General features: G+C 51.8%; 32 protein-coding genes. 19 read left to right on the top strand and 13 right to left on the bottom strand.

The annotated features are described in order from the left end of the window. Positions 1 to 575: 575 nt before the first annotated feature. From ABTW62_RS08110 to ABTW62_RS08095, 4 genes are all read right to left on the bottom strand, one after another. Positions 576 to 1,145 (bottom strand): hypothetical protein, encoded by a 570-nt coding sequence (locus ABTW62_RS08110; RefSeq protein WP_090412355.1) that lies wholly within the window; start codon positions 1,143 to 1,145, stop codon positions 576 to 578. After that, complete coding sequence (locus ABTW62_RS08105; RefSeq protein WP_090412353.1) at positions 1,129 to 1,755, bottom strand: SCO family protein; 627 nt, start codon at positions 1,753 to 1,755, stop codon at positions 1,129 to 1,131. The genes ABTW62_RS08110 and ABTW62_RS08105 overlap by 17 nt, the downstream gene beginning before the upstream one ends. Positions 1,756 to 1,885: 130 nt before the next feature. Continuing rightward, the gene (locus ABTW62_RS08100; RefSeq protein ID WP_090412351.1) at positions 1,886 to 3,361 is read right to left on the bottom strand and encodes a cbb3-type cytochrome c oxidase subunit I; all 1,476 of its coding nucleotides are present in this window, start codon (positions 3,359 to 3,361) and stop codon (positions 1,886 to 1,888) included. 54 nt (positions 3,362 to 3,415) lie between these two features. Continuing rightward, a complete protein-coding gene (locus ABTW62_RS08095) occupies positions 3,416 to 3,940 on the bottom strand; it encodes a cytochrome C oxidase subunit II (RefSeq protein ID WP_090412349.1) in 525 nt (174 codons plus the stop codon). Positions 3,941 to 4,229: 289 nt separating this feature from the next. Here ABTW62_RS08095 and leuC point away from each other — a divergent pair, with 289 nt between their 5' ends. The 16 genes from leuC to ABTW62_RS08015 all read left to right on the top strand — a co-directional run bounded on the left by leuC (position 4,230) and on the right by ABTW62_RS08015 (position 21,537). Then, entirely contained in the window at positions 4,230 to 5,645 is a 1,416-nt protein-coding gene (leuC, locus tag ABTW62_RS08090) for a 3-isopropylmalate dehydratase large subunit (protein ID WP_090412347.1), read from the top strand. Positions 5,646 to 5,672: 27 nt separating this feature from the next. Then, on the top strand, positions 5,673 to 5,801 hold the full coding sequence (locus ABTW62_RS08085) for an entericidin A/B family lipoprotein (protein ID WP_090412345.1): 129 nt from the start codon (positions 5,673 to 5,675) through the stop codon (positions 5,799 to 5,801). Between the two features lie 11 nt (positions 5,802 to 5,812). Next, a complete protein-coding gene (leuD, locus tag ABTW62_RS08080; protein ID WP_090412343.1) occupies positions 5,813 to 6,451 on the top strand; it encodes a 3-isopropylmalate dehydratase small subunit in 639 nt (212 codons plus the stop codon). 18 nt (positions 6,452 to 6,469) lie between these two features. Then, positions 6,470 to 7,531 (top strand): 3-isopropylmalate dehydrogenase, encoded by a 1,062-nt coding sequence (gene leuB, locus ABTW62_RS08075; RefSeq protein WP_090412341.1) that lies wholly within the window; start codon positions 6,470 to 6,472, stop codon positions 7,529 to 7,531. Positions 7,532 to 7,619: 88 nt separating this feature from the next. Next, positions 7,620 to 8,741, top strand: coding sequence for an aspartate-semialdehyde dehydrogenase (asd, locus tag ABTW62_RS08070; protein WP_430904080.1), 1,122 nt, complete (start codon positions 7,620 to 7,622; stop codon positions 8,739 to 8,741). A gap of 248 nt (positions 8,742 to 8,989) precedes the next feature. Further along, positions 8,990 to 11,296 (top strand): FimV/HubP family polar landmark protein, encoded by a 2,307-nt coding sequence (locus ABTW62_RS08065; protein WP_430904079.1) that lies wholly within the window; start codon positions 8,990 to 8,992, stop codon positions 11,294 to 11,296. A gap of 132 nt (positions 11,297 to 11,428) precedes the next feature. Next, a complete protein-coding gene (gene truA / locus ABTW62_RS08060; RefSeq protein WP_430904078.1) occupies positions 11,429 to 12,223 on the top strand; it encodes a tRNA pseudouridine(38-40) synthase TruA in 795 nt (264 codons plus the stop codon). A 313-nt stretch (positions 12,224 to 12,536) separates the two neighbouring features. Further along, positions 12,537 to 13,163 (top strand): phosphoribosylanthranilate isomerase, encoded by a 627-nt coding sequence (locus ABTW62_RS08055; protein ID WP_430904077.1) that lies wholly within the window; start codon positions 12,537 to 12,539, stop codon positions 13,161 to 13,163. Continuing rightward, the gene (gene trpB / locus ABTW62_RS08050) at positions 13,150 to 14,349 is read left to right on the top strand and encodes a tryptophan synthase subunit beta (RefSeq protein ID WP_430904076.1); all 1,200 of its coding nucleotides are present in this window, start codon (positions 13,150 to 13,152) and stop codon (positions 14,347 to 14,349) included. Before ABTW62_RS08055 ends, trpB begins: the two co-directional genes overlap by 14 nt. A gap of 59 nt (positions 14,350 to 14,408) precedes the next feature. Next, on the top strand, positions 14,409 to 15,242 hold the full coding sequence (gene trpA, locus ABTW62_RS08045; protein ID WP_430904075.1) for a tryptophan synthase subunit alpha: 834 nt from the start codon (positions 14,409 to 14,411) through the stop codon (positions 15,240 to 15,242). Beyond that, on the top strand, positions 15,239 to 16,132 hold the full coding sequence (gene accD, locus ABTW62_RS08040) for an acetyl-CoA carboxylase, carboxyltransferase subunit beta (RefSeq protein ID WP_430904074.1): 894 nt from the start codon (positions 15,239 to 15,241) through the stop codon (positions 16,130 to 16,132). Before trpA ends, accD begins: the two co-directional genes overlap by 4 nt. A gap of 145 nt (positions 16,133 to 16,277) precedes the next feature. Then, a complete protein-coding gene (gene folC, locus ABTW62_RS08035; protein WP_430904073.1) occupies positions 16,278 to 17,570 on the top strand; it encodes a bifunctional tetrahydrofolate synthase/dihydrofolate synthase in 1,293 nt (430 codons plus the stop codon). Positions 17,571 to 17,590: 20 nt separating this feature from the next. Continuing rightward, positions 17,591 to 18,238, top strand: a complete 648-nt coding sequence (locus ABTW62_RS08030) for an SPOR domain-containing protein (RefSeq protein WP_430904072.1) — start codon at positions 17,591 to 17,593, stop codon at positions 18,236 to 18,238. Beyond that, on the top strand, positions 18,239 to 18,733 hold the full coding sequence (locus ABTW62_RS08025; RefSeq protein WP_430904071.1) for a CvpA family protein: 495 nt from the start codon (positions 18,239 to 18,241) through the stop codon (positions 18,731 to 18,733). A gap of 94 nt (positions 18,734 to 18,827) precedes the next feature. Beyond that, entirely contained in the window at positions 18,828 to 20,345 is a 1,518-nt protein-coding gene (gene purF, locus ABTW62_RS08020) for an amidophosphoribosyltransferase (protein ID WP_430904070.1), read from the top strand. Between the two features lie 16 nt (positions 20,346 to 20,361). Next, a complete protein-coding gene (locus tag ABTW62_RS08015) occupies positions 20,362 to 21,537 on the top strand; it encodes an O-succinylhomoserine sulfhydrylase (RefSeq protein ID WP_430904069.1) in 1,176 nt (391 codons plus the stop codon). 390 nt (positions 21,538 to 21,927) lie between these two features. On the opposite strand, the gene ABTW62_RS08010 is transcribed toward ABTW62_RS08015, so the two are convergent. Further along, positions 21,928 to 23,043 (bottom strand): PA2778 family cysteine peptidase, encoded by a 1,116-nt coding sequence (locus tag ABTW62_RS08010; protein ID WP_430904068.1) that lies wholly within the window; start codon positions 23,041 to 23,043, stop codon positions 21,928 to 21,930. A 170-nt stretch (positions 23,044 to 23,213) separates the two neighbouring features. Then, positions 23,214 to 23,627: a PA2779 family protein gene (locus ABTW62_RS08005; RefSeq protein WP_430904067.1), complete on the bottom strand. Its 414-nt coding sequence runs from the start codon at positions 23,625 to 23,627 to the stop codon at positions 23,214 to 23,216. 541 nt (positions 23,628 to 24,168) lie between these two features. Here ABTW62_RS08005 and ilvA point away from each other — a divergent pair. The 3 genes from ilvA (at position 24,169) to ABTW62_RS07990 (ending at position 32,489) form a co-directional block, all read left to right on the top strand. Continuing rightward, positions 24,169 to 25,680: a threonine ammonia-lyase, biosynthetic gene (gene ilvA / locus ABTW62_RS08000; RefSeq protein WP_430904066.1), complete on the top strand. Its 1,512-nt coding sequence runs from the start codon at positions 24,169 to 24,171 to the stop codon at positions 25,678 to 25,680. A gap of 457 nt (positions 25,681 to 26,137) precedes the next feature. Then, the gene (locus ABTW62_RS07995) at positions 26,138 to 30,001 is read left to right on the top strand and encodes a chemotaxis protein CheW (RefSeq protein WP_430904065.1); all 3,864 of its coding nucleotides are present in this window, start codon (positions 26,138 to 26,140) and stop codon (positions 29,999 to 30,001) included. Between the two features lie 1,111 nt (positions 30,002 to 31,112). Then, entirely contained in the window at positions 31,113 to 32,489 is a 1,377-nt protein-coding gene (locus ABTW62_RS07990) for an MFS transporter (RefSeq protein WP_430904064.1), read from the top strand. An 88-nt stretch (positions 32,490 to 32,577) separates the two neighbouring features. Here ABTW62_RS07990 and ABTW62_RS07985 read toward each other — a convergent pair whose 3' ends face one another. The 7 genes from ABTW62_RS07985 to ABTW62_RS07955 all read right to left on the bottom strand — a co-directional run. Beyond that, positions 32,578 to 33,906 (bottom strand): MATE family efflux transporter, encoded by a 1,329-nt coding sequence (locus ABTW62_RS07985; RefSeq protein ID WP_430904063.1) that lies wholly within the window; start codon positions 33,904 to 33,906, stop codon positions 32,578 to 32,580. Positions 33,907 to 34,073: 167 nt separating this feature from the next. Beyond that, on the bottom strand, positions 34,074 to 34,838 hold the full coding sequence (locus tag ABTW62_RS07980) for a M48 family metallopeptidase (RefSeq protein WP_430904062.1): 765 nt from the start codon (positions 34,836 to 34,838) through the stop codon (positions 34,074 to 34,076). Further along, a complete protein-coding gene (locus tag ABTW62_RS07975; protein WP_430904061.1) occupies positions 34,835 to 38,179 on the bottom strand; it encodes a type I restriction endonuclease subunit R in 3,345 nt (1,114 codons plus the stop codon). The genes ABTW62_RS07980 and ABTW62_RS07975 overlap by 4 nt, the downstream gene beginning before the upstream one ends. Before the next feature lie 43 nt (positions 38,180 to 38,222). After that, positions 38,223 to 39,155: a deaminase gene (locus ABTW62_RS07970; RefSeq protein ID WP_430904060.1), complete on the bottom strand. Its 933-nt coding sequence runs from the start codon at positions 39,153 to 39,155 to the stop codon at positions 38,223 to 38,225. Continuing rightward, positions 39,152 to 40,009 (bottom strand): hypothetical protein, encoded by an 858-nt coding sequence (locus tag ABTW62_RS07965; protein ID WP_430904059.1) that lies wholly within the window; start codon positions 40,007 to 40,009, stop codon positions 39,152 to 39,154. The genes ABTW62_RS07970 and ABTW62_RS07965 overlap by 4 nt, the downstream gene beginning before the upstream one ends. A gap of 7 nt (positions 40,010 to 40,016) precedes the next feature. Further along, positions 40,017 to 40,250 carry a DUF2188 domain-containing protein gene (locus ABTW62_RS07960; RefSeq protein WP_430904058.1) on the bottom strand — a complete coding sequence of 78 codons (234 nt, stop codon included), beginning with the start codon at positions 40,248 to 40,250 and terminating at the stop codon, positions 40,017 to 40,019. After that, positions 40,250 to 41,317, bottom strand: a 1,068-nt coding sequence (locus tag ABTW62_RS07955) for a restriction endonuclease subunit S (protein WP_430904057.1), incomplete at its 5' end; no start/stop codon positions are given. The genes ABTW62_RS07955 and ABTW62_RS07960, both read right to left, overlap by 1 nt.

Here is a 41,317-nt window from a genome sequence, read left to right as displayed (position 1 = left end):
GGGATGGGGTTGCGAAGTTAGGTTAGAGTTGCCTCCTGCGCCTGCGTGAGAATCAGTGCCGCACGACTGGATTTCCTCGCCATGATCGCCTCCATCAAGAGTTAAAAAGTAATCATGACTATTGTAAACTATTGCGTAATTGTATTGTTGGAACGAACTACTAGTACTGACCCGTACAGTAAAAAGAAAAAAAACGGTGATGCGCGCATCACCGTTTTTTTATGGGTAAAGCTATTGAAAAATAGCGTCTATGTCTATGCCTGGCATGCTGCGTGTGCATGGAAAGCCATACTAGGAGGCTGTCCGAGAATAGACTGATCTACTGCGGACGAGCCTGATTGGCCGGATTTTACGATCCTATTTCGTTAAATAGAGCGACTATTCGCCTCAAAAATGATCGAAAAATCCAACTCAACCAGCCTCGCCCTTGCTACGATCGCTATTCTCGGACAGCCTCCTAGACCGGGGAGGTGCGCTTGCGCGCTAGCCATTTTCTTGACTTGGCGCATGGTTTGCAATGTTTGCTGGTCCGTCTTTTTCCTGATATCTGGGCCAAGGAGCAAAATAGTTTTTTTTCACGCCTTGATAATTTTTGTGCCAAACATGATACGGAGTGTCCAGCTGATGGCGTAGGCGCTTCCTCCCAGCAAAAGCAATTGCCCCAAGATACGCTGATCGCTCAACAGGTAGTTTGCGCACAGACGATCGGGCAAATCCAGATACAGCCATCCAAGGCGCATAAGGGTTGCCCAGAATTCAAGCATGAGTACGCCCCGTGCGATCGAATTGAGCAGTGGCCAACTCAGGTTCAGAGCAATGCCCATGACAGGTAGGGTGATGAATTTCAGGACTTCAAAATACCATTCCGACACGGCGCCGTCCAGAGAGCGGGGCAGCATCCAATAGGCCATGATGACAATAGTCAGTGCCATGCCAGTTATACCCCATCGATTCCATGGGGCAATTTTCGCCTTCCATTCGGCGGGCAATGTTTTCCCGATCATCCATCCGATGATGATCAGCATCGGAATTTGTACCAGCATGTGCGTGACCATGCTTTGTTCGAGAAACCGCTGCATGGGGGGGAGGGCCAAAATGAACCAAGCTGCCAGTGGCAGCCATTCCTGCTTAATCTTGAGGAGCATTTTCTGTGTTCAGTGCTTGAATTAGGTATTCTTTAAGTTCATCGAGTTGTTCGACGCCAAAAATGGCGACCAGCCGGCCTTCTGGATCGATGACGTGATAACCGGCAGAATGCGTGTATCCACCGTATTCATCAGGGATGACAATGACTTTAAAGAAGTCGAGAATGGCTTCTCTCTGAGATGGGCTGGTTGGACGGGATGCTGTCCAGGATCGAAGATCGGCAGAAAAATGGGAAAGGTGTTCCTTGAGCCTTTGCGGGGTGTCTTTTTCCGGGTCGAAGCTGATACTTAGCAAGTGTAAACGGCTATTCTCCAGTTTGTCGGCAAGATCCTTTTGTAGCGTCCTCAGACCACTACTGAGTATCAGACATACGCTTGGACAACTCGTGTAGATAAAATCAACGACTATGAAATGACCGTGCCAATTGTTGACTGTGATGATCTCGGCACTCTGGTTCTCCAGCTGCCAGTGAGGAACGGGGCGGGGATTTTCGCGTACGTCGAGACGGCGGGCCTCTTCAGCGGTAAAGGCACGCCCCCCATCTGTGCTGGTCCAGAGAATGAGTAATCCTGTAATGACAATCAGAGTCGTTGCCAGGAAAGTTCTCATTCTTTAATTCTCCTTCGGCAGAAATGCCTAAAATTATTGAAACGGTGTTGCTTATCGTGGCGCTATTCTAGACGTTTCTGCTTTTTTCGCAATCCCTCCCCGCCAAGTGCGGCAGGGAGGGGGGGCTGTTTTAGCTGGGATCAGCCGCTCTGGGCAGGCTGATCAGCGCACGTAATATAAACAATAACGTGCCCAATACAACCAATGCGGCGGCGACAGTGCCAACTTGCGCAAAGGTGACCCATTCATCCATGTGCACGGCCCAGCGGCGTGGAACGCTGCTGGCGCCGCTGGCAAGGAACACCATCGAAGTCAGGAAGCCGCCGATAAGGTAGGCGTAGAAACCCACATTATCGGTTGCTTTGACTTCTTTCTGGCGGCCTTCACCAGCGAGGTGATAGGTAAAGCCGATAATCATCGGTAACAATCCAAGCAGCAAGTAGAAATGGAAGTGCCCTGGCACCCACATGGTGTTGTGGAATACGCGGTTGATGGTCACCATGGCATCCAGAATTGCAGGAATGACACCCGCTGCCCAGCCAAACATGGACAGGAATAACAATTTCGTAGTGGTGCTCCATTGAATACCGGAGCGGTAAACGATCATCAGGGCACCGTAGCCAGTGACAACGAGGACCGGAATGCCGCTACCAAAAGATAATATCTGGCCCATTACCAGCATCCATTGCGGCATTGGGAAGTCCATCATCAAGTGGTGTGGATAAACGGCCATTACCATGAATACGATGGCAAACCAGGCTGCATAAAAGACTTTGCTGGTTTTCCAGGGGCGGCCGGTATAACGCGGCAGCAATTCATACACTGCTGTTACCGAGGCGTAAATGGTCGCGTTAATGAAAACATGGCCGAAGAAGTAAATCAGGTTCTTCATCAGCAAGGCATCGGGTTGGAATTCTGGATTGTAGAGATTGACCAAACCCATTACCAATACCACTGCACCTGCTGCGATTCCCAGGAAATTGACGATCAGCACCATGGTGCCAGCCACAACGGTGGGTGGATGTGTATTGTCGACAGGTACTTTGCCGAACAGCTGAGGCAGTCCGAGGGCGGCAGCCAGGCTACCGTAGCCGGCAAGAATGGCACGGCCGATATCCAAATACAGAATCAGGAAACCAGTACCGATTACCAGCAGCCCCAATTGGAAGACAGCTGCTGCGCCAGTGGACCAGGCGCCCATTGATATGGCTGGCAATGGATAAAGGAAGGTCCACGCGCCGCCATAGCCGCCAAGGAAAATGGAGCCGAGGATCATGACGACCCCGGTCAGGAAAATGCAGAAATTAACCCAAAAAATGGTATTGCTCAAACGCACATACTGGCGCAGGAAATACCAGAGCACGCCGGTTGAAGCGATCCCTGCCGCGCCGACAACACCAACACCGTGAACGGTCATGATTTGGTAAAACAAATCAACGGCGATTTCCAGCCAGGTGCCTTGGGCTGCCCGCATGGCAAATCCGGCCAGCATCATCAACAGAAACACCAATAAACCGCCGATCAAATGTGCTTTGACCGCAATCAAGGCATTCCTGTTTTCTGAGTCACTATATTCAATCTTTCTACTTGCTGCTGTACTGCTCATTGTGCCCTCCACTCTTTAATTTTTCTTTGCGACATTGCTATGCTATTGAATTACTTACTTTACGGTTAACTCGGTGATCATGGCGTGATGTGCCAGCCCACAATATTCCAGGCAGAGGATCTTATATTTGCCTGGCTTGTCGAATACATGCACGAGCTTGTTGGTGTAGCCTGGCATCGCTTGGGTTTGACCGACCAGTTTCAAGTTTTCGTCATAAATGCCGAATCCATGGTTCACGTCTTCACCTGTTACCAGAAATGCCACTGGTTTGCCGGCTTCCACGGTATCGGGTGTCATGGTCCAATACCATTGATAGGCCCCAACTTTAACAACCTGATGATCATTGGCCGGATAGTCTTTCTTTTGATCTGGGATCGGGAAAGGACTCAGTGAAAAGTATGTGATAACGAGACCGAGTGTGATCAGAAACAGGAACCATTTGCCACGTACGCCATACCATTTTTTGGTAATTGACGGGTAATCCGCTTCAGCTTTTTTGGAATTGGCGATGACAAAATAGAAAACCGCTGCTATCAAGGCTATGCACACAAGTGTGATAGCATAAACTGTTGAGACCATTTTAGATTTCTCCCTCCATTAGGTTGACGTTCAAAGCGTCGAATCTACATTTGATACAAATCGATGTCAACTAATTCTTGACATTCTAAAATCCATTTTTGCCTTGTGGTTTATTGAGTTACGTTCGATCGGCCTGTAAAAAAACAGGCATTTTTATATGGATGTTAATGCCAGGAAGTAACTGATAATTGTTACTCAAAAATGGTGTGCGATCTGATTGGCAATTTGTTAGTTGACTGGCCTTTATGGGATAATCGTGAAAAGTAAAAAGCAGGCAATCATATCGAAAATGAAAACGTTATACGACAAGTTATGGGAAGATCATGTCGTCCACACGGAGTCAAGTGATCCGGATGGGATGGTGATCCTTTATATCGATCGTCATTTGGTGCATGAAGTCACCAGTCCGCAAGCTTTCGAAGGGTTGAAGATGGCAGGGCGGCGGCCCTGGAGAAGCAGTTCGGTGCTGGCTGTAGCAGATCATAATGTGCCAACCACCGATCGCAGCCTTGGCATCAGTGACCCGGTCTCGCGATTGCAGGTCGAGACCCTGGATCGCAATTGTGAAGAACTGGCGATCACCGAGTTCAAAATGAATGACAAGCGGCAAGGTATTGTCCATGTAATCGGCCCTGAGCAAGGCGCAACGCTGCCCGGCATGACAGTGGTCTGTGGGGATTCTCATACCAGCACGCATGGTGCGTTTGCCTGCCTGGCGTTCGGGATCGGCACCTCCGAGGTTGAGCATGTGCTGGCCACACAGTGTTTATTGACGAAGAAATCCAAGGCAATGCGGGTCGAGGTCGACGGAGTATTGTTACCGGGTGTGACTGCCAAGGATATTGCGTTGGCAGTCATCGGCGCCATTGGAACGGCCGGTGGTACGGGCTATGCCATTGAGTTTTCGGGCAGTGCCATCCGGGCGCTTTCCATGGAAGGGCGCATGACCCTTTGCAACATGGCGATCGAGGCCGGAGCGCGCGCAGGCATGATCGGTGTCGATGAGGTCACCATCGATTACCTCAAAAATCGTCCTTTTTCGCCCAAGGGGGCTGACTGGGACCGGGCGGTGGCTTACTGGCGCACCTTGAACAGCGACCCGGGCGCGGTCTTTGCGCGAACAGTCGAGCTTGATGCTTCACAGATTAGACCACAGGTGACTTGGGGAACTTCGCCGGAAATGGTGACCGCTATTGATGGGCGTGTACCCGATCCGGCACAGTGCGCCGATCCAGTCAAGCGCAAGGATATTGAGCATGCACTGGACTATATGGGGCTATTGCCCGATATGCCGATTGAAGATATCCATATCGATAAAGTGTTTATTGGGTCTTGCACGAATTCCCGTATTGAGGATTTGCGCGAAGCCGCGCAAGTTGTCAAAGGCAGGCATGTTGCGCCAAATGTCAAGCTGGCGTTGGTGGTGCCTGGCTCTGGATTGGTCAAGGCCATGGCTGAGCAGGAGGGGTTGGACAAGATTTTTCTTGAAGCTGGATTTGAATGGCGTGAACCGGGCTGCTCGATGTGCCTGGCGATGAATGATGATAGATTGATGCCGGGAGAACGTTGTGCGTCGACTTCCAACCGTAATTTTGAAGGCAGGCAAGGTCCGGGAGGCCGTACCCATCTGGTCAGTCCGGCTATGGCGGCGGCAGCGGCTGTGAGCGGCCATTTTGTCGATGTGCGTGCTTTTCCTCGTCAATAAAGTTTCTCTTTGTTTCCGGGATTAAACATGAAAATGATATTCACATTTCTTCTATTGCTGGCCATTGCGGCGCAGTTGTCGGCCTGCAACACCGTGCAAGGATTTGGTAAAGATCTTCAGCGCGGCGGCGAAGCGATTGAAAGAACGGCTAAATAAAATCTAAATACATGAAAAAATTTGAGCGATGTCATGGCCTGGTCGTACCGCTCGACCGCGCCAATGTCGATACCGATGCCATTATACCCAAGCAATTTCTGAAATCCATCAAGCGTTCCGGTTTTGGACAGAATTTGTTCGATGAATGGCGCTTTCTCGATCATGGCGAGCCAGGTATGGATGCCTCGCAACGTCAGATTAACCCGGATTTCATCCTTAATCAGGCGCGTTATCAAGGTGCCCAAATACTGGTTGCACGTGATAATTTTGGTTGCGGGTCGAGCCGGGAGCATGCGCCCTGGGCCTTGCAGGATTATGGTTTTGTGGCCATTATTGCCCCAAGTTTCGCCGATATATTCTTCAATAACTGTTTCAAGATTGGATTGCTGCCAATCGTGCTGGAGGCGGCTGTAGTGGATAAATTGATCCAGGATACGATTGCTACCAACGGCTATCGTTTGCTGATTGATTTGGCTGCACAGACGGTTACAGCAGCCTCGAATGATGTTTATCCCTTTGAAATTGATCCATTTCGCAAGCACTGCTTGCTCAACGGACTCGATGAAATCGGACTGACTTTGCAGCATGCCGACAAAATCAGGCAATTCGAGGAAAACCGGCGGCAACAACAGCCCTGGTTATTCACGTGATAAAAATGGACAAGTGATATGAAAATTGCATTGCTGGCCGGTGACGGAATCGGTCCAGAAATTGTTGCGCAGGCCGAGCGTGTCTTACGGTTTCTGATGGCAGACGGATTGAAGATGGAGCTTGAATCCGGTTTGCTGGGTGGTTGTGCCGTTGACGCCACCGGCGAGCCTTTTCCCGAAGCAACCCGCAAATTGGTGATCGAAGCCGATGCCGTTCTGCTGGGGGCAGTGGGTGGACTGAAATACGATAATTTGCCTCGAGAAAAACGGCCTGAACAAGGGCTGCTGACCATACGCAAGACACTTAATTTGTTTGCCAATTTACGTCCGGTCATTCTTTATCCGGAGCTTGCAAATGCTTCAACGCTGAAACCGGAAATTGTGGCGGGACTGGATATCCTCATTGTCCGTGAGCTCACTGGCGATATCTATTTCGGCCAGCCGCGCGGGATTGAACAAAGAGATGGGCAGCGAGTGGGTTTTAATACCATGATCTATTCTGAATCCGAAATCAGGCGCATCGCCCATATCGCATTCCAGGCCGCCCGCAGGCGGCAGGGCAAGGTGTGTTCGGTAGACAAGATGAATGTGCTGGAATGTACGCAACTGTGGCGCGATATTGTGACGGAGACGGCGCAAACATATCCGGATGTGGCGCTGACGCATATGCTGGTAGACAATGCAGCCATGCAGCTGGTGCGCGATCCGAAACAATTTGATGTCATTGTGACGGGCAATATGTTTGGCGATATCCTGTCGGATGAAGCCTCGATGCTGACCGGTTCGATCGGAATGCTGCCTTCCGCATCCCTGAATGACCAGAATAAAGGGTTGTACGAACCGATTCATGGCTCTGCTCCCGATATCGCTGGCAAGAATATTGCCAATCCTTTGGCGACCATTCTTTCAACTGCCATGATGCTGCGTTATTCATTCAATCAGGAAATTGCTGCTTCGCGCATCGAGCATGCTGTTAAGAAAGTATTGAAGCAGGGATATCGGACGGCCGATATTTTTGAATCGGGCATGAAAAGGGTGGGTACGGTGGAAATGGGGGATGCGGTGCTCGCGAATATGTAGGTTTCGCACTGGCCAGGCGGATAGTCGCTCAATGTGGGCATGAGCAACTGATCGATAACTTTCTTTTGCAAAAGGTTTAAAGAATTATATGAAACAAGTAGGATTTGTGGGCTGGCGGGGTATGGTGGGCTCCGTGCTCATGCAACGAATGCGTGAAGAAAATGATTTTTCATTGATTGACCCCGTGTTTTTTTCGACCTCCCAAGTGGGTCAGGCAGGGCCGGATATTGGCAAGGAAATGGTGCCACTCAAGGATGCCTTTGATATCGTGGCGCTCAAGAAAATGGATGTCATTATCTCTTGCCAAGGAGGCGATTATACCAACCAGGTGTTTGGCAAACTGCGCGAATCGGGCTGGCAGGGTTACTGGATAGACGCGGCCTCCGCGTTGAGAATGCATGATGATGCCGTGATTATTCTTGATCCGGTGAATCGGTCTGTAATCGAGCAAGCATTGCACAAGGGTGTAAAAAGCTATATCGGTGGCAATTGTACAGTCAGCCTGATGCTGATGGCGGTCGGTGGATTATTCGAGCGGGAAATGGTCGAGTGGGCAAGTGTCATGACCTATCAGGCCGCATCGGGTGCTGGTGCACAGAATATGCGCGAGTTGCTGCTGCAAATGGGTGAAACCCACCATGTGGCAGAGGATTTGCTGAATGATCCTGCATCCAATATCCTGGAAATCGATCGCAGAGTCGCGCAAAAACTGCGCGACAAGACGTTTCCTGCAGAAAATTTTGGAGTGCCCTTGGCAGGGAGTCTGATACCCTGGATAGATCGGGAAGTGGCGCCCGGACAAAGTCGGGAAGAGTGGAAAGGACAGGCTGAGACCAATAAAATTCTGGGTCACACCGATCAACCTGTACCGGTTGACGGTATTTGTGTGCGTATAGGCGCCATGCGCTGTCATAGCCAGGCGTTGACAATCAAACTCCGGCAGGATATTCCGCTGGATGAAATCGAAGAGGTTGTCGCAGGGGCCAATGATTGGGTGCGTGTCATACCCAACGATAAGGAATCCAGCACCAAAGAACTCACTCCAGTTGCTGTGACTGGTAAACTGGATGTGCATGTCGGACGCATGCGTAAATTGGCCATGGGCGGTGAATATCTTTCTGTCTTTACAGTAGGTGACCAATTGTTATGGGGCGCGGCTGAGCCCTTGCGCCGAATGCTGCGTATTCTGATCGAACAGCAGCCAGCATAGATAATAGCTATCGATTATTCCGTTATGGGCCTGTTTGCTGCCATTATTCAGCTGAGGGGGTATTTGATTGAGCCCCAGCTGTGGCCACCAGGCATACCAGAAATGGTTATTGGGTGGCTGACAACAACTCCGATGGCTTTGATGAGATTTATCGAAATAAACGGTATTGCGATGAGTTATCAAATTTTCCACTAATTTTCTTCGATGCTACTATCCAGGCTGATCCGAGAAACAAGAGAGGTATCTGTGTGAAGACAGTTGATTTCAGGAAAGAGAGGGATTTTTCTCGTATTGTCCTTAAGACATTGTTGGTGCTCGTACTCATGTCTTCATGGGTGATCCATGCGGCCGGTCTGGGAAAGTTGACCGTGGGATCCTATCTCGGGCAACCTTTTAAAGCAGAAATCGCACTGGTATCGGTAACGGATCAAGAGGCTGCTTCTTTGTCTGCCAGGCTGGCATCGCCCGAGGCTTTCCGGAAAGCAGGTCTTGGCTATTTGCCCTATCATTCATCGCTGTCGGTTTCAGTGGAGAAACGGATAGATGGCCAACCTTACCTCCTGGTGACTTCCCCTCAGGCTGTCAATGAGCCTTTTCTCAATTTGTTGGTGGAGCTTAACGCGCCTTCGGGGCGCCTGCTGCGTGATTACACTGTGTTGCTCGATCCTGTGGACGCCCAGGCAGCTGGTACTGCGGTGCCAGCCATAGGGCAGGTTGATGGCCTAGCTGGCGGGGGCGATGATTCGCAAAGGGGCACCGGCGCTCAGACACGCTCCTCTGACCAAGCCGTGAAGACCTATGGACCGGTTAACCATGGCGATACCTTGACAAAAATTGCTCGCCAGGTATCCCCCGACAATGTTGATCTCAATCAGATGTTGGTGGCTTTGTACCGTGCCAACCGCGACGCCTTCCTGCAGAAGAATATGAATCTGCTCAAGGTGGGCGCTATTCTGCGGATTCCTGATCAGAGCGTCATTGCTGCAATTGCGCCGCAAGCGGCGACTCGTGAAGTCAGTATACAGACTGATCGCTGGAACAATTATCGGCGAAATATCGCAGATATGGCAACCGGTGTGTCAGGCAGTCATGAACTCAGCCGATCGCACACGGGCAAGATTGCTGCCATTTCAGAGAAATTGACTACGACTGGCGCATCTCAGCCGGAAGAAGTGTTAACGCTTTCAAAAGGAGAATTGCTGGATAGCGATCCGCAATCAAATCAGCACGTTGACAGCCATTCTGCGCAGCAATACCTGCGTATGATGGAGGAAGACGCCATCGCGAAAGCGCGTGCGCTGGCGGAAGCCAATGAGCGTGTCGCAATGCTCGAACAGAATATTGCCAAATTGCAGCGTTTACTCGAGCTGAAAAATACAACCGAGGACACCCAGATTCCGGTCACCCAGGATCGCGCCCCGACAGATCAGGGGGCGCGCGCTGGGGAGCGTACAGCAATGGCTTTGGCAACCAATTCGGCGCCGCAGCCGATGGAAGATCTGGCGATACCTGAATTTACAATTCCCGCGCAGCCGGTTTCTTCTGAACTGCTGCCCAATGCCATTGAGCGACCAGAAGATTTGGCATCCGAAAAATCTTCTATGTTCGACACCTTTGCCGCGTTGGCAGCGGAATATGGTGGGTTGCTCGGCGGAACGCTTGCGGCCTTGCTCGCCATTTGGCTAGGTGCGTCGATCGCTCGCCGAAAAAGTGAGCAAGCCGATAATTTTGATGACATAGCTACATATAGTCATCTTGGTAACGAAACAGGGCCGGCCTCCACAGTATTTGCGGAGACGGGTTTTGAGCCAGATCATCAACAAAAGACGCACACCGGAACGGATCAGCACGCATTTGAGCTTCATGACGATCATCATGAACATTCCGGCGCAGCAACTTCCAGTTTCGTGTTTGAGAATCAAGCTGAAGAAAGACTCTTGAAGGATGGCTATCCCGATGAAAATGTGGCAAATACGCAGCCGCCACATGAATCGGACTGGGCGCCTGCGTCATCGGGCATGCTGGACGAGGCAACCAAACTGGATGCGACCTCCGGGAGTATTCGCCCCGATCCAGTCAGCCCGGTAGAAGAAGATGCCAGCATGACCCAGAATCATTCCGGAGAGGCGGAATGGAGTTTCCCGGATTATGGCATGGATCTGGACAAGCGCAATGATACCCATGTTGATGAAAATTCCGGGCAGCTTGATGCCTTGATTGAGGATGGTCATGGGGCCGATTTCCAGCGAGATGCCTCCGGTGTGAGCAGCGCCGATACAGATCGGGACTTGCAGGACAAACCGGTCAGGGAGCCAGACTTGGCTCATATCGATCTGAATCTGGGGAATGAGCCCTCGTCGAGCACAACGGCTGAAGATTACCCGGTTGATGAAAATTTGCAGTGGCGCGAGGTGGCAACAAAAATAGATCTTGCCAAAGCTTATCTCGAAATGGATGACAAGGAAGGCGCCAGGGAAATACTCGAGGAAGTGCTCGCGGAGGGAGACAGTGAACAACAGGCGACGGCTCGTTCAATGCTGGATGGAATGAATTAAGCACGTCGCGCATTGACTGGCAAGCTGCTTCAATCACTGCGCTCCCAGCCCGCCAATTGCCGGGCTGGTAACAGGGCAGCATTTTGCTGGCATGACATCGGTCCCGAATGGCAGAGATCAACTAACCTTGCTGTGAGAATCGCTCTAGTCCTTGAATACAATGGCCAGGGGTACTGCGGTTGGCAGAAGCAGCTCCAGCATGCGTCGATTCAGACTCAACTGGAGAGTGCTTTGTCGCGCATAGCCTGCAGTCCGGTACATGTCGTTGCCGCAGGCCGGACGGATGCCGGTGTGCATGCGCTTTATCAGGTGGTGCATTTCGACACCCATGTGCAACGGCCATTGAGCGCCTGGGTGCGGGGTACCAATGCATGGCTACCAGGCGATATTTCGGTATTATCGGCATCCCGGGTCAATCTCGACTTTCATGCCCGCTTCAGTGCAATCGAGCGTACTTACCTGTATCATTTGCTGAGTCGGCCTGCGCGACCTGGTGCCTGCCAGGGAAAGGTAGGCTGGATTCACGACCGCCTCGATCTCGAAAAAATGCGTGCCGCAGCAAAAATGTTGATGGGTACACATGATTTCAGTGCTTTCCGTTCATCAGAATGCCAGGCGAAGAGTCCGGTGCGTCAGCTGACCAAACTGGAAATTAACTGCCAGGGACATTTTTTCATTTTTGAATTTCGTGCAAATGCATTTTTGCATCATATGGTTCGCAACATCCTGGGAAGCCTGGTATATGTCGGCAAGGGCAAATATCCTCCTGAATGGATACAGATGCTGCTCAAGCAGCGTGATCGAAAATTTGCAGCGCCTACATTTTCTCCGGACGGGCTGTATCTGGCAGGTGTCCGTTACGATTCCAAATGGAATCTTCCTTTCTGTGAAACGGTTGATCCGCTAGCTGCCTTGCACGGATTCTAAGAGGCTGTCCGAGAATAGCGATCGTAGCGAGGGCGCGGCTGGTTGAGTTGGATTTTTCGATCATTTGAGGCGAATAGTCGTTCTATTTAACGAAAAGCCTCCTAGTACTCCGTTCCGTCAATTAGCTTACAAATGAAATCGATGGATTCGCCTGCCAGGCTAGGCGCAAACCGCAGTCATAGCCGTAGCTATAGCGAGGATTTGCAACAACGCATGACAGGCGAAGGCGCGATTTCATGTAAGCGGTTTGGCGGAACGGAGTACTAGCCACCTGCTGTCATTTAATGTCAAGCTTATTGGGAAACAACAATTGATGCGTGTACGCGTGAAAATATGTGGAATTACCCGCCCAGAAGATGCCATTGCGGCGGTCCAGTATGGAGCGGACGCTATTGGGTTCATCCTATGGCCCCAGAGTGAGCGGTATATAGTGCCTGCAGCCGTTCGCCAGATCGTGAAACTTTTGCCCCCGTTTGTGCATGCTGTGGGGGTATACGTCAATCCTGATAAATCCTGGGTGGAGGAAAGCTGCTCGGCAGCCGGCCTGAGTTTGCTGCAGTTTCATGGCGATGAATCGCCTGAATTTTGTGCGCAATTTTGTTTGCCTTACATCAAGGCCGTGCGTGTCAGAGCACAGCTAGATTTGGTACAATATGCCCAGCAGCATGAACATGCGCAAGGGCTGTTGCTCGATACCTATACGGCGGGCAAACCAGGCGGGACGGGTCAGGTTTTTGACTGGAAATTGATTCCTGCCACGTTGCCGCTGCCATGGATATTATCAGGCGGTCTTCATCCCGGTAATATTGTGAATGCAATCAAACAAACGCGTCCCTTGGCCATCGATGTTTCAAGCGGTGTCGAATCCGTTAAAGGTATCAAGGACGTCACTAAAATTTCTGCTTTTATGCAAGGAGTAAAATCTTGTGAAGATTTATAATCTTCCTGATGAACATGGCCACTTTGGTCCATATGGCGGCACATTCGTTGCCGAGACGCTGATAGCGGCACTGGAAGAGCTATGTAAGCAATATGAGCATTACCGGAACGATGCCGAGTTTCAGGCAGAGTTTTATCGGGAATTGAAGCATTATGTGGGTCGGCCAAGCCCCATTTATCATGCCAAACGGTGGTCAGATCATCTAGGGGGCGCCCAGATCCTGCTCAAGCGTGAAGATCTCAACCATACTGGTGCGCACAAGATCAACAATACTGTGGGCCAGGCGCTGCTGGCGAGGCGCATGGGAAAAACCCGCGTAATCGCGGAAACCGGTGCAGGTCAGCATGGCGTGGCCAGCGCTACAGTCGCCGCGCGCTATGGCATGGAGTGCATCGTGTACATGGGGTCGGAAGACGTCAGACGCCAGGCGACCAATGTTTATCGCATGAAGCTGCTTGGTGCAACAGTGGTTCCGGTCGACTCGGGTTCCCGTACCCTCAAGGATGCGCTCAATGAAGCCATGCGTGACTGGGTAACCAATGTCGAAAATACCTATTACATCATCGGTACCGTAGCCGGTCCCCATCCCTATCCGATGATGGTCCGGGATTTCCAGGCTATCATTGGACAGGAAGCCAAATCGCAAATGCTGGAGGATTACGGCAGACAACCCGATGCCCTGATTGCTTGTGTGGGGGGCGGATCAAATGCCATAGGTCTGTTCTATCCCTATGTCGACGAAGAAAATGTTCGCATGATCGGTGTAGAGGCGGCGGGTAAAGGGATCGACACCCATCAGCATGCGGCAACACTGGTCACTGGCAGACCAGGTGTATTGCATGGCAATCGTACGTATCTTATTCAGGATGAAAATGGACAGATAATCGAGACCCATTCCATTTCTGCCGGGCTGGATTATCCGGGTGTTGGACCTGAGCATGCCTGGCTCAAGGATTGTGGCCGTGCCGAATACGTTGCGGTCACTGATGAAGAAGCTTTGTCTGCATTTCATACACTTTGCCGGTTTGAAGGCATCATGCCGGCGCTCGAATCCAGTCATGCCCTGGCCTATGCTGCCAAACTGGCGCCCACTCTGGCCAAGGATCAATTGCTTCTGGTCAACTTGTCCGGACGTGGCGACAAAGACATGGCAACGGTCGCGCAGCAGTCAGGTATCTCACTTTGATCGATCGAGTCATATCGGGTAAGACTTTCAGCTATTTGACGCTACTGAGTAACTTTTAAATGAATCGTATTGCATCGACTTTTTCCAGTCTCAAGCAACAAAACCGGAAGGCATTGATTCCCTTCATCACAGCAGGTGACCCTGATCCCAAGACTACCGTTGCGTTGATGCATCAATTAGTCCAGGCCGGGGTGGATCTTATCGAGCTGGGTGTGCCTTTTTCCGATCCGATGGCCGATGGTCCGACCATACAACGCGCATCCGAGCGGGCGTTGAAACACCATATTGGCTTGAGAGACGTGCTGGCGCTGGTGGCTGCCTTCAGAGAGACGAATCAAACAGTTCCTGTTGTCCTGATGGGGTATGCCAATCCAGTCGAGGCGATGGGGTATGCCAATTTTGCTAAGCAAGCGCATGAAGCAGGGGTCGATGGCGTATTGGTGGTGGATTATCCACCCGAAGAATGCGCGGAATGGGTGCAATGCCTGGAAAAATGGGACATAGATCCTATTTTTCTCTTGTCACCGACCACGCCACAAGCGCGGATTGAACAAGTGGCCAAACTTGCCAAGGGGTACGTGTACTATGTTTCGCTAAAAGGTGTGACAGGTGCTGCGCATCTTGATATCGACAGCGTCAACCGTAAGCTGGCATGGCTTCGCACTTACATCAATGTGCCCATCGGGGTGGGGTTTGGCATACGGGACGCACAATCCGCCCGGATCATTTCCGAACAAGCTGATGCCGTCGTAGTGGGAAGCCGTATTGTTGAAGAAATCGAGCAATCTTCAGCCGAAAATTTACTGAGCAACGTGGGTAAATTTGTGCAGTCCTTGCGTCATGCCATCGATGGCATAAAAACGGATAATTCTTTGATGGAAATCGATTCATGAGCTGGTTTCACAGTATTATTCCTCCCAAAATAAAGCGCAAAGAAAATGGCGAAAAGAAAGTCGTGCCGGAAGGGTTGTGGAGCAAATGCGACTCTTGTGAAGCGGTGCTTTATTACACTGATCTTGCAAAGAATCTCAATGTTTGCCCGAAATGCGGGCATCACAATAGGATCTCTGCACGGCAGCGACTTGAGCTGTTGCTTGACCCGGCAGATCGTCTCGAGCTCGGGGCCGAAATCCTGCCCCAGGATCCCTTAAAATTCCGCGACAACAAACGCTATACGGACAGACTGTCTCAAGCCACTGCGAGTACAAACGAGACCGACTCGCTCATTGCCATGCGCGGCCATATCAAATCAGTGCCCGTCGTGACCGCGGTTTTTGAATTTGGATTCATGGGTGGCTCGATGGGCTCGGTCGTTGGCGAACGCTTTGTACGCGCAGTCGAGACAAGTATCACGCACCATCTTCCTTTTATCTGCTTTAGCGCAAGTGGCGGGGCACGCATGCAGGAAGGCCTGTTCTCGCTTATGCAAATGGCGAAAACCACGGCGGTACTGGGGCAACTGAGCAAAGCGCGTTTGCCGTTTATTTCTGTATTGACCGATCCCACGATGGGAGGCGTTTCTGCCAGTTTTGCCTTTATTGGCGACGTCGTCATTGCGGAGCCGGGCGCGTTGATCGGTTTTGCCGGTCCGCGTGTGATCGAGCAGACCGTCCGGCAGACATTGCCAAATGGCTTTCAGAGAGCGGAATTTTTACTGGAGCATGGTGCGATCGATCTGATTATCGATCGCCGGGCCATGCGGGATCGCTTGGCAAATTTGTGCACTTTACTGATGCGCCTGCCAGTCCCCGTAACCCAACCGGCCTTTACCGCAGAATCTTGACCGGGATGGGTGTTTGCGCTGGTTTTTAGTCCCGCCATGCGCCATCATGCTTTATCTTTTTGATCCATGCCTGTAGTTCTTTCTGACAACGGTCAACTGAGGCTTTCAGGTTGAATTGCCGATATAGTCCACACCATAGCGAATCATGGCCGCACAGTCAATGACACTGGATAACTGGCTGGACTATCTTGGCCAGCTCCATCCCAAAACCATCGATATGGGATTGGAACGGGTAAAAAACGTGCGGGAGGTAGCCGGCCTGACGCCGGGTTTTCCTGTCATCACCGTCGGCGGCACAAACGGCAAGGGTTCGGTGTGCGCCATGCTCGCTTCGATACTCGGATACGCGGGGTATCGTGTCGGTTGTTATACCTCACCGCATCTCGTGCGCTACCAGGAGCGGATACGTATCGATCAACGGGAAATTTCAGATCATCTTTTATGTTCTGCTTTCGATCGCATCGAAACGGCACGCAAATCGAGTCAAACGTCTTTAACCTATTTCGAGTTTGGCACACTGGCAGCAATGCTGCTGTTCATCCAGTCCAAGGTGGATGTTGCGATCATGGAAGTGGGGTTGGGCGGGCGGCTGGATGCTGTCAATGTATTTGATCCTGACTGTGCGGTCTTGACCAGCATTGATATGGATCACATGGAATATCTCGGGACTACCCGTGAAGCCATTGGTTTGGAGAAAATCGGAATCTTCAGAGCCAGCAGGCCTGCGGTTTGTGCCGAACCGGACATACCGCCAGGTGTGCGTCAGCAAATGTTAGCCATGGGCGCCAGGCTTGCATGCATTCACGAGCATTTTGACTACAAGAAAATTGATGCTGTGCAATGGCATTACCAAGGCCCCGATGGGGGGGGGATCAATCTGCCTTTGCCCGCTTTGAGGGGCGCTTGTCAATTGCAGAATGCCAGCGCTGCCTTGGCCACACTGGATGCCTTGCGTGGCAGGCTGCCCGTGCCTATGAATGCCATCCGAAGAGGGCTGCTTGAAGTCACCTTGCCGGGAAGATTTCAGGTATTGCCCGGTAAACCAATGACCATACTGGATGTCGCGCATAATCCGGCGGCAGCGCGCGAGCTGGCAGGTAATCTCAGTGCCTTGCCGGCTTCGGGGCAGACTTATGCCATTGTGGCAATGTTGCAAGATAAGGATATGGTCGCGACGATTCAGGCACTCAGAGGGCGTATAGATCGTTGGCTGGTGGCGGGATTGCAAGTGCAGCGGGGCGCTACAAAGGCTCAAATGGCGCAAGCGCTTGAGGACGCGGGCGTTGCGGGGCCAGAAGCTGTGCGTGCATTTCCGGATGTGCGCAGTGCCTACTCATATGCGCGCGAACAAGCGCATGATAATGATAGAATATGCGTTTTTGGATCTTTCCATACCGTCGGTGCCGTCATGGAAGATCAGGGCATGTCGAATTCTTGAAAATGAATAGGTAATTATAAATGGTCAGAGATATCAGTGAAGAAGAGGTCCTGCTGAGGAAACGCGCTAGACGACGCCTGATAGGTGCGATTACACTTGTCGTTCTGGCGATAGTCATTTTACCTATGATCCTGGATGATGAGCCCAAACCGGAGCAGCAGGAAATCGACATTCTAATTCCCTCTGAAAATCTGGTGGATGATGCTTACCCCTGGATGCTGCCAGAAGAGGATAAGTCCTTGACCGAGGATACGGTCATTGCACCTGAACTGGACAAGCCGTTACCATTCACCGATCCGGATTTTCCTGAAGTGACGGATATCCCGCCCAGCCAGTATCCTGCTGCCGGGGGAGTGCCGGTACCAGCCAGAAAGCCCTCGCTGATGCGGCCAGCCAATCGAGATCAAGTTGCCAAGGAAACTGCCGTAAGAAAACCTGAGGGCACATTTGTCATACAACTGGGTGCATTTTCTGATGTTTCCAAAGCGCAACAGCAGCAGCAAAATCTCATTGCCAATGGCATCAGTGCTTATACTGAAACAATCAAGATCGGTAATAATGAAATGACCCGGGTACGCATTGGCCCGTTTCCCACACGCGAAGTGGCCGAGACTGAACACGAGCGATTGAAGTCAATCGGTTTAAGCGGTGTCATCACGAGCAAATAGATGACGGCTTTCGACTATTTTGTGCTGGGTATAGTATCTATTTCAGCACTACTGAGCATAACGCGCGGCCTGGTGCGCGAAGTTGTATCGCTGCTGGCCTGGGTGATCGCTTTCTTTGTTGCAAGCCGTTATTCGGTCGAGATAGAACCCTTTCTGGCTGATTTTGTTGAGGATCCGTCCATTCGAATGCTGTCGGCATTTGTCGTGACATTTTTTGTCGTACTCCTGGTGTCCATGCTGGGTGCCCAGTTGTTGTCAACCTTGGTAAGAAGCGTGGGGCTTGGCCTCATAGACAGAATGCTGGGCGCTGCGTTCGGATTCGCGCGCGGATTGGTCATCGTTTTGTTCCTGGTATTAGCCGCCGGCTTTACGCCATTACCTCAACAGCCCTTTTGGCAGGAGGCGGTGCTGAGCGAGCCACTGGAAATCATGGCCGCTGATATCGTTCCCTGGTTGCCCCAGGAATTCAGGGATCTTGTTGTTTTTGGTAGATAACCCGTTTGGGGTCGTTTGATTCACATCCATGCATGTGAATAATATTGGTAGCTTCTCAATTCTCTTGTAATCCACTTTTTTCAGCGAGCTCGCTATGTGTGGAATTCTAGGTGTAGTAGCCCGGTCACCTGCAAATCAATTGCTTTATGATGGCCTTCTAATGTTGCAGCATCGCGGTCAGGATGCTGCCGGTATCGTAACCGCCCAAGGCAATAGCTTCCATATGCACAAAGGCTTGGGCATGGTACGGGATGTTTTTCGTACCCGCAACATGCGGGCCTTGTTGGGTCATATGGGGATAGGCCATGTGCGCTATCCGACGGCAGGCTCTTCCTCTTCGCCCGCCGAAGCGCAACCGTTTTATGTCAATTCACCTTTTGGGATTGTGTTGGCGCATAACGGCAATCTGACCAATGCCGATACACTCAATCATGAGTTATTCATTGCCGATCGCCGTCATGTCAATACACATTCCGATTCCGAGGTGTTATTGAATGTATTGGCGCACGAGTTGCAGGAACGCGCAGCCGGCTATCAACTGGATCCCGCGGCAATTTTTTCGGCAGTCTCGGGGGTGCATGAACGCTGTCAGGGGGCTTATGCGGTTATCGCCATGATTGCCGGTTATGGATTGCTGGCCTTCCGTGATCCATACGGCATTCGGCCATTGGTATTCGGTTCTATCGAAACAGACGCTGGTACGGAATATATGGTGGCATCAGAAAGTGTTGCGCTCGACACGCTTGGATTCCGTCTGATACGGGATGTTGCGCCAGGCGAGGCCATTTTCATCGATGTAGAGGGGAATTTCTACAACCAGCAGTGTGCCGCCCATTCCAGTTTGAATCCGTGTATTTTCGAGTATGTTTATTTAGCGCGGCCCGATTCCATGATGGACGAGATTTCCGTGTACGAAACCCGTCTCAACATGGGGATCAATCTGGCTGACAAAATCAGTACTTCGATGCGGCATTTGAATATCGATGTGGTTATCCCGATTCCCGAATCGAGTCGTCCAAGCGCCCTGCAGCTGGCCAACCGCTTGGGTATCGACTTCCGGGAGGGATTCGTCAAGAACCGTTATGTTGGCAGAACCTTTATCATGCCCGGTCAGCAACATCGGCGTAAATCGGTCCGGCAGAAACTGAATGCGATTGAAATGGAATTTCGGGGCAAGAATGTCTTGTTGGTCGATGATTCCATCGTGCGCGGCACGACCAGCCGCGAGATTGTGCAAATGGCACAGGAAGCAGGGGCCAATAAAATTTATTTTGCTTCAGCTGCGCCACCGGTGCGTTATCCCAATGTATACGGGATTGATATGCCCACTCGCCAGGAGCTGATTGCAACAGACCGTTCCGACGAGGAAATTTGCCTGGAAATCGGGGCAGATTACCTGGTCTATCAAGAACTGGATGCGCTCAAACAGGCGATTGCCAGTGTCAATCTGCAAGTCGGTGATTTTGAGACTTCCTGCTTTGATGGGCGCTACATTGCGGGGAATGTCACCCAAGAATACCTATACAAAATTGAATCACAGCGCAACGCCGGCAGCCAGTCACAAACCGGGCGTGCGACCCAGCTCGACTTGAGCCTGTTGCCGATAGACTGATTTTTGAAGAACCTCCATGACCAGCGATTTTGATATCGAGACTTTGGCAATTCATGCCGGCATACACCGCAGTCAATTAAACGAACATTCGGAACCCTTATATTTAACTTCGAGTTTCGTGTTTGATAGCGCCGCACAGGCTGCGGCGCGTTTCTCCGGCGAAGAGCCCGGCAACATTTATTCGCGCTTCACCAATCCAACCGTGACTGTCATGCAAGAGCGGCTGGCTGCTCTGGAGGGTGCGGAAGCTTGTATCGCAACCGCTTCCGGGATGTCTGCCATCCTGGCTTGTGTGATGGGGCTGTTATCGGCCGGAGACCATGTTGTCGCTTCACGCAGTTTGTTTGGTTCGACCGTCAATCTTTTCACCAACATTCTCAATCGTTTCAAAATCGAAACGACTTTTGTCTCCGCTACGGATCCTGGAGAATGGCAGGCGGCCATTAACCCCAATACCAGAATGTTTTTTCTGGAGACACCTTCCAATCCATTGACCGAAATTTCGGATATTGCAGCACTGGCTGCAATCGCCCATCAAAATAAAGCGTGGCTGGTGGTCGATAACTGCTTCTGCACACCAGCCTTGCAGCAGCCATTGAAATTGGGAGCAGACCTGGTGATTCATTCCGCCACCAAATACCTGGATGGACAGGGCAGGGTGCTCGGCGGCGCGGTACTGGGCAAACGCGATTTAATCATGGAAGGTGGCATATTCGGTTTTCTGCGCACGGCAGGGCCCACGCTGAGTGCGTTTAATGCATGGGTGATCCTGAAAGGCCTGGAAACCCTGAGTATCAGAATGCAGGCACATTCCGCCCATGCACTGGAAATTGCCCAATGGCTGGAAGCACATCCTAACGTGACGCGCGTCTTTTATCCTGGCTTGCCCTCGCATCCGCAACATAGACTTGCCATGCAGCAGCAGAAAACCGGTGGCGGTATCGTTTCATTTGAAGTGAAGGGGGGCAGGGACATGGCCTGGCGTGTGGTCGATGCGACCAAGTTGTTATCGATTACAGCCAATCTTGGCGATACCAAGAGCACACTCACCCATCCAGCGACCACGACACATGGCCGCATCAGTCAGGAAGCGCGTGATGCTGCCGGCATCAGCGATGGGCTATTGCGGATTGCGGTTGGACTGGAAGCCCCGGTGGATATCAAAACGGATCTGGCACGCGGATTGGGCTAGTACTCCGTTCCGCCAAACCGCTTACATAAAATCGCGCCTTCGCCTGTCATGCGTTGTTGCAAATCATCGCCATAGCTACGGCTATGACTGCGGTTTGCGCCTAGCCTGGCAGGCGAATCCATCGATTTCATTTGTAAGCTAATTGACGGAACGGAGTACAGGAGGCTGTCCAAGAATAGACTGATCTACTGCGGACGAGCCTGATTGGCCGGATTTTACGATCCTTTTCGTTAAATAGAACGACTATTCGCCTCAAATGATCGAAAAATCCAACTCAATCAGCCTCGCCCTCGCTACGATCGCTATTCTCGGACAGCCTCCTAGGCCGATTCTGGCCACCTTGGTTTCATAGTTTCCAGCCTGTCTGGAAAGCTCTAGTGTCCGGGTCCTTCAGTTCTGCATGATTGCGTGCAGCGTCGCCTGATAGGCTGGGTTGCCGGCATCCAGGGCGATGGCTCTGCGAGCAGCTGCGGCTGCCTCGCTGCCGAGTCCCTGGGCGGCAAGTGCATGGGCGAGGTTATTCCAGGCAGCGGCATAGGCAGCATCGATCTGTATGACTGTACGAAAGGCGGCGGCGGCTTGTTCAAAGCGCTCTTGCTTGTATTCCGTATTGCCTATCCCCATGCGAGCAATCTTACTTTCGGGCCAGCGCTGGATAATGGCCTGATAGGCTGTGATCGCAGCTGTGTAATGTGCCGCACGTTCCAACCCGGCGGCCGCTTTCAGTGCCGCAATTTCCGTGCTTGTTGCCGGCAAGTGATCGGGTGCTGTAATGGTAACCGCCCAAGCCCCCGCGCGCTGCCAGGTCTGCTCAAAGGCATGCAAATCAGTCGTGCGATAAGGTGTGAGCCCGGAGTGCAACACCAGATTTTCGTGAGTCAGGTCATAACCCACTGCCACTGAAAAATGCCACTGTGGCCAGATTTTCAGACCCAGATTCTGGAATACCATAACTGGATTGCCTGCTGAAATTTCAGTCAGGATATCGTTCAGGGTATCAACGGTGATTGCCAGAGCGCCATGGCGTCTCGCACTAGCCAATACATCCTGAGTGAGCGTGCCTTGCCGACCGGGCGTAAAAACCTGGGAAGCTATTTGCTCCTGCCCGGTTGGCATGCCTGCCCAGGTTAGCATCATGGCAAGTGCTGCCGGACCGCAGTAATACGCCTCTTGCGGATAGAACGGCACATTCGCAATTACCGCCTGCTTGGCCAGTCCCGTTGGCTGTTCCAGCGCCAATCTGGTTTGCGGTGCGGTACAGCCGCTCAGCAGAATCATCAGCAGGCTGCATTGCAGGCCCGTGTGCAGTTTCAAGTTGATCGGCCTCAGTTGGACCCATTGGCATAGGCGTAGCTTAGCGAGCATGGCCAGCCGACATGGCGAGAAATGGCGATCCCATTTCAGAACGTTGCCACGCAGCCATTGCATTGCGGCCCGCCTAGGAGGTTGTCCGAGAATGGCGATCGTAGCGAGGGCGAGGCTGGTTGAGTTGGATTTTTCGATCATTTGAGGCGAATAGTCGTTCTATTTAGCGAAAAGGATCGTAAAATCCGGCCAACCAGGCTCGTCTGCAGTAGATCAGTCTATTCTCGGACAGCCTCCTAGTCATACAGGCAAAGCCATTGCGTTATGCTGCCGGGACAGACCCAAACTGAGGCAACGACAGGTTTGAGGCTTTATCTTGCGCACTTGGTGAAGTTGAAGAAGGTGGTGAGACAAAGCAAATCGGTGATAAGCAAAATAATGAATACCCCGACCAGGGCGCCAACGATAGGGCCAATAGCGCCTTCCCCAGCGGGCAGGGCATGAATCTGTCCGGCTACCAGCTGTATTTCACTATCCGAGAAACTATTGATACGGGCCAGCGCCTCATCCGGGTCCACACCCAGAGCGGTCATTTCATCACGCACATCCTCGCGCGACATAAATTCGTGGACCCGCGCACGTTCTGTCGCAAGAATATTGTCTTCAATTAGCTGATCCGTGCTGATATGGCTGGCGGCAAAACCGGCCATGGGAAAACTGGTGAGGATGAGACTCAGCATCAAGGGTAATGCGAGTGCAACACGAATGCGATGAAAAAAACGCATGAAATATCTCTCCTTTTTTGGTTTTGAATGTGGGTAATTAGAGCGGGATCACAATTTTGTAATTCAGATCATGCTGAGGGGCATGACCGGTAACATTTACTTTGTACGAATATGTTTAGTGGTCAATTAAGGCAGTCGGAATTATATAGCGTGCATGCACTCTACCGAATAGAGATAACGACTTACTGTCTTGGCCGCGCACCTGCATGATAGAATAAATCATTGCAGTAGCCAGAGCATAGCATGACAACATGCACTACAATACTGTCCAGCCAATGTCTCATGTCAGCCATGCCAGGCAGGACGCGCTGATCAAATCGACCCTAATAATCAAGGGTACCTCTAAAAATTCAGCGTTTTAAACGAGGCGAGAACAAAAAATGATGACGCAGCATATGATGGATATGTAAGGGACATTTTTTGTGAACAACGGCGTATTGTGACGAAATATGGATTTTTAGAGGTGCCCTAAAGTAATTTGATATGTATCCAGGTTGCGCTTCTTCAGGCTGCTGTTGCTGCCGATCATCCAATATATCCCATGAAGAATAATTACCTTGAAAAAATACTCACTGCCCGTGTCTACGATGTCGCCATAGAAACGCCATTGGATCGGGCGGCATCTTTGTCGTCACGCATGCATAACCGAATTTTTCTCAAAAGAGAAGACATGCAGCAAGTATTTTCCTTCAAGCTGCGGGGGGCCTACAACAAGATGGCGAAAATCCCCCCAGATATGCTCCAGCATGGCGTGATCGCTGCCTCAGCCGGTAATCATGCCCAAGGCGTGGCATTGGCTGCGGGCAAACTCGGCTGTTCAGCCACGATTGTCATGCCGGCAACCACGCCCCAGATCAAGATCAATGCTGTGATGGCATTGGGCGCGACGGTTCTGCTACATGGTGATTCCTACAATGATGCGTATGAGTACGCATTGAAGCTGACAAAAAAGGAAGATGCAACCTTTGTCCATCCCTATGATGATCCGGAGGTCATTGCTGGGCAGGGGACGATAGGGATGGAGATCCTGCGTCAGCATACAGGCAAGATCCATGCAATTTTTGTGCCGATTGGCGGGGGGGGGCTGATTGCCGGCATTGCATCCTATGTAAAACGGCTCGATCCCAATATTAAGATCATAGGTGTCGAGCCAGTTGATTCCGACGCGATGCACCGTTCCCTGAAAAACAAAAGGCGCGTGAAACTGTCGCAAGTCGGATTGTTTGCCGATGGTGTCGCGGTCCGGATGGTAGGTAAGGAAACCTTTCGCATATGCCGGGAACTGGTCGATGAAATATTGCTGGTCGATTCCGACGCGATCTGTGCGGCCATCAAGGACATTTTTGAAGATACCCGTGCCATCGTTGAGCCTTCCGGTGCACTGTCCGTTGCTGGGTTGAAAGCTTATGTCGAGCGGGAAAACATACAGCATGAAACGCTGGTCGCGGTGGCCTCAGGCGCCAACATGAATTTTGACCGGTTACGCCATATTTCCGAGCGTGCGGAGCTCGGCGAGCAAAGGGAAGCGGTCGTGGCCGTCACGATTCCCGAACAACCCGGCAGTTTCAAAAAGTTTTGCAGCCTGCTGGGCGCCCGCAGCATTACAGAATTCAATTACCGTTATGCCGATCCCAAGGAAGCCCATGTCTTTGTCGGTATATCAGTGCGTAACCGCGAAGAAGCTTTGCATTTAATCCAGAGTCTGCGGGATAACGGTCTGCGTACCGAAGACATGACGGCTAACGAGATGGCGAAGTTACATATCCGTCATATGGTGGGTGGCCGCTCCCGGGATGTCAAGCATGAGATCCTGTATCGTTTTGAGTTCCCGGACAGACCGGGCGCACTCATGAATTTTCTGAATCATATGAGCCACCATTGGAACATCAGCTTGTTCCATTACCGCAATCATGGCGCAGATTTTGGCCGCGTGCTGGTCGGGATGGAAGTGCCGCCAAATGAAAAACATGAATTCAGGGATTTCCTTGACAAGCTGGGCTATCGCTACTGGGAAGAAAGCACCAACCCAGCCTATAAACTTTTTCTCGGTTGACAGCCTACTAGGCTCGTATCAAGTCTGCTGCATGCCGCGAGCGGGCGGTTTCAATAAAACGGAACCGATCAACCCGCTTTGCTTCATGCCGTGCCCGCAGTCATGCTCCCTCTTTTTCTGGAACGAACAGACAGAATACCTCGCTTGCTGCCAAAAATCTGATTTTGCTATCGCTGCAAAATACCGATAAGCGCTGTTTTTACGAACTTCTTTGCATTTTTGTTTCCAGTGTTCTGCGATTACCCTATCGTGGTGTCTGGATATGTCAATATAATTTTTATGCATCCAATTGCCGCTATCTGGCTGGCTGCACACCATGGCAGCCGTCTGGCCCGTAAACTAACGCGTACTCATCTGCTTGGCCATGATGACCTGGTGCAACGGTCTACGTCCGTTCCAGCTGATTGTTCAATGTGGAATACGCATTATCAATCTCAAGATTTAGGAAAGCCGTTCAATGAATACTGAGACCAAAATCGATATAGCTTCCGTCGTCGGCATTAGAGAAGCGATGGCACAGATTTTTCGCCTGATTTACCGCCACCTGGAGTCCTATACCAGTAATCCTGCTGATAGCCAGCAAATCGAAAATTGTCATTATTACACCCATCAACTCAAGGCTATGCTGGAAATGCTGGGATTGGGCGGGATTGCATTTGTGAGTCAGAACCTGGAAGCCTTGCTCAAGTCCCTATGCGAACAAAAGATAGCGTCACAGCCGGATACGCTTCATGTGGTCAGACAATCCTTGCGATCGATAGAGCGTTATTTGAATGCATTGGTGGATGGCGAGGAGGATAATCCTGCCAAACTGTTTCCCGTCTATCGTAAGATCATGCAGGCGCAGGGGCTGGAAGAGGTTTCCGCAAGCGATTTGTTTTTCCCTAGCATGCGTGAATCACTGCCGCTCACACCGGCATCATCCGATCTTGATGCGCCTGCCAGGCAAACGGCTGCCCGGCAGGCGCGCACGTTATTCCAGACAGGCTTGGTCAATTGGTTGCGGGATTCGAGCAACAAGCAAAGCCTGCAGCAAATGATCGATGCTGTACGCATGATCGAGCAACTGCCGGCGCCAATCGAGCAAAGAGCTTTTTGGTGGATTTCTACCGGTTTTCTGGACAGCCTGCTGCATCAAGAACAGAGTGTTGATCATTCCATCCGCCGGCTCTGTGGAAAAATTGAGCAGGAAATCAGGCGACTCAATAACGAAGCGCACACCGTTGCCGATCAGTTGACCAGGGAGCTCCTGTATCGCGTCGCACGCTGTCAGCCAGTGAGTGAACGATTGCAGGAAATCAATCGCGTCTATGATTGGCAGCAATTGCTGTCTTCATTCGATAATTTAGACCCGCTGGCGGAAATCGCGGAGGATGACCTGGCGTTGCCGGAGTCTGAATTAGAGGCCATGCGTGCCTTGTTGAGTGATATGGCCGACCGCTGGTACCGATTTAGCTTCGAAGAAGCGGATGATCGGACCACTTTAACGGCCTTGTCCGAGCAATTCCAGGTACTGGCTGCTAAGTCGAATTGTCCGACGCTGGAAACATTGGCCGGAGCGGTACATAACGCTTGGTCCGGATTGAGCATGCCAGTAGCCGGCGAGGACGACAGTATTCTGCTGGTGATAACTGATAGTCTGGCATTGATAGAAAATATGCTGGAAACTATTCAGCAGCTTCCCCCAGAGCTGTCATCAAAGGCAGCGTCACTTGCTGACCGCATACATGCGTTAATGGCTGGTGAAGCAGTGGCGTCACCCTTGGCCGATGCGCCTGAAACGCATCAGGACATGGATGCGGCGCAAGCGTTGATGCAGCAGGCCACACAGGAAATACGCGCCAATCTGACGCAAATAGAAGACATTCTCGAGCGATTTTTTATCGATGCCGGGGCTCTCGATGATTTGTCTATGCTGCCACGGTTATTTACGCAGATTGGCGGCATGTTGGCCATGCTCGAGCTCGATCGTGCCGGCATCTTGCTCGATTTATGCCATGGCCAGGTCAAAAAACTGATGAATTCGGCTCACTCAGCCCATTCTGGCGAACAAACTTTGCTGGCCGATGCGCTCAGTAGTTTTGGTTTCTACATTGAAACGCTCGGAAATCCTCAACCGGATAGGGAAGCACTGGTTGAAGCTGCCATCAGCATGTTTGATCAGCCCCCAGCCGATGAAGCGCTTGATGCAGGCAGCGAGCCTCTCCCGCAATCAACCGCTGCCTCCCCGGAAAGCAGTGAGCCCATGATCGATACAGACTTGCTGACAATCTTTCTCGATGAATGCAATGACGTACTGGCCAGCATCGCCGAGCATTTACAGGCATCCCGCCACGATCCTGCCGACATGGAAGCGCTGGCTGCCATCCGGCAAGGCTTCCATACTCTGAAGGAAAGCAGCCGTATGGTAGCACTACCGGATCTGGGTGAAGTTGCCTGGCGCATCGAACAACTCATGAACCGCTGGTTGGGTGAGCAAGCACCCGCAACCGATTGCCTGTTGGCACTGCTGGAAGACAGCCATCAGTATTTTGGCGTCTGGTGTGCGCACCTTGCCAAAAATGGGGAAGTCGAAATCGAGGCCGCTGCCTTGATCGAGCGCATCAGAAACATCATGCATGGAGCCAGTGAACCCTCCGCCAGCGTTCCAGCTGACGATAGTTTGTGCCAACCAGTCATGGAAGTGAAACAAGATCAATCTCAGTTGTTGGATGAAGCGGCCGCAAACCGCGTGACAGAAGCAGTCAACGAGAATCTATTATCTGATCCTGGTAATGAATCGATAGATCCAGAGGCTCAAACACCGATCGGAGAAACAATCGAATCCGGATCCCATCAGGCCGATGTGCAAACTATTCCGGCTGTGCCTGCCTGCAATCTGCCTGAAGCGATTGAGACCGGCGGACACACCCCCATTTTGCAGGTCGAAGCCGAGTTGATTGACTGTCTGGTGGACGACGCGAGTGAGGCAAGTGTGGCCCGTTCACAAGTTGAGAAACAACTATATGGCTTTGAGCAACAGCTGCAGCATCTGGGAAAAAGTATCCACCGCATGCGTGAACGCCTGCATGCAGCAGAAACAGGAGCGGATAGTCATTCGCCCGGCACGCCCTCATCGTCAACGGACAATCCGATCCCGGCAGAAACCGGGCAGCCAGATCATTCGATACACTTGCAGCAGTTAACCCAGCAGCTGGAGACGGATCTGGACGAGCTGCTGAGGGCCCATCAAAACCTGCTGACAACCCAGCAGGCTGCTCAGTCGGCATTGGACCAGCAAGTGCATCTGAATTACCAGTTGCAGCAGACACTGGACAACATACGCTTCAAGCCGTTCTCGTATTTGTGCGCACAGCTGCAGCAAGTCGTCAGCGAAAGCGCTCGAGATACGAACAGACAGATCAATTTCATCATCCAGGGAGAAGATCTGGCAATTGAGCAGAGGATGCTTGAGACGATCAGAGCGCCACTCACGCATGTGCTGCAGGGCGTTCTGCAACATGGGGCCGAATCAGCCGATGAACCACGCCAGGCTGGCAGACTGGGAACCGGTCAGATCACGTTCAATCTGCGCCAGGAAGCCAACGGTGTCGTCATTACATTGTCAGCTGACGGCATTGAGCCGGCTGGCGAGCACTTTCACCGGAATGAGAAGGTACATCAGCCTGAATTGACTGACCCGGATGAAGCGCACGATGCAGGGGATGGCCTGGATGATTTCAAGCATACGCTGGCAGCAATCGGTGCCAGCATTACCATCACTTCGGATCAAAACCGCAGAACCACCTGTACATTGCGTCTGCCAGCACTTCAGACCGTTACGCGCACCTGGATCACCAGCGTGGCTGGCAGCACATACGGCATTCCGGCGTCACTCGTGACGCAGGTTCTGGAAATGGATGATACGGCCTTGGCAACCGCCTATCAGGCCGGGAGCATTGATTGGCAAGGAGAAAGGTTTCCTGTAGCTTATCTCCCGAATCTACTGGGAGAAACCGATCTTGCTCCCGCGATCGAATGTTACCAGCGAATACTGTTGCTGCAATCCGGTCAAACCCGCCTGGCGGTTCATGCTGGCGAACTGGCCGGACGGTGCGAAATCATCATGAAAGATCTCGGTTCACAATTATCGCGTGTGCCCGGTTTGGCCGGTGCAGCCATGATAGGAGAAGACGTGACCATGCTGATTATCGATCCGCTCAAGCTGATGCAATACCGGCAAGCAAAAGAAGGTTCGCTCCTTGCGTTGTCATTCGCTCCAGCCGGTTCCAGCAAACCTCTACCGGAAAGTGTTGCGCAAGTTGTTGAGAGTGTGGACTGATTCGGAAACATGGGTCCGTTAAACAGTCAGCAAGACCGGGCATTCCACCCCCAAAACCGCAGTCGACTGCGGTTTTGGGGGTGGAAGCAGTTTGGAAACACTGAATGACTGTTTTTCTAAAACGATGGGCAACCTCTCCTGCTACCTGCCTGGCAAGGATGGCAGCGTACAAGGGTGCGCTTGCACACCATAAAAACCGATGACGGATGATTGCTGGGCGCATATTCAGCATCACGAGGCCGAGAATCGCGAAGCGAGATTTTTTCCGGCAACCGTAATTGCCCGTCGGCGACGATTGGCCATGCCAGGCCAAGTAGCTTATACTAAAAACACAGTGGTGCATGATGCCTGTTTCAGGCAAGCAAGATAGTCGTCTAGGAGGCTGTCCGAGAATAGCGATCGTAGCGAGGGCAAGGCTGGTTGAGTTGGATTTTTCGATCATTTGAGGCGAATAGTCGTTCTATTTAACGATAAGGATCGTAAAATCCGGCCAATCAGGCTCGTCCGCAGTAGATCAGTCTATTCTCGGACAGCCTCCTAGGATAAGTTGCATGCACCACACTGTTACTGAAAATAGTTCAGAGGCAGATTGGACTATTAAATTAATTTCTTCCAGAATGAGTCTGTCATTCAGCAGTATCCCTCGGTCGAAGTGCTGGATCGGTATCTGGGGAGATGTTGGATAGACCCAAATTGACCACTGGGTGACGCGGCAATTCGGAATGCGGGTTGCTGCATTGCCCCGTGACGGCGGTTTTATCCTGGATTCGCCGGTCGATGCTGATTTGAGTATTCTGCCGGGTGAATAGCTGGATTTCTCAAAAACATGCGACTTCCCCACCATGGGTGAGTTTGCGTTGTGGTGGATTGTGCAATTTTCAGGCACATGACTGCATTGCTGTTTCCTGGCATGATCATGTCGCAAGATTGCACCTTGTCCTGTGCCCCAATACCAAATATGTTATCCGCTTTGCTGAGGAACTGATGCTGACCTTGCGCATCTTTCCAGTAATTCCGTCAGGTTGATTGCCGAAACTGGGGTGCATGATGTGTGTCATGTAACAGATTTCATTCGCTGGAACCGGTTTAATGATTTTTGTGGGATTCCGTGATGCTATTTCAAACATTAGTCAGTATTGTCGCCTTATTTCTCAGTCTCATACTCCTGGTAATGGGCAACAACCTGTTAGGGACAGTGATTGCACTCAGGATGGAACTCGAAGGTTACCGGGCTGGCATCGCCGGGACGGTACTGGCTTTCTTTTCCATCGGCTTTGTTCTGGGCTCGCTTTCCGGGATACATGTGATTCGGCGAGTGGGTCATATTCGGGCTTTTGCGGTATTTGGCGCTGTCGCCGGTGCGGTCGCACTACTTCATTCCATCCATATCTCGGTTATCGGTTGGGGCGCGTTGCGTCTGGTCCTGGGTTTCTGTATTGCAGGATTGATGCTGATTACCGAGAGCTGGGCCAATACCCGCGCAACCACAGAAACCCGCGGCAAACTGCTGGCCACTTACATGGTACTGTTTTATCTGGCGGCTTCACTCGGTCAATTCTTGATTGGGTGGGGTGATCCGGCCACGCATCATTTATTTATTGTTGCGGCAATTCTGATTGTCGTGTCATTGATTCCATTGTCGCTTACGCGTTCCCCGGCGCCAGAACTGGAGGCAGGGGAACGGTTGGGGATACTGGAACTATGGCGAAAATCAGAGCTGGGTGTCGCAGGTGCCTTGTTCAGTGCCATCGCATTGAGCGCATTTGCTGCAATTGGACCCATCTTCGCCGTCCGGTCCGGGTTGGATGTCGGGCAAGTGGCGGCATTCATGGGGCTGGCCATTCTGGCTGCCATGTTTCTGCAGTGGCCAATCGGCCTTTTGTCGGATTTTGTACCCCGGCGCATATTGATTCTGGTGGTCATCGGCGGTTCAATTGCTGCCGGGCTGGTGGCCGCATGGCTGGGGGATCAATCGATACTCTGGCTATATCTGAGCGTATCACTGTTTTATGGGCTCGTTGCCTGTATCTATCCGTTGTGTCTAGCCCTGACGCATGACATGCTCGTTCACCATCAAATTGTTCCCGCCAGTGCGACCATGCTGTTTTCAGCGGGCCTGGGCAGCGTCATCGGGCCGGTACTGGGAGGATTCTCGGTCACCTGGCTGGGACCGCCGGGATTGTTTTTCCTGACAGCCGCTGCGTTATCCCTGTTATTGCTGTTAGGCATACGTTCTTCGTTGCGGGAACGAGACCCAACGGTCGAGGAACAGACCCACTGTGTGGGGGTGGCGCCCGTTTCAACCACAGTCATTCTGGAATTGGATCCACGGCAGGAAGATTTCGAGGCATACCAGGATTCTCATCCAGATCCGCTGGCAGCGGAAACAGCAGCTGATACAACAGCCGAAACGGTTGAAACGGTTGAAACGGCTGAAACAGCAGTTGAAACGGCAGTTGACCCAGTCGAATCAGATGACCGGAAATGAGCCTGACCTGAAGCGGTAGCATGCCTGATGCTGTTCGGCCTGATGAATTTCAGTGTGATTTCAGTGAATGCCAGCCAAATGTTGCCACTCATGATTGCCTGAAGGCCTGCCTGACTCTGACCGGCAGACGCACGGACAGAGTCAGGCCGCGCACCAGCAGAAAGATATGCAAGGCAAGCCACAGACCGGTGTTGGCAAAATCCCGCAGCAGCCACCATGCGATCAAATAGGCACTGAGCGAAACCAGCATCATCCGGCTCATCTCGCGCGACCAGGTTGCACCGATAAAGACACCATCCATCTGGAACGCCAGCACGCCGGTGAGCGGCAGCAAAGCAGCTAGCAGCAGATAGTGCGATGCTTCCATTCGTACTGATTCCAGCGTGGTCATCACTGCGATCAAGGCCTCACCAAACAGGCCAAAAGTCAGCGAGAGCAAAGCGGCCATGCACAAATTCCAAGCCAGGGTAAGCCGCAGGCTGCGCACAAAACCCGCGCGGTAATTGGCGCCGATGGCGCGACCGACCAGTTGCTCGGCAGAGGTTGCCAGCCCGTCAAGAAAATAACTGGCAATCATGAGGAAATTCATCAACACGGCATTTGCTGCCAGTGTTTGTTCACCCAGATCGGCCCCTTGAGCGGTAAAGAATGCGAAGGCGAAGAGCAGGGCGAAGGAGCGCAGCATGATATCGGCATTGAGATTGGCAAGGCGCCAGAGGGCAGCACGATCAAACAATCGTTTGCTGGATGGGCGCTCGCCCCCTGCAAGCAATCGATGGCAAATACTCAGGCCGAGCAACAGCGCGAGCAATTCGCTGATGACAGTGGCGGCCGCGACGCCCTCGATGCCGAATCCCAGCTGCAGACCCATCAGGAACGAGAGCACTATATTGGTGCCGTTGAGTACGATCTGCAGTAACAGTCCGGTTTTTGTCCGGCCCAGTCCAATCAGCCAGCCCAGCACCGCGTAATTGCCCAATGCCAGCGGCGCGCCAAACATGCGGATCTGCACGTATTGCTGGGTCGCTATGGCAACCTTGTCGCCAGGGTCCATCAGATAAAGACCAATCGCTAGCAGCAGCGGGGTCAGTGCCAGCAGGATCAGGCCGCAAGTCGCGCCAGTCATCAGGGAACGCAATAGCGTCGCCTGAATTTCAACTGCGTCGGCCCGGCCAAAAGCTTGGGCAGTTAGACCAGTCGTGCCAGAGCGCAAAAAATTGAAGGTTGTCAGCGCCAAATCAATCAGAATGGCGCCCACCGCCAATCCGCCGATCAGTGACGCCTCGCCCAATCTGCCAACCACGGCCGTATCGACCAGTCCCAGCAACGGCGTAGTCAGATAGGCGAGCGTCATCGGCACGGCCAAATTGAAGACCATGCGATGGGTCACGGCAAAGGGATGAGTCGGGGAGGGCACTGACTATATTTTTGGGAATTTAATCTCGCATATGAGCAAGACCGTTGATACTCGGAAATAATTTCATCAAAATAGCCGCTATTTCAAGCAATTTTATCTGCATGGCTATTTTCTTGTCTGAATGGGTGCTGGGCTGGAAACGGTAAGATACGCTTGCGCACCATAATTTACTCATGAGAGCCAGTTTGAAAAAGCAGGTTCGCCATGCCATCCAGTCGTTCCTTGGTTTTTTCCCATTTCGGCATGACTTGTTCCATCAGCCGGTAGAACCGCTGGCTGTGGTTGTGCTCGGCGATATGGCAAAGCTCATGCAACAGTACGTAATCGATGCACTCTCGCGGCGCTTTCACCAAGTGAGGATTAAGAGTAATCCGCCCATTGGGCGAGCAGCTGCCCCATTGGGTATGCATGGTGCGTATCCGTAGCGGCGGGCGCTCAGTCACCCACAGTGCTTGTTCCAGCATGGCGTCGAGCCGTTTGGCAAATACGTCCTTGGCGCGGGCCTTGAACCAGTCAGTGAGCAGTTCCTGAACCTTCTCGGCGCGCTTGCGCCTGACAGTCACTTCTAGTTTGCCCCGCGTCAACTTAACACCCTGAATCTGGTCAGGGGCTTCCATCACCTTCAGCAGGTACTGCCTGCCCAAGTAATAATGGCTTTCACCACTGATGTATTGGCGTGGCGTGATGTGCGTCAGCTGTTTCCGAAAGTCCCGCAATTGCTCGTAGATCCAGCGTCCACGCTTTTTTACCGCAGCTAACACCGCATCGTTGCTGGTATCTTCCGGCGCAGATATCACTACGCGGCAATCAGGATGAACCTTGATCAGCACCTTGCCTGTGGCCAGCGGACGCCGTACGCGCTCGAAGGCGATGCACTCATCGCCGTAGCAAAAGCTCAGGGGCTGGCCTTGGGCGCGGATTAGCACATTCATCCCAATGACATGCCGCTCAAACCCACCCGGGTGATTTGTACGACCATTTCCACAATCTTCTTGGCCTGATCCATGCCGCCGCCGATGGCTTTGCATGCCTGGAACATGCGCGGCAGCAGTTTCTTGCGGATATCTGCTTCGATGTTCTGCGGGTTGATGGAGTTTTCAGCCACGGCGGTTTCAACTGCTTCGTCAATCTCAAAGGCCAGCTTCACCCACTTGTCCTGTGCCTGCTGATCGGTGATTGAGAGCGCTTCCGGCAGCACCTTTTTGAACACACCAAAGTAAGCCTGGGCATGGCGATGGCCGGCAAAGGCATCGGGGATGTCATGCAGGCGGCGCGCCTGCACCTGCTCTTCGAACGCGCGGAACAACAGGTATTGTTTCAGCGGATGGTCAAACAGCTTTTCCGCATCGATGATGGCCTGGCGCAGCAGTTTGGAGAAGGCTTCCTGCGCATAGGGGTCATCGCGCAGTTCCTGCTCGATCATGCGGGTGACGCGGGTTTTGATGATGTCGGTTTCGTTGCGGGTTTTCTCGTTGCGCCAATCTTTTGGCTGCTGCTTCTGGCCCATCTTGCCCACTTCATAGACGCCGTCCGGTTCTTTGACCCCCACGCCCACCACATGCTTATCCAGCAGTTTCTTCACCTGCTCGGCATAGGCGTCATAGTTCACCCGTTCACCGGCATCCTGCTGGACCAGCTGGCGCAGGCTAGAGAGCTGTTTCAGGGTTTCCTTGTAATGACGGCGGTCGTCATCACTGAAGACTTTATCTTCGAAGAAAGTGGCCGATTGCAGCGCCACTTTCAGGCAACTGGCAAAGGCAGTCAGGGCTTCGTAGAAATCTTCCCGAACTTTGAGATGCACATCGACCAGCTCCCCATCACGTTCCTCGATCTTCGGCACCAATACCTGGCGCAGTTGCTCGATGTCATTCCGGTTCTTTACGCTATCGAAAATGGCCCACAGCTGTTTGTAAAGCTGGGGCAGGCGCTTGTATTCGGTGCACATCTGACTGTAGAGGCCCGCGATGTCGTCGATCTCGTAGCCGCCCTGGGTGCGGGAAGCCAGATCTTGATATTTCTGAATCGTGGCATCCAGCTCGGCCAGAACGCCGCGATAGTCGATCAGCAAACCGAACTGTTTCTTCGGGTGCAGGCGGTTGACCCGGGCAATGGCCTGGATCAAATTGTGCGCTTTCAGTGGTTTGTCGATATAGAGCACGGTGTTTTTCGGCTCATCGAAACCGGTCAGCAGTTTGTCCACCACAATCAGCAGCTTCAGCGCGTCGTCGTTATCGAAACGCTCGATCAGGCGCTTGGTATAGGCCTGTTCATCCTGGCTGCCGACATTGTCCTTCCACCACTGGGTGACTTCCGGCGTGGCCGATTCATCCACGGCGGTATTGCCTTCACGGGTATCGGGCGGGCTCATCACCACGGCAGATTCAAACAAACCCGTTTCGTCCAGATACTTCTTGTACTTGATTGCCGCAGCCTTGCTGTCGCACGCGAGTTGGCCCTTCAAGCCTTCGTCAATGTTTTTCACGAAGTGGTTGGCAAGATCGAGCGCGATCAGGCGGATGCGATCATCCGCACCGTACACCTGACCTTTTTGGGCGAACTTACGCTTGAGGTCGGTCTTCTGCTCATCGGACAGCCCTTCGGTAATGCGCTCAAACCAGCTGTCGATGGCACGCGCGTTCACATCCAGATCAGGGATGCGCTCTTCATACAGCAGTGGCGTAACCGCCCGGTCCTCCACCGCGCGCTGCATGGTATAGGCGTGCACGATGGGGCCGAACTTGTTGGTGGTCTTGTCGTCCTTCAGCAGCGGCGTGCCGGTAAAGGCCACAAAGGCGGCATTGGGCAGCGCCTGCTTCATGCGGATATGGTTCTCACCGTCCTGGCTGCGGTGGCCTTCGTCGATCAGCACGATAATATCCGGGTTGGTGTTCACGCATGCCGGCAACTTGGTGGCGGTAATAAACTTCTGAATCAGCGAGAAGATGATCCGCTCGCTGCCTTTGCCAATCTGCTTGGCCAGGCGCTTGCCGGAAGTGGCCATCGCCGTTTCTTTATCCTTTTTGCCAGCTAGTTCGCCACCCGAGGCAAAAGTTCTGCTGAGCTGAGTTTCCAGGTCTACCCGGTCGGTCACCACCACAATGCGGCACTGTTTCAGGCTGTCGTGCAGGATCAATGCCTTGCTTAAAAACACCATCGTGAACGACTTACCCGATCCCGTGGTATGCCAGATGACGCCACCTTTTCTTGGCCGCGCAACCGGAAACGCGGGCCGCTGGCCCGCAAGTGCAGGCGAGTTGCCTGCGCTCCCGGTATCAAAAGTATTGATACGCTCAATCAGCCGTTTGATGCCAAATACCTGCTGATAACGGGCAACGATCTTGCCAATTTTTTTATCAAACAGGGTAAAGAAGCGGGTCATCTCCAGCAATCGGGCCGGGCTTAACAGGCTGATCAGCAGTTGATCCTGCCCGGTGACTGCCAGTTCACCACCCGCAATCAGGTTGTTGTACCAGTCAAGATCGGCAGCCGGACGATGGCTGAACAAGCTTGTTACCTGTGCGGGGGTTAATCGTTCGTTCTTAAGGGCAAACATTGCCGTGCCGGCAATATCCTCCTCACGCCAGGCGGCCCAAAATTTCTGGGGGGTGCCGCAGGTGCCGTAGCGGCCTTCATGGCCATTGATGGACAGCAGCAACTGGCTATAGACAAACAGCAACGGGATTTCATCATGGCGCTGGTTGCGCAGGCTTTGCGAAATCCCTTCGTCAATGGTCGGGCCTTTGTTGGCATGGCCATCGGGCCGCTTGGCCTCGATCACCACCAGCGGAATGCCATTCACAAAACAGACAATATCCGGCCGGCGGCTTTCCACGCCACCTGCGCGGGTCACGGTGAATTCTTCAGTGAATACAAAACTGTTGTTGGTCGGGTGCTGCCAGTCGATCAGCGCAATGGTCAGGCTGGCCTTTTTGCCATCGACAAACTCAGTCACGGAAATGCCGTACAGCAAGTGGTTATACAGCCGTTCATTGGCCGTCAGCAGACCCTCGTTCAGCGCCGGGCTGCAGACCTCGGCAATCAGGTTATCGATGGCTTTCTCCGACAGCGGATAACTTTTGCCGGCGAAGGTAAAGGTGCGCTTTTGTAGTTCGCTGCGCAGAATCTGGCGCAATACCACTTCATCCTGTTGGCCGCCACGGGCTGCCAGCGCCTGTTCAGGGGAGAGGAATGACCAGCCGAGGTTGGTCAACAACGTTAGCGCCGGCAGCTTGGTGCTGTATTCTTCCTGGAATCTGGGGGCGTATTGAGTCATTCGTTATCTATCTTCAACTCCTGATACTCGAGGTGCGTTCACATTAAAAAGGGCTGCCGCTTTGTGAATAGTCGTCCCACATCTCAGCTGCTGCCTGCTCTATCTCCAGGTATGACTTCGATACTAAAGGGGTTCTGATTGGGGCTGATGACTTATCCCAATCTAAGGTATTACCAATCTTATCTTTGCGACGCAGTTTAGAGCCGCCACCGAGACTCATTGAGAACAGATCCAGGAAGCGTCGAGGCCCCACACCGATAAACGGCTCGAAACTGACTAATTCGCTAGTATCACTACAAGAGTTTTCCAATTCCGATTTGAGCTGGATGGATTCAGAATGAAAATCCAATGCACGACTTTTCGGATAAGGCTCTACATAGACCACTCTTTTGATGCCGCTTGCGATGATGTGCTTAGCGCAATTATGGCAGGGAAAAGTTGTGCAGTAGAGTGTTGAGCCAGAGGTTGGTATACCGGTACGGCTACATGAAAGCAGCGCGTCCATTTCAGCGTGTACGACACGACCAAACTCGGTCAGGTCTGAGATTTTACTTTCTCTCAGCACCTTATGGAGCTCTATTTTGTTTTGGCCACCTATCAGGCCTTTTTCGAGGAGGCTTTGGGCTATTTCCTGAATAATTTCAGCCTGCGCCTGTTTGTTGGAATCGCCTTCTCTGGTGTAATCCTTGCCATCTGGATCATCTTCAATATTGCCTGTTGCTTCGTCGACTTCCGCCCAGTAGAGGCCGCCACCAGACTTGGGAACATCATTCGCACCCGTTGCAATGATCTGCTTTTCACGGCTAATCACGGCACCTACTTGCCGAGATAAATCGCCGGAGCGAACAGAGCTATTGAATGCCATAAACATCGCAAACTCATCGAATGTAGGGTTCTTATAAGGGTGTGAAAAAATCAATTCCAAAAAGCGCTGTAAACGGTTTTTAACTTGGTCGTTATTGCTGCCCAGGTTCAAAAAAAGTCGGCTAAGTGGTAGGTATCCCTGGTTTTTTGCCCATGATCGAAGCTTTCATCTTCGTCAATTCGAATCAGCTCGTTAGCCTGGGCCTGGGTCATCCCTTTATCGTCGGTCAAATGTTGGTGACGTCTTTTCTCATCCGCATGAATTCCGATTAAGTAGAAACCGTCTCCATACACTTTTCGCAGAAACTCGACTTCTCTGGGGTGTTTCAATGAATTGACAATGTATGCACACTTTGGATTGGATTCATTTCTTGAAGCTGAAATCTTTTTTGCGACACCAGTTGCCAAAATGGCGTTGTTTTTACTATTTTCTCGCAGTGTATCGCCAGCCTTCATATAATGCCTGATTCGTTCATACTCGCCCGTTCCTGAAAAGCCAAACAGACAGGACGATACTCGGATTTCTTGAACTGAGTATCCAAAACCTTTGAGGCGATCAGATAAAGGGTCTGTTACTCGCTTGTATTCAGTTCCAACCGCACTCACTATACCAATGACCAATTCTCCTTCGTTGATACCTGTCGTCAGGTATTGCCGCTCGATCGAAAGATTTTGGGGAGACATGGCAGTGGTTGGATGTGTATCCTGAGCGGAAGCTGAAACCTTAGGTGTCGTAATCGTAGCAGCTTCAGTTGGATATAGAAGTTTTGGAACTTCAGCCTCCAGTGTTGATTTTCCAGGATCCTTACCTTGAAAGCTGATAGAGCCGGTAGATTCGAACCAGTTCATCACACCATTGTTAAGCCGGAGAACCTTCTTGTTGGGTTGCGACTCATCCCATTGTCCGCCAAGCTTTGCCAGCTTGGCTTTGAGGTCTTCAAATGTGCCAGAAAACTTCAGTGCCATTACCGCCTCATTTCTTATCTTTAGGTGGATAGGGGTCGTTGCCGTAGCTGTTTCCTGCTCGGATTTTCCCGTCACCGCCGTGAACCTTGGTATCGGATTGCTGGTTACGTGCGATCTCTTCGGCGACCTCAATCGCTTCTTTCTGCGTTTTCGTTACTTTGGTGGCTTTTGAGTTACCCGCGCCTTTTACAGCCCAGCCGTCAGGGTGTCTAACCACGTGTTGGTTCTTACCTTTTGCCATTACGTAACCTCCTTATTTTCAAGTTTTACTCGGCGCTTACCCGTCAATAGCTGCTGCATCAGGGCTTTTTTCTCCAGCTTTAAGGCATCAAGCTTTTGTTGCAGGGTGATGATTTCATCCTCAGCGATGCGAAGTAATCTCCCAATCGCTTGTTGCTCATCAAAGTCTGGGTATGTGACAGATATGTTTCTGAAGGCATCTTGTGAGACCACATAACGCTGACCGCTACCATCGGCGAGTAAGTTTACTTGCTTTCTAAACTCAAGCGTTGTAAAGGCATATGCTTTGAAATTTAAATCCCATTGCTCACTAATCCTGAAGCGAACCACATGATAGCTGTAGCAGCAATTTGGAATATCTTCTACTGCCACTGCAGGAATACCTGCCTCGTTTCTGGTTTCCGAAGAAGGGGTAAAAAATACATCACCTTGAACGACATTACAGCCCACAACTTTACTTTCAGGTGCTGTAACCCAGTGGTTAAGTTCATTTGAGTAAATAAAGCTTCTCTTGAAAACATCTGTGAAATTTAACAGGCGCACAGGTGTTTCATCTTTTACTATTTTCTTATCCACACCGGCACTTTTGATCTCTCCAATTTGGCCAAGTCTAGCAGTCTTCCACGCCCCACTAAACCTAACCCCATTCTTGTCCAACAGGCGTTTTTTGCCGGTGAGCAATTGTTGCATCAGGGCTTTTTTCTGCTGCTGGCTGTTGGCGAGTAGTTGTTCGGTGGTGGTGATGGCCTTGTCCCAGGTGGACAGGATTTGGGCGATTTTCTTTTGTTCGGGAAGAGGAGGAAGGTTAATCAATATTTCCCCGCAATCTGGCACACGCATGTGTGCTACTGTTCCGCCGTTGCTAAAATCTTCAATCTGTTTTTGGCAAAACCGACTAGATAGTGTGTAAAAAAGATAGTAATTGTCGGCCTTTTCCCGCGCAGTTCGATACATCATTGTTCTCTGTCCTAAAAAGACACCATCATCATCTTCAAGGACACCTACTTCACCAACAGGGGCTTCACGAGTAAAAATTATATCGCCCCTTTGTGGAGCTCCACGGCGAAT

Source organism: Nitrosomonas sp. ANs5 (assembly GCF_050584665.1).
GTDB lineage: Bacteria > Pseudomonadota > Gammaproteobacteria > Burkholderiales > Nitrosomonadaceae > Nitrosomonas.
Note: the sequence above shows the minus strand (reverse complement) of the source record. Positions and strands in the feature narration are given on the sequence as shown.

Coding starts and splice junctions, on each gene's coding strand:
- ABTW62_RS08110 (WP_090412355.1), bottom strand. CDS start 1,145: ATGCTCCTCAAGATTAAGCAGGAATGGCTGCCACTGGCAGCTTGGTTC.
- ABTW62_RS08105 (WP_090412353.1), bottom strand. CDS start 1,755: ATGAGAACTTTCCTGGCAACGACTCTGATTGTCATTACAGGATTACTC.
- ABTW62_RS08100 (WP_090412351.1), bottom strand. CDS start 3,361: ATGAGCAGTACAGCAGCAAGTAGAAAGATTGAATATAGTGACTCAGAA.
- ABTW62_RS08095 (WP_090412349.1), bottom strand. CDS start 3,940: ATGGTCTCAACAGTTTATGCTATCACACTTGTGTGCATAGCCTTGATA.
- leuC (WP_090412347.1), top strand. CDS start 4,230: ATGAAAACGTTATACGACAAGTTATGGGAAGATCATGTCGTCCACACG.
- ABTW62_RS08085 (WP_090412345.1), top strand. CDS start 5,673: ATGAAAATGATATTCACATTTCTTCTATTGCTGGCCATTGCGGCGCAG.
- leuD (WP_090412343.1), top strand. CDS start 5,813: ATGAAAAAATTTGAGCGATGTCATGGCCTGGTCGTACCGCTCGACCGC.
- leuB (WP_090412341.1), top strand. CDS start 6,470: ATGAAAATTGCATTGCTGGCCGGTGACGGAATCGGTCCAGAAATTGTT.
- asd (WP_430904080.1), top strand. CDS start 7,620: ATGAAACAAGTAGGATTTGTGGGCTGGCGGGGTATGGTGGGCTCCGTG.
- ABTW62_RS08055 (WP_430904077.1), top strand. CDS start 12,537: ATGCGTGTACGCGTGAAAATATGTGGAATTACCCGCCCAGAAGATGCC.
- trpA (WP_430904075.1), top strand. CDS start 14,409: ATGAATCGTATTGCATCGACTTTTTCCAGTCTCAAGCAACAAAACCGG.
- accD (WP_430904074.1), top strand. CDS start 15,239: ATGAGCTGGTTTCACAGTATTATTCCTCCCAAAATAAAGCGCAAAGAA.
- folC (WP_430904073.1), top strand. CDS start 16,278: ATGGCCGCACAGTCAATGACACTGGATAACTGGCTGGACTATCTTGGC.
- ABTW62_RS08030 (WP_430904072.1), top strand. CDS start 17,591: ATGGTCAGAGATATCAGTGAAGAAGAGGTCCTGCTGAGGAAACGCGCT.
- ABTW62_RS08025 (WP_430904071.1), top strand. CDS start 18,239: ATGACGGCTTTCGACTATTTTGTGCTGGGTATAGTATCTATTTCAGCA.
- purF (WP_430904070.1), top strand. CDS start 18,828: ATGTGTGGAATTCTAGGTGTAGTAGCCCGGTCACCTGCAAATCAATTG.
- ABTW62_RS08015 (WP_430904069.1), top strand. CDS start 20,362: ATGACCAGCGATTTTGATATCGAGACTTTGGCAATTCATGCCGGCATA.
- ABTW62_RS08010 (WP_430904068.1), bottom strand. CDS start 23,043: ATGATCGAAAAATCCAACTCAACCAGCCTCGCCCTCGCTACGATCGCC.
- ABTW62_RS08005 (WP_430904067.1), bottom strand. CDS start 23,627: ATGCGTTTTTTTCATCGCATTCGTGTTGCACTCGCATTACCCTTGATG.
- ilvA (WP_430904066.1), top strand. CDS start 24,169: ATGAAGAATAATTACCTTGAAAAAATACTCACTGCCCGTGTCTACGAT.
- ABTW62_RS07995 (WP_430904065.1), top strand. CDS start 26,138: ATGAATACTGAGACCAAAATCGATATAGCTTCCGTCGTCGGCATTAGA.
- ABTW62_RS07990 (WP_430904064.1), top strand. CDS start 31,113: ATGCTATTTCAAACATTAGTCAGTATTGTCGCCTTATTTCTCAGTCTC.
- ABTW62_RS07980 (WP_430904062.1), bottom strand. CDS start 34,838: ATGAATGTGCTAATCCGCGCCCAAGGCCAGCCCCTGAGCTTTTGCTAC.
- ABTW62_RS07975 (WP_430904061.1), bottom strand. CDS start 38,179: ATGACTCAATACGCCCCCAGATTCCAGGAAGAATACAGCACCAAGCTG.
- ABTW62_RS07965 (WP_430904059.1), bottom strand. CDS start 40,009: ATGGCACTGAAGTTTTCTGGCACATTTGAAGACCTCAAAGCCAAGCTG.
- ABTW62_RS07960 (WP_430904058.1), bottom strand. CDS start 40,250: ATGGCAAAAGGTAAGAACCAACACGTGGTTAGACACCCTGACGGCTGG.